This window comes from Bradyrhizobium sp., assembly GCF_004799405.1.
GTDB lineage: Bacteria > Pseudomonadota > Alphaproteobacteria > Rhizobiales > Xanthobacteraceae > Bradyrhizobium.
The window spans coordinates 1-54,791 of sequence record NZ_SSMW01000009.1; the positions used below are offsets into that span (position 1 = coordinate 1).

58 protein-coding genes, 3 pseudogenes and 1 riboswitch (1 of these 62 running past the window's edge) are annotated in these 54,791 nt (G+C 63.3%); of the genes and pseudogenes, 31 read left to right on the forward strand and 30 right to left on the reverse strand.

All coding sequences use genetic code 11. From position 1 onward, the window contains the following. A pseudogene (locus E7813_RS02155) lies at positions 1–361 on the reverse strand (histidine phosphatase family protein); the annotation flags it as partial. Positions 362–706: 345 nt separating this feature from the next. Here E7813_RS02155 and E7813_RS02160 point away from each other — a divergent pair. Both E7813_RS02160 and E7813_RS02165 read left to right on the forward strand, forming a co-directional pair. Beyond that, positions 707–1,210: a heme-binding protein gene (locus E7813_RS02160; protein WP_291570397.1), complete on the forward strand. Its 504-nt coding sequence runs from the start codon at positions 707–709 to the stop codon at positions 1,208–1,210. Between the two features lie 825 nt (positions 1,211–2,035). Further along, positions 2,036–2,758 carry a hypothetical protein gene (locus E7813_RS02165; RefSeq protein WP_291570514.1) on the forward strand — a complete coding sequence of 241 codons (723 nt, stop codon included), beginning with the start codon at positions 2,036–2,038 and terminating at the stop codon, positions 2,756–2,758. Between the two features lie 52 nt (positions 2,759–2,810). Here the strand turns inward: E7813_RS02165 and E7813_RS02170 are convergent, their stop codons facing one another. Continuing rightward, the gene (locus E7813_RS02170; RefSeq protein WP_291570399.1) at positions 2,811–3,176 is read right to left on the reverse strand and encodes a hypothetical protein; all 366 of its coding nucleotides are present in this window, start codon (positions 3,174–3,176) and stop codon (positions 2,811–2,813) included. 126 nt (positions 3,177–3,302) lie between these two features. Further along, the gene (locus E7813_RS02175) at positions 3,303–4,508 is read right to left on the reverse strand and encodes an extensin family protein (protein WP_291570401.1); all 1,206 of its coding nucleotides are present in this window, start codon (positions 4,506–4,508) and stop codon (positions 3,303–3,305) included. A 537-nt stretch (positions 4,509–5,045) separates the two neighbouring features. On the opposite strand from E7813_RS02175, the gene E7813_RS02180 reads away from it, so the two are divergent. Together E7813_RS02180 and E7813_RS02185 are read left to right on the forward strand one after the other, a co-directional pair. After that, positions 5,046–6,155 (forward strand): FecR domain-containing protein, encoded by a 1,110-nt coding sequence (locus E7813_RS02180; RefSeq protein WP_363331146.1) that lies wholly within the window; start codon positions 5,046–5,048, stop codon positions 6,153–6,155. 196 nt (positions 6,156–6,351) lie between these two features. Continuing rightward, positions 6,352–7,920 carry a DUF4403 family protein gene (locus E7813_RS02185; protein ID WP_291570403.1) on the forward strand — a complete coding sequence of 523 codons (1,569 nt, stop codon included), beginning with the start codon at positions 6,352–6,354 and terminating at the stop codon, positions 7,918–7,920. Between the two features lie 107 nt (positions 7,921–8,027). Here E7813_RS02185 and E7813_RS02190 read toward each other — a convergent pair whose 3' ends face one another. Together E7813_RS02190 and E7813_RS02195 are read right to left on the reverse strand one after the other, a co-directional pair. Further along, a complete protein-coding gene (locus E7813_RS02190) occupies positions 8,028–8,567 on the reverse strand; it encodes a PRC-barrel domain-containing protein (protein WP_291570404.1) in 540 nt (179 codons plus the stop codon). A 141-nt stretch (positions 8,568–8,708) separates the two neighbouring features. After that, entirely contained in the window at positions 8,709–9,083 is a 375-nt protein-coding gene (locus E7813_RS02195) for a PRC-barrel domain-containing protein (protein WP_291570406.1), read from the reverse strand. 304 nt (positions 9,084–9,387) lie between these two features. Here E7813_RS02195 and E7813_RS02200 point away from each other — a divergent pair, with 304 nt between their 5' ends. Beyond that, the gene (locus tag E7813_RS02200; RefSeq protein ID WP_291570408.1) at positions 9,388–10,134 is read left to right on the forward strand and encodes a response regulator; all 747 of its coding nucleotides are present in this window, start codon (positions 9,388–9,390) and stop codon (positions 10,132–10,134) included. Next, complete coding sequence (locus E7813_RS02205; RefSeq protein WP_291570410.1) at positions 10,131–11,465, forward strand: ATP-binding protein; 1,335 nt, start codon at positions 10,131–10,133, stop codon at positions 11,463–11,465. The genes E7813_RS02200 and E7813_RS02205 overlap by 4 nt, the downstream gene beginning before the upstream one ends. Before the next feature lie 6 nt (positions 11,466–11,471). Here the strand turns inward: E7813_RS02205 and E7813_RS02210 are convergent, their stop codons facing one another. Next, positions 11,472–11,672, reverse strand: a complete 201-nt coding sequence (locus E7813_RS02210) for a hypothetical protein (RefSeq protein WP_291570412.1) — start codon at positions 11,670–11,672, stop codon at positions 11,472–11,474. A gap of 177 nt (positions 11,673–11,849) precedes the next feature. Next, complete coding sequence (locus tag E7813_RS02215; RefSeq protein WP_291570413.1) at positions 11,850–13,343, reverse strand: hypothetical protein; 1,494 nt, start codon at positions 13,341–13,343, stop codon at positions 11,850–11,852. Between the two features lie 195 nt (positions 13,344–13,538). Between E7813_RS02215 and E7813_RS02220 the strand changes: the two genes are divergently transcribed. From E7813_RS02220 to thiC, 6 genes are all read left to right on the forward strand, one after another. Further along, positions 13,539–14,531: a transglycosylase SLT domain-containing protein gene (locus E7813_RS02220; RefSeq protein WP_291570415.1), complete on the forward strand. Its 993-nt coding sequence runs from the start codon at positions 13,539–13,541 to the stop codon at positions 14,529–14,531. After that, positions 14,506–14,640, forward strand: a riboswitch (TPP riboswitch). (Overlaps the previous gene by 26 nt.) Beyond that, positions 14,628–15,668, forward strand: coding sequence for an FAD-dependent oxidoreductase (locus E7813_RS02225; protein ID WP_291570417.1), 1,041 nt, complete (start codon positions 14,628–14,630; stop codon positions 15,666–15,668). It overlaps the preceding riboswitch by 13 nt. Further along, complete coding sequence (gene thiS, locus E7813_RS02230) at positions 15,659–15,856, forward strand: sulfur carrier protein ThiS (RefSeq protein WP_291570418.1); 198 nt, start codon at positions 15,659–15,661, stop codon at positions 15,854–15,856. Before E7813_RS02225 ends, thiS begins: the two co-directional genes overlap by 10 nt. Before the next feature lie 84 nt (positions 15,857–15,940). After that, positions 15,941–16,723: a thiazole synthase gene (locus tag E7813_RS02235; protein WP_291570420.1), complete on the forward strand. Its 783-nt coding sequence runs from the start codon at positions 15,941–15,943 to the stop codon at positions 16,721–16,723. Continuing rightward, positions 16,710–17,354, forward strand: coding sequence for a thiamine phosphate synthase (locus E7813_RS02240; protein WP_291570422.1), 645 nt, complete (start codon positions 16,710–16,712; stop codon positions 17,352–17,354). The genes E7813_RS02235 and E7813_RS02240 overlap by 14 nt, the downstream gene beginning before the upstream one ends. 100 nt (positions 17,355–17,454) lie before the next feature. Continuing rightward, complete coding sequence (thiC, locus tag E7813_RS02245; RefSeq protein WP_291570424.1) at positions 17,455–19,383, forward strand: phosphomethylpyrimidine synthase ThiC; 1,929 nt, start codon at positions 17,455–17,457, stop codon at positions 19,381–19,383. Between the two features lie 151 nt (positions 19,384–19,534). Here the strand turns inward: thiC and E7813_RS02250 are convergent, their stop codons facing one another. Next, a complete protein-coding gene (locus E7813_RS02250) occupies positions 19,535–19,828 on the reverse strand; it encodes a copper-binding protein (protein ID WP_291570426.1) in 294 nt (97 codons plus the stop codon). 56 nt (positions 19,829–19,884) lie between these two features. Further along, complete coding sequence (locus E7813_RS02255) at positions 19,885–20,325, reverse strand: hypothetical protein (RefSeq protein ID WP_291570428.1); 441 nt, start codon at positions 20,323–20,325, stop codon at positions 19,885–19,887. Positions 20,326–20,470: 145 nt separating this feature from the next. Here E7813_RS02255 and E7813_RS02260 point away from each other — a divergent pair. Further along, positions 20,471–20,850, forward strand: a pseudogene (locus tag E7813_RS02260) (RidA family protein). Between the two features lie 5 nt (positions 20,851–20,855). Here the strand turns inward: E7813_RS02260 and E7813_RS02265 are convergent. Beyond that, positions 20,856–21,329: a hypothetical protein gene (locus E7813_RS02265; protein WP_291570430.1), complete on the reverse strand. Its 474-nt coding sequence runs from the start codon at positions 21,327–21,329 to the stop codon at positions 20,856–20,858. Positions 21,330–21,442: 113 nt separating this feature from the next. Here E7813_RS02265 and E7813_RS02270 point away from each other — a divergent pair, with 113 nt between their 5' ends. The 3 genes from E7813_RS02270 to E7813_RS02280 all read left to right on the forward strand — a co-directional run bounded on the left by E7813_RS02270 (position 21,443) and on the right by E7813_RS02280 (position 23,883). Beyond that, complete coding sequence (locus tag E7813_RS02270; RefSeq protein WP_291570432.1) at positions 21,443–22,213, forward strand: SDR family oxidoreductase; 771 nt, start codon at positions 21,443–21,445, stop codon at positions 22,211–22,213. A 143-nt stretch (positions 22,214–22,356) separates the two neighbouring features. After that, entirely contained in the window at positions 22,357–22,605 is a 249-nt protein-coding gene (locus E7813_RS02275) for a helix-turn-helix domain-containing protein (RefSeq protein WP_291570434.1), read from the forward strand. Positions 22,606–22,710: 105 nt separating this feature from the next. Further along, positions 22,711–23,883, forward strand: coding sequence for a cytochrome P450 (locus tag E7813_RS02280; protein WP_291570436.1), 1,173 nt, complete (start codon positions 22,711–22,713; stop codon positions 23,881–23,883). Between the two features lie 41 nt (positions 23,884–23,924). Here E7813_RS02280 and E7813_RS02285 read toward each other — a convergent pair whose 3' ends face one another. Beyond that, complete coding sequence (locus tag E7813_RS02285; protein ID WP_291570438.1) at positions 23,925–24,191, reverse strand: DUF2277 domain-containing protein; 267 nt, start codon at positions 24,189–24,191, stop codon at positions 23,925–23,927. A 92-nt stretch (positions 24,192–24,283) separates the two neighbouring features. On the opposite strand from E7813_RS02285, the gene E7813_RS02290 reads away from it, so the two are divergent. Genes E7813_RS02290 through E7813_RS02300 form a run of 3 tightly spaced genes read left to right on the forward strand, consistent with a single transcriptional unit; the run spans position 24,284 to position 25,512 of the window. Beyond that, positions 24,284–24,529, forward strand: a complete 246-nt coding sequence (locus E7813_RS02290; protein ID WP_291570516.1) for a DUF2188 domain-containing protein — start codon at positions 24,284–24,286, stop codon at positions 24,527–24,529. A gap of 21 nt (positions 24,530–24,550) precedes the next feature. Further along, positions 24,551–24,898: an MmcQ/YjbR family DNA-binding protein gene (locus E7813_RS02295; protein WP_291570440.1), complete on the forward strand. Its 348-nt coding sequence runs from the start codon at positions 24,551–24,553 to the stop codon at positions 24,896–24,898. Between the two features lie 8 nt (positions 24,899–24,906). Continuing rightward, positions 24,907–25,512 carry a pyridoxamine 5'-phosphate oxidase family protein gene (locus tag E7813_RS02300; protein WP_291570518.1) on the forward strand — a complete coding sequence of 202 codons (606 nt, stop codon included), beginning with the start codon at positions 24,907–24,909 and terminating at the stop codon, positions 25,510–25,512. Positions 25,513–25,576: 64 nt separating this feature from the next. Here the strand turns inward: E7813_RS02300 and bfr are convergent, their stop codons facing one another. Together bfr and E7813_RS02310 are read right to left on the reverse strand one after the other, a co-directional pair. Continuing rightward, positions 25,577–26,074 carry a bacterioferritin gene (bfr, locus tag E7813_RS02305; RefSeq protein ID WP_291570442.1) on the reverse strand — a complete coding sequence of 166 codons (498 nt, stop codon included), beginning with the start codon at positions 26,072–26,074 and terminating at the stop codon, positions 25,577–25,579. Between the two features lie 137 nt (positions 26,075–26,211). Next, the gene (locus E7813_RS02310; protein ID WP_291570520.1) at positions 26,212–26,475 is read right to left on the reverse strand and encodes a (2Fe-2S)-binding protein; all 264 of its coding nucleotides are present in this window, start codon (positions 26,473–26,475) and stop codon (positions 26,212–26,214) included. Between the two features lie 329 nt (positions 26,476–26,804). On the opposite strand from E7813_RS02310, the gene E7813_RS02315 reads away from it, so the two are divergent. Beyond that, on the forward strand, positions 26,805–27,131 hold the full coding sequence (locus tag E7813_RS02315) for a hypothetical protein (protein ID WP_291570444.1): 327 nt from the start codon (positions 26,805–26,807) through the stop codon (positions 27,129–27,131). A gap of 284 nt (positions 27,132–27,415) precedes the next feature. Continuing rightward, positions 27,416–27,691 (forward strand): hypothetical protein, encoded by a 276-nt coding sequence (locus E7813_RS02320; RefSeq protein WP_291570446.1) that lies wholly within the window; start codon positions 27,416–27,418, stop codon positions 27,689–27,691. 66 nt (positions 27,692–27,757) lie between these two features. Here the strand turns inward: E7813_RS02320 and E7813_RS02325 are convergent, their stop codons facing one another. Together E7813_RS02325 and ettA are read right to left on the reverse strand one after the other, a co-directional pair. Beyond that, positions 27,758–28,984 carry a lytic murein transglycosylase gene (locus E7813_RS02325; protein ID WP_291570449.1) on the reverse strand — a complete coding sequence of 409 codons (1,227 nt, stop codon included), beginning with the start codon at positions 28,982–28,984 and terminating at the stop codon, positions 27,758–27,760. A 6-nt stretch (positions 28,985–28,990) separates the two neighbouring features. Next, positions 28,991–30,640: an energy-dependent translational throttle protein EttA gene (ettA, locus tag E7813_RS02330; protein ID WP_291570450.1), complete on the reverse strand. Its 1,650-nt coding sequence runs from the start codon at positions 30,638–30,640 to the stop codon at positions 28,991–28,993. Between the two features lie 228 nt (positions 30,641–30,868). On the opposite strand from ettA, the gene E7813_RS02335 reads away from it, so the two are divergent. Further along, on the forward strand, positions 30,869–31,141 hold the full coding sequence (locus tag E7813_RS02335) for a hypothetical protein (RefSeq protein ID WP_291570452.1): 273 nt from the start codon (positions 30,869–30,871) through the stop codon (positions 31,139–31,141). Positions 31,142–31,259: 118 nt separating this feature from the next. Further along, positions 31,260–32,219 carry a D-2-hydroxyacid dehydrogenase family protein gene (locus tag E7813_RS02340; protein WP_291570454.1) on the forward strand — a complete coding sequence of 320 codons (960 nt, stop codon included), beginning with the start codon at positions 31,260–31,262 and terminating at the stop codon, positions 32,217–32,219. 18 nt (positions 32,220–32,237) lie between these two features. Here E7813_RS02340 and E7813_RS02345 read toward each other — a convergent pair whose 3' ends face one another. Then, positions 32,238–33,428, reverse strand: a complete 1,191-nt coding sequence (locus E7813_RS02345; RefSeq protein WP_291570456.1) for a L,D-transpeptidase — start codon at positions 33,426–33,428, stop codon at positions 32,238–32,240. Positions 33,429–33,784: 356 nt separating this feature from the next. Here E7813_RS02345 and E7813_RS02350 point away from each other — a divergent pair, with 356 nt between their 5' ends. Continuing rightward, positions 33,785–34,519, forward strand: coding sequence for a hypothetical protein (locus E7813_RS02350; protein ID WP_291570459.1), 735 nt, complete (start codon positions 33,785–33,787; stop codon positions 34,517–34,519). 8 nt (positions 34,520–34,527) lie between these two features. On the opposite strand, the gene sseA is transcribed toward E7813_RS02350, so the two are convergent. The 3 genes from sseA to E7813_RS02365 all read right to left on the reverse strand — a co-directional run bounded on the left by sseA (position 34,528) and on the right by E7813_RS02365 (position 37,179). Further along, positions 34,528–35,388, reverse strand: coding sequence for a 3-mercaptopyruvate sulfurtransferase (gene sseA, locus E7813_RS02355; protein ID WP_291570461.1), 861 nt, complete (start codon positions 35,386–35,388; stop codon positions 34,528–34,530). Between the two features lie 143 nt (positions 35,389–35,531). Next, on the reverse strand, positions 35,532–35,945 hold the full coding sequence (locus tag E7813_RS02360) for a rhodanese-like domain-containing protein (RefSeq protein WP_291570462.1): 414 nt from the start codon (positions 35,943–35,945) through the stop codon (positions 35,532–35,534). A 58-nt stretch (positions 35,946–36,003) separates the two neighbouring features. Next, the gene (locus tag E7813_RS02365; RefSeq protein WP_291570465.1) at positions 36,004–37,179 is read right to left on the reverse strand and encodes a VWA domain-containing protein; all 1,176 of its coding nucleotides are present in this window, start codon (positions 37,177–37,179) and stop codon (positions 36,004–36,006) included. Positions 37,180–37,410: 231 nt separating this feature from the next. On the opposite strand from E7813_RS02365, the gene E7813_RS02370 reads away from it, so the two are divergent. Next, a complete protein-coding gene (locus E7813_RS02370) occupies positions 37,411–38,253 on the forward strand; it encodes a MoxR family ATPase (RefSeq protein ID WP_291570466.1) in 843 nt (280 codons plus the stop codon). Between the two features lie 17 nt (positions 38,254–38,270). After that, positions 38,271–39,548, forward strand: a complete 1,278-nt coding sequence (locus E7813_RS02375; RefSeq protein ID WP_291570468.1) for an acyltransferase — start codon at positions 38,271–38,273, stop codon at positions 39,546–39,548. 48 nt (positions 39,549–39,596) lie between these two features. Here E7813_RS02375 and E7813_RS02380 read toward each other — a convergent pair whose 3' ends face one another. The 5 genes from E7813_RS02380 to E7813_RS02400 form a co-directional block, all read right to left on the reverse strand. Continuing rightward, positions 39,597–40,355: a DUF4239 domain-containing protein gene (locus tag E7813_RS02380; protein ID WP_291570470.1), complete on the reverse strand. Its 759-nt coding sequence runs from the start codon at positions 40,353–40,355 to the stop codon at positions 39,597–39,599. A 7-nt stretch (positions 40,356–40,362) separates the two neighbouring features. Further along, positions 40,363–41,985 (reverse strand): GMC family oxidoreductase N-terminal domain-containing protein, encoded by a 1,623-nt coding sequence (locus tag E7813_RS02385; RefSeq protein ID WP_291570472.1) that lies wholly within the window; start codon positions 41,983–41,985, stop codon positions 40,363–40,365. A 21-nt stretch (positions 41,986–42,006) separates the two neighbouring features. Next, on the reverse strand, positions 42,007–42,600 hold the full coding sequence (locus E7813_RS02390; protein WP_291570474.1) for a GNAT family protein: 594 nt from the start codon (positions 42,598–42,600) through the stop codon (positions 42,007–42,009). A 13-nt stretch (positions 42,601–42,613) separates the two neighbouring features. Then, positions 42,614–43,543: an SMP-30/gluconolactonase/LRE family protein gene (locus E7813_RS02395; RefSeq protein ID WP_291570476.1), complete on the reverse strand. Its 930-nt coding sequence runs from the start codon at positions 43,541–43,543 to the stop codon at positions 42,614–42,616. Between the two features lie 216 nt (positions 43,544–43,759). Further along, positions 43,760–44,593, reverse strand: a complete 834-nt coding sequence (locus tag E7813_RS02400) for an AraC family transcriptional regulator (RefSeq protein WP_291570478.1) — start codon at positions 44,591–44,593, stop codon at positions 43,760–43,762. Between the two features lie 195 nt (positions 44,594–44,788). Between E7813_RS02400 and E7813_RS02405 the strand changes: the two are divergent. Beyond that, positions 44,789–44,996, forward strand: a pseudogene (locus tag E7813_RS02405) (branched-chain amino acid ABC transporter substrate-binding protein); the annotation flags it as partial. Between the two features lie 172 nt (positions 44,997–45,168). On the opposite strand, the gene E7813_RS02410 reads toward E7813_RS02405, so the two are convergent. Then, positions 45,169–45,546: a hypothetical protein gene (locus E7813_RS02410; RefSeq protein ID WP_291570481.1), complete on the reverse strand. Its 378-nt coding sequence runs from the start codon at positions 45,544–45,546 to the stop codon at positions 45,169–45,171. A 179-nt stretch (positions 45,547–45,725) separates the two neighbouring features. Here E7813_RS02410 and E7813_RS02415 point away from each other — a divergent pair, with 179 nt between their 5' ends. Beyond that, positions 45,726–45,932, forward strand: a complete 207-nt coding sequence (locus E7813_RS02415) for a hypothetical protein (RefSeq protein ID WP_291570483.1) — start codon at positions 45,726–45,728, stop codon at positions 45,930–45,932. Positions 45,933–46,197: 265 nt separating this feature from the next. Here the strand turns inward: E7813_RS02415 and E7813_RS02420 are convergent, their stop codons facing one another. After that, entirely contained in the window at positions 46,198–47,340 is a 1,143-nt protein-coding gene (locus E7813_RS02420) for a hypothetical protein (protein WP_291570485.1), read from the reverse strand. A 297-nt stretch (positions 47,341–47,637) separates the two neighbouring features. Continuing rightward, the gene (locus E7813_RS02425) at positions 47,638–48,291 is read right to left on the reverse strand and encodes a glutathione S-transferase family protein (RefSeq protein WP_291570486.1); all 654 of its coding nucleotides are present in this window, start codon (positions 48,289–48,291) and stop codon (positions 47,638–47,640) included. A gap of 194 nt (positions 48,292–48,485) precedes the next feature. Between E7813_RS02425 and phaZ the strand changes: the two genes are divergently transcribed. Further along, complete coding sequence (gene phaZ, locus E7813_RS02430; RefSeq protein WP_291570488.1) at positions 48,486–49,709, forward strand: polyhydroxyalkanoate depolymerase; 1,224 nt, start codon at positions 48,486–48,488, stop codon at positions 49,707–49,709. A gap of 221 nt (positions 49,710–49,930) precedes the next feature. On the opposite strand, the gene E7813_RS02435 is transcribed toward phaZ, so the two are convergent. Together E7813_RS02435 and E7813_RS02440 are read right to left on the reverse strand one after the other, a co-directional pair. Next, positions 49,931–50,560 carry a DJ-1/PfpI family protein gene (locus E7813_RS02435; RefSeq protein ID WP_291570489.1) on the reverse strand — a complete coding sequence of 210 codons (630 nt, stop codon included), beginning with the start codon at positions 50,558–50,560 and terminating at the stop codon, positions 49,931–49,933. An 18-nt stretch (positions 50,561–50,578) separates the two neighbouring features. Further along, positions 50,579–51,883 (reverse strand): MFS transporter, encoded by a 1,305-nt coding sequence (locus E7813_RS02440; protein WP_291570491.1) that lies wholly within the window; start codon positions 51,881–51,883, stop codon positions 50,579–50,581. A gap of 350 nt (positions 51,884–52,233) precedes the next feature. On the opposite strand from E7813_RS02440, the gene cysK reads away from it, so the two are divergent. Beyond that, on the forward strand, positions 52,234–53,283 hold the full coding sequence (gene cysK / locus E7813_RS02445; RefSeq protein ID WP_291570493.1) for a cysteine synthase A: 1,050 nt from the start codon (positions 52,234–52,236) through the stop codon (positions 53,281–53,283). A 13-nt stretch (positions 53,284–53,296) separates the two neighbouring features. Here cysK and E7813_RS02450 read toward each other — a convergent pair whose 3' ends face one another. Further along, entirely contained in the window at positions 53,297–54,475 is a 1,179-nt protein-coding gene (locus tag E7813_RS02450) for an MFS transporter (protein ID WP_291570495.1), read from the reverse strand. A gap of 61 nt (positions 54,476–54,536) precedes the next feature. Here E7813_RS02450 and E7813_RS02455 point away from each other — a divergent pair, with 61 nt between their 5' ends. Beyond that, a protein-coding gene (locus E7813_RS02455) for a helix-turn-helix transcriptional regulator (RefSeq protein WP_291570497.1) crosses the window boundary here: on the forward strand, positions 54,537–54,791 show its beginning. 546 nt of this gene lie beyond the right edge of the window; only the first 255 of its 801 coding nucleotides appear in the window; it begins with the start codon at positions 54,537–54,539; the stop codon falls past the right edge of the window.

Here is a 54,791-nt window from a genome sequence, read left to right on the forward strand (position 1 = left end):
GTCCGTGACGATCGCGAGCGCCCCTTGAGGGGGCGGGACGAGATAGATATGAACTGATTTGGTCTTTCCGAAAATCAGAATATTTTTCCGGAACGGGGTTGACAGGCGAAATACCGCAACCCTGCTGATTTGCCCGTCGGGTGGCACTTTCGGGCGTGCGGACCGTGCTGGCTCTCAAACCATTTCGGCAGGGTCTCTCGGACAGTGATTGCAGCACCGCATCGTGGGCAACAAAGCGGATGTTAGCTCCGGGATAGCGTTCGAGCTGCGGCTGGACGCAATTCAGTGTCCGCTCCCGATACCGTCGCCAGCTTTCTCCATCAGGTGGCAAGATTCCTGCGAATGATTCTTTGGAGATCATCAGACGCGTCGCTCGGATTTTGACCCAACTCGCAAGTCGGCTCTAGCCCAACGGTGACCCGACGTGCTTTGGAGTTGGAGCTGAATTTCCGATTTTAGGGGCCTTATTTGACCGGCGAGCGAGTGGAACGGCGGCTGGCGGCCGTGCTGGCGGCGGATGTCGCCGGCCATCCGTCGGTGCCGATCTCATAAGCGAGTACATCGTCCGTCTAGGAAGAAGGCCGCGCCGCGGTCGCCGCCGCTCCAGCTTCGGCTTCATGCAGGAACGCACGGACGTCGGCCAGGATCCGGTCTGACAGATGCGGGTCTTCCACGGCGCGCGCCATAAGTCGGTCTGCGGTTGATCGTGGCTGCCGGACTGGCCGCGCTGCAGTTTCCCGGAGGCGCTGCTGCCGAGGTCCTCACCACACACCGCATCCCTGCCGCGCTCGCCAATGAGGCGGTGAGCGCCGCGGTGGCGGCTTGTACCCGGCAGGGTTTTGGCGTCACCGCGACCGTAATCGATGTCGACGCGCAGCGCATCGCGGTGCTGCGCGGCGACACCGCGGGGGTTCACACCTATCAAGCCTCCTGGGGCAACGCCTATACCGCGGTCGGCTTCGCTCCGATGCTGAAGCTCGACAACAACGGCGAAGTCGCCGCGCGCGTTGCGCAGTTCTCGGCGCGACAGCCGCCCGGTACGCTTCCGTTCCAGACGCCGGAGGGGATGATCTTTCGTGCCGGCGGCCTGACTATCAAGTATGGCGACGAAGTCATCGGATCGATCGGGGTCGGCGGAGCGCCGAGCGCGGAAGCCGACGAGGTGTGCGCGAAGGCGGGGCTCGACCAGATTCGCGAGCGGCTGAAGTAAAAACTGCATAGGCGGGGAAGGGCTGTACAGTTTTGATCGATGCGAAGCCACTCGGCTTCATCAGCCGGCGTAACAAGCTGATCTGACCTCCAGCGATGTCCGATTGAGTTCGCTATCAGGGGCAAAGCGGACTCAATGTACTCCAGGCGAGTATTTCGCCTTTTGACCCGGACCGGACATCATTGAAATGACGAGGCACCAGTGTAAGGTGGCTTCGGAATAGTGGCCAGGAGTCGAGGATCGATGGGTCTCAAAACTGTGCAGCGTCCAACTTTTGTCCTAATTGTGCGCGTGTCGATGGAGGGTGTCGCTAGCTTCCAAGAATACGAGGGCGCGGCACTTCCCCTGTTGAGGGAGTTCGGCGGACTGTTGGAGAGACGCTTGCGCAACTCAGACGGCACTGTCGAGGTACATATCGTAAGCTTCGACTCTGAGCAGAGTTTTCAAAGATTTAGAAGCGACCCGAGGCGTGCTTCACATGCGCATCTCATGGAGAAGGCGTCCGCGATGAATGAACTGATCGCCATGGCCGACGTCTCTTAATGGCACAAAGCGACTTGGCCGGTCTGGCTGACGATGTCTGCGTACCGGCGCAAAGCGGAAGTCTGCATTCAGGACCATCAGGTCCGAGTCTGACCCGACTGTCCCGTGGTGACATTCGTTGGTCTGATCTATGGTCGGAACGGCCGCAGCGCTGAACAGAACCGAGGCGGTTGCAGCGGGAGCCAGCTGGCGACGAATCGAGCAAAAGGCGCTCCAGGATGGAACCAGGACGCCCTTTGCCCGTTTGAGTTCCCGCATGCCATCGAAAACGCCGGGGGTACGGTGAACAAGGTCAAATACCGGCTGAACAATCCGCGCCTGGCGCCACGCCGGACCAAGCTCGAAATCCCAGGTTGGGCCGGCAAGCGCGACCCGCGCGCCAACGGTTCACGTGAGCAGGTATGGCATTGCGTGCCGTTTTCGGAAGGCGCTCAATACGGCATCGAGCTGTTTTATCCCTACGACTTTGAGCTCCACGTCAGCACCCACGACGGTCATTTGACCCTCGATGCCGATTGGGGAGAGCCGCCTGACGGCGGGGCCGAGTGGCCGCCGTTCCGGAATTTCGGCGATGCTTTTTACACCTACCAGATCCTGCTCGATATGAAGGTGGAAAAGGGCATGGCGATCCGCACGGAGCCGCATCCGCGCTTCTACACCGATCGCACGGACACCGTGCCGATCGCGGTGCCGGCGCTGATCCGAAGCTGGTGGCCGATGCTCTTTTTCTGCGTCTTCAAGGCGCCCGCCGAGGGACGAACCCACATTTTCAGGCCGAACGAACCGTTCGCCCAGATGATCGTGATCCCCGAGGAAGCCGCGTTCGATCTCGAGCCGATGAGCGAAGAGGAATGCGCCGAACGCGAACTACAGTCACGTCGCATCTATGCCAACCGTCCGAACTTGTCAGCCGGAACCGAATGGACTTCGTCCACCAACACCGTGTTCGACGGCACCTATCGCCACCTGCACCGCGCCGCGAAGGAAAAGGCCCGCCGGGACTAGGTCTTAAAAAAACAGGACCCAGAGGGTCCTGCTTTTCATCATCGCAACTCGATCAATAGTCGCGGCGATAGAAGCTGTGGTGATGGTGATGATGATGGTGATGGTGGCGGCGATACCGGGGCACCACGACGACGCGTGGATAGTAGCTGTGGTGATGATGATGCCGATAGAAGCTGTGATGGTGGTGGTGGTGATGGTGGTGGAATTGGGCGAGTTGAACATTTTCCACCGCCTTGGCGGGGGCGGACTCGTCAACCGCCTGCAGTAACGCGACGGCGTTTGGAATCGGCTCCAGCAGGTCGGCATATGAATTAGCCCGTAAAACATCCGTCGGAGCCGGGGCGGCTACGGCTTCGGCAGCTGTGAAGCTGCCGAGCGTCGCCACCGCTCCCAATAATCCAGCGATCTTCTTGTCCATGGTTACTCCTCCAGTTCATGGCGCCGGACATAGAGCCGGCAAGGCGCAACGCGACGGATCGCCGAATGTTCCGGGAACAAGTCCTGGCAAGTTTTCTTCCACGCTTTCGAATACCCGTTCCCGGTCCTAATCGTCCCCGGATTCGTCTTCGTCGCTGGCCTTGCTGATCTTATGCGGATGCGGGTGGGCCTTGCGGCCGCCGAGCGATCCCGTCACCTGCGGTTCGCGCGAGGCATAGGGACTGCGCTGCGCGGCGCGCGCGGCGACTTCCTCGCCTGATCTTGCGGCCGGCTCGCAGATGATGCGCCTGGTGGCGCGGCGCATCAGGTCGACGTGAATGTGATTGTAGTGATAGACGTTGGAGCCCGGTGCCAGCACGGTGTTGAACTGCTGGCAGGCGGTGGCCTGCACGTCGCGCAGAAAGCCCTGCTCTTCCGGCATGCCTTTCCAGCCTTCCTGCACCGAAACCTGCCGTCCGTCGGCCAGCGTAAAGCCTGCGATGTCCAGCGCATTGCCGAAAGCGTGTTCGGAAATATGCGCGTTCGGATTGCCGTTCATGCCGCGGCAGGAATAGGCGGAGATCTGCCTGATCTCGACCACGCGCGCGCCGAACCAGCGCATCGCAGCCGGCTGCACCGAATCCGCAAGCCAGCGGTCGAGCACCGAGACGATCGGACAGGCCAGCGTCGCCGCAGGCTTCACCGCGACCGGCCCGAACGCTGCAATGGAATTGCCCTGCGCCGGACCGAGTGGCGGCAGCGGACTGGACCGCGGCGCATTGGGGTGCTCCGGATATGGCGACGAATAGCGGTCGCGGGAGGGATAGGCCGGCGTGTAGGGATCGCGCATCGCGGGCTCACGCAACTCCGGCGTGCCCTCGGGCGGAAGATCGATATCGTCTTCGTCTGGCGCGACGCCGGGAGCGGTCAATGAAATGGGTCCGCTGGAGGGAGCACCGTAGCCGGGCTGTCGCATCACCGAGGCCGAATAGGGTGCAGAAGCCGGCGGCGGTTGCGAGATCGGCCAGCGCGGCTGGTTGCCGATGCTTGCCGGTGGCCGCGGGTCGTCATCGAGAAAGCCGAGACTGCTGCTGCCTTCGCCGAGTGCGGCGACCTTGAGCGGATACTCGGCGCCGCAAACTCCGGGACCGGAAATCGGATTGACCCGTACCAGGTCGGCGCTTTCCTTGACGGCGCCGGACTTCAGGCACGCCATTTCGGCCTCGGCCCGCCACGGTTCGCGCTCCGCGGACTGAAAAAATCCGCGACCGCAACCCGCCAACGATACAAGGACGAAGGAGCCGACGAGATACCAACGAACTCCGCGCGTCATCCGCGCAACTTCGGCTAATTTATTTAAGGACTCTTCAACGCGTTGATTTCACTGTTCTTTAACTACGTTGCCCGCGGCGCGCGTCTGTGGAGAAGTCGCAATAGACAGCAGGGCTTACTTTTTCCGTCGGGAACGGTTTGCTAGCCTGAAGCGTTGCAGCGGACAGCGACGTGAACCAGGGAGTTTTCCCAATGGCTTTCATGGGTCCTTTCGTCAGCAGGCTGGGCGTTATCGCCGCCTATGTCGCATTCGCCTTTGTCGGCGCTATCATTCTCGGCGTGTTCTAGGGCGTTCGCATCACGGCACGAAATTGATGACGCCCGGCGGTCCGGATCTTTCCAGCCGCCGGGCGTTTTTTATGGGAGCCGCCGCACGCAGCGCGCCACCACCGTATCGCCGCAAAGGCGGGAGATAGCGCTTGATCGTTGCGCATTCGCGCGCCAATAAAGCCGTTCGCATTCATCCGGCATTCAGCCCGGCCGGCCCTCAATCGCCGGTCTAACCTCGCCAACTCCATTCCGGTTAAGGATTCCCATCGTGACGCGGCAACGGCTTTTACTCGCGGTCTGGCTTCTGGGCTGCTTCATGCTGGCCGGCGCGGCGGAGGTTTTTGCAACATCTCCGGTCGGGGCAGAATCCGCAGCAATCGTCGTGTCCGGACTGACGAGGCTCGCCCAGGCGCAACCGGCGCAGACGCCGGCGCCGCCGGCCGCGCCCGCCGCGGCGGCGACCGCAAGCGACGAGCCAATCGGAAACGTCGCGACGCTGACCGGCAGCGCGACCGTGACCCGCAACAACACGCCGGCTCCTCTCAAGCTGCAGGACGATATTTTCGAGAACGACGTGTTGCAGACTTCGGCGAATTCCACCCTCGGCGTCACCTTCAACGACGCCACTACCTTCAATCTCACCGCCAATGCGCAGATCACGGTCGACAGCTTCGTCTATGAGGACGGCGGCAAGCAAAACGGCGCGCTGTTCGCGATCGCCAAGGGCACGGTCGCCTTCGCCGCCGCCGCCGTCGCCAAGACCGGCGACATGCGAATATCGACGCCGACCGCCACATTGGGCATTCGCGGCACCACCGGCCTGGTCGAGGTGCCCGAAGGTGCGGCCGCGACCGCTGCAAATCCGAACAATGTCGCGATCAAGCTCTATCCCGACGCCGACGGCAGCGTCGGGCGGATCGAGGTCAATGGCCGCGACGGGTTGCGGCTCGGCTTTCTGACGCAGGGCGCCAGCGGCTTCACCATCCGCGCCGGGGCCGGCGGCCGCTTTACCGCCGCGCCGCTTTTCATCTCGCCGCAGCAGGCGTTGCGCGACCAGGGCATCGTGCGCCAGGTTCACGTCGCGCAAAGCGTCGGCCGCCAGATTGTCACCCAGAAGCGCATCGAGCGCCTGCAAAATCCGGGCAGGAACAATCCCGGCGCGCGTCAGCCTGGGCTGCAGCGACCGAACGGCTTGCCGCAACGGCCGGGCGCGCCACAGCCAGGCCAGCAAAGGCCCGAACTGCAGAGGCCTGAACTGCAGCGGCCAGGACTGCAGCGACAAGGCGCGCCCAATGCGCCGGGATTGCAGCGGCCCCCGGGCCAGTTCAGGCCCGCGCTGGCGCCGAAGGGCAAGCTGCCGCCGAAGAAGAAAAAATAGGGCTGATGGCGTCATCCCCGGCGCGCAACGGCGCCTGTACGGCGGATGACGACGAGGCCTGATGGACGGGCTTGCGGCGCGTCAAACGTGGCGTTCTTGCGCATCATTTGTTTCCAATCATTATTGTCCCGGCGCGTTCGCCGGGACGGCGCAATTGGGGTAGACTCTCCCCTCGCTGAATCAGTCCGGGGAGACGATGCGACAAGCGATGCGGCCCAAGACGATCCTGCCTGCGATCGCGGTGATCGTGGTCTCGTTTTTCGTCAGCCTGAAGATCATGGACCGGCTGTGGCCGCACGGCACGGGCGCCGCACCGGTACTGGTCGAATTGCCGCCGCTGCCGCCGGCCCCGCGCATCTCAAGCATCATTGCGCCGGTCACGATCGCGCTTCCCGCCATTCGCGACGCCGCCGAGCGCGGCGCGCCGCGCAATTTCTCGGGAAAAGCCGACAACCCGGCTCCGCAGATCCTGCAGAACGCCGACATCAGCTGGACCGCGTCGCGCGGCCCGATCACGGCGACCGGCGCCCAGGACGTGCTGACGTTGACGACGCCGCTGACGGGCACGGTCAACGCAACGGGCTCGCTGTCCTCCAAGGTGAAGGGGGCGGTTGGCGACGCGATCGGCGGCCTGCTCGGCGGCAATGTCGCCAAACGGATCGGCAGCGTGAACATCAAGGCGCTTAACGCCAGCGCCGATATCAAGGGCAATGTCATCCTCACCTCGCGGCCGAAGCTCGCCGCGGCCTGGCATTTCGAACCCAACCTCGCCGCGCAGGTGACCTTGAACGACAGCAGCCTGGTGGTGGCGGGCGTGCGCGTTAACGTGCCGACGCAGGTCAAGCCGCTGATCGACAAGGCCGTCGCCCGCCAGCTCGACGCGGTGGCGGCGCGGATCCGCAACGATCCTGCATTGGAGAAGAACGCGCGGGAGCAATGGGCCAGCGCCTGCCGCTCGATCCTGCTGCAGCGCGCCAACCCGGGGGCGTCACTGCCCGCACTCTGGCTGGAGCTGCGGCCAACGCGCGCGATCGCGGCGCAGCCGCGCGTCGATGCATCCGCGGTCATGCTCACGCTCGGCATCGAGGCTGAAACCCGCATCACCTCGATGCAGACCAATCCCGATTGTCCGTTTCCGGCGACCATCAGCATCGTTCCGCCGACCCCCGGCCGTGTCAGCATCGGCGTTCCGATCGATCTGCCGCTCGCCGAGATCGGCAATATCCTGCAAGCGCACCTCGCCGGCCGGACCTTTCCGGAAGACGGCTCGGGCCCGGTCGATGTCAAGGTCAGGCGCGCCAGCGTCGCGGCATCGGGCGACCGGCTGCTGATCTCGCTGCTGATCAGCGCCAAGGAGAAAAAAAGCCTGTTCGGGTTCGGCGGCGAGGCCACCGTGTATATCTGGGGCCGGCCCGCGATCGATCAGGCGCAGCAGACCCTGGGGCTGGCCAACGTCGAACTCGCGGTCGAATCGGAAGACGCGTTCGGACTGCTCGGGACCGCGGCGCGCGCCGCGATGCCGTATTTGCAAAAAGCGCTGGCGGAAAAAGCCGCGGTCGATCTCAAGCCGTTCGCATCGAACGTACAGAGGAGAATTGCTACCGCGATAGCCGATCTGCAGAAGAACGAGGACGGCGTGCGGGTGGCGGCGGAAATCAGCCGCCTGCGGCTTGCCGATATCGCCTTCGATTCGAAGACGCTGCGCGTGATCGCGGAAGCCGAGGGTGCGATCAGCGTTTCCCTGACCGCGCTGCCGGGCCTGTAAGGAAGCGGCATACCCCAAAAAGTCGGCTTGGCGGGCACCGGCAAGAAAAAGCGCGCCCGGCAAGACCGGGCGCGCCGTCCGTTTGGCGTGTCACCTCGAACGTCGGCTTACGACGAATATTTGAACTCAGGCATCGCCTTGAGCTCATCCTTGGTCGCGCTGAATACGGCGTGATCGGGATACCACGGATTGGGCTGCGAGGCGGGCGCGGTCGCGGCCCCCGTGGTCGTGGTGGATGTCGCCGGCGGTGTCGTCGGCGTCGTCGTCATCGGCCGGCTGTGCGGCTCGTTGCCCGCCACGCCGGTGTAGGCGATCGGCTCATTGACGAACTTGATCTTGTCGAAGGGCACCGCGACCAGACGCGTGCCGACGCCGAGGAAGCCGCCGACGCTGATCACCGCCGCCTTGATGTTCCCGCTCTTGTCGGTCAAGAGGTCGTTGATCGAGCCGAGGCTCTCGTTGTTTTCGTTATAGACATTGAGCCCGACGACTTTCGAGGCGCGCCAGTCGCCCTGGAACGAGGAGTCCGACGCCGTCGCCGGCACCATGTTGGCGCGGTCGGTGGTGGCGGTCGGGGTTTGCGCGAACGCAACGCTCGCCAACAACGCGGATCCGGCAAGACCGGCCGCCATATATTTTGCTAACATGGGTTTTCTCCCTGATATGAAATGGTGAAGGGAAAACGAAGTGCTGCGACGGCTGTTCCGGTCGCGCCGACATTTCAGGTATGCGCTGCCATTTCTTGCGCTGCGATTTCGACCAGGTTCCGAAGCCAACCGCGCGACAAATCAGAAGCCGCCCCAATAGGGCGGGATTCCGTAGTAGCGATGCAACTCCGTCTCCTGCGAACGATCGCCCCAATCGAAGTCCTTGTCGGCGCGAAACGATGGCGCGCCCCGTAGCTCGTCATCGTCGACATCGAGCTGATAGGCTTCGAACCGTGGGTTATAGCTCAGGCGCGCCCATGGCAGCGGAAGCAGGCTGGTGCCCATGCCGAGGAATCCACCGAAACTGAGGATTGCGTAGGAAACCTTGCCGCTGATTTTATCGATCATCAGTCGTTCGATGTGACCGATCCGGTCGCCGTTCGGCCGCCGCACCGCGGTACCCTCGACCCGGTCGCTCGCGATCAACTGATGCGGTTTGTACATGACGTCACTCATCGTCCTCAGACCTCCAGAGGTTGATGAAGGAAGGCAACGTATCAGCCGCGGCCAGGTTCCAGCCGGTGGCAAATGAAATTGCGCCGCCTGCGACTATCGCCGCGGCTAGCGGTGGCTCCGCCGGCACGGAAATTGGGGCGCCGACGGTTCCGAAGGTTCTTGCAAGCCCGGGGAACGTCAGGGTTAATGAGCGCGACCTTGTCATCGCCCTGCCCGCCGAGGCGGCTCGTTCCCGGGCGGCGCCAGAAATATTGCGAAACAATATCCGCCGCCGATTATCCCGAATCTGAGGCAAAGGGTTGGCATGGCCACGGCATCGCCGAACATCCTCGTCGTCGAAGACGACCGCGAAACGCGGGCGTTGATTGCGAAATATTTGCGGAACAACGCCTGCAACGTCACGACGGCAAACGACGGCCGCGAAATGACGCGCGCGTTGGCCGACCACCGCGTCGATCTTGTCATCCTCGACGTGATGCTGCCGGGCGAAGACGGTCTCAGCCTGTGCCGCAAGGTCCGCGCCGAATCGCAGATGCCGATCATCATGCTCACCGCGCGCGGCGAGGACGTCGATCGCATCCTCGGGCTCGAGATGGGCGCCGACGATTACCTGGCCAAGCCGTTCAACCCGCGCGAATTGCTGGCCCGGATCAACGCGGTGCTGCGCCGCCAGGCCGCCGCCCAGACCGTCAGCGCCAGCACCGGCGCGACCGCCCTCACCTTCCGCGGCTGGCGGATCGATTTCCGCCTGCGGGAATTGCGCAATCCGGCCGGCGCGCGCGTGGCGATGACCAGCGCCGAATTCGACCTGCTGCGAACCTTCTGCGAGCGGCCGGGCCGGGTGCTGTCGCGCGACAGCCTGCTGGACCTCACCCAGGGGCGCAACGCCGGCTCGTTCGAACGCAGCATCGACGTGCTGGTCAGCCGCATCCGGCGCAAGATCGAACCCGATCCGCAGGATGCCACCATGATCAAGACGGTGCGTTCCGGCGGCTACATGTTCACCCCGACGGTCGAACCGGTCACCAATCCCGTCAACGGCGGATCATGAGGCTGCTCGGCTTTCTCAATCTGAAACGCATCAGCGGGCAGATCGCCGCCCTGGTGGTCGCTTCGATCGTCGCCATTCATCTGATCCTCACCGCGACTTTTCTGTTGCATCGGCCGGACCAGACCGATCCCTCCGTCGACCGCGGGCACGGTCAGCTCGCGGCGCTGGCCCAGCTTCTGGGCGCTGCGCCCGCGGCCGAACGGCCACGGTTGTTCGCCGACATCGCGCAGGCCTTTCCGCAACTCCACATCGAAAGCGTTGCACCGGGTTCCGGCTCTACCGTGAGCGAAGCGGACGGGCCGGGCCTGCGCAGCCTGCATCGCCATCTCGGCAGCAACTACAAGATCTTTTCGCTCGCGCGCGATGGTGACACCCAAAAGATCGGCATCGCGCTGCCGGACGGCAGCATGATTTCCGCGGATATCCTGCGGGACCAGCGGCAACATTCGTTCCGGAGCGGATTGTGGATCATCACGGTGCTGTTCGCGGTGATCAGCGTCACCTTGCTTGGGCTGTGGGCCGCCCGCGCCTTGACGGCGCCACTGTCGTCCTTTGCCGAGGCCGCCGAAAGCTTCAGCCTGGGCGGCGCCACCGCGCCGCTGCCCGAACGCGGCCCCGAAGAGATCCGTTCGGTCGCCAAGGCGTTCAACCGGATGCGGGAGCGGATCACCACGCTGATCGACGACCGCACCAGGATGCTGGCCGCCATCAGCCACGACCTGCGGACCCCGATCACGCGCATGCGCCTGCGTTCGGAATTCATCGAAGACGACGCGCATCGCGGCCGCATGCTGGGCGATCTCGACCAGATGCGCTCGATGCTGGAGTCGGTGCTGTCGTTTTTGCGCAACGACCGCAAGCTCGAATCCATGACGCTGGTCGACATCGCGACCACGCTGCAGCTCGTCGCCGATCAATTCGCCGACATGGGATACAAGGTGGTTTACGACGGCCCCGAACACGCGATGGCCACCGTCCGGCCCGACGATCTCCATCGCAGCATCACCAACCTGGTGGAGAACGCCGCCCGGTTCGGGACCGAGACCACGATCCGCCTGCGCATGTCGCCGCAGACCGCGACGATCGAAATCGAGGACGACGGTCCGGGCATTTCCGATGCGCGCAAGGAGGTCATGCTGGAGCCGTTCGTGCGCGGCGATGACGCCCGCAACATGGATGAAGCCGCGGGCTTCGGTCTCGGGCTCTCGATCGCACGCACCATCGTGCAGGCGCATGGCGGCGAGCTATCGCTGCACGACCGGCAGCCTCATGGATTGATCGTTCGCATTCAATTGCCGGTTCGCCAGCACAGCCGCCAGTCGGCCGCCTGAACGCTGTCAGGCCGCGAGCGCTTCCCTGTCGGGATGCGAAGCATCGAAAAAGGCTACCGCCTCGAACCGGTAATCGCAGGCCTTGCAGTGCCAGAGATAGGAGATGCGGCGCGCGCTGTTCTCGATCCAGTCGGGCGCCGGGATCGGCTGACCGCATTGGGCGCAGGGATTTTTTCGGGGCAAATAGCCGAGATCGGCAGTGGCCATGGCGCATCTCCCTGTTGCTGTTGTTGCTTGAGCGCGAATTGGACAGGCTTGCTGACGGATACCAGCGCGTCGTCCTGTCGCCGGTGATTTCTTGGAAGAGCAATCAGCCTTTTTGACGGCGATGATTTTTCACTGCGATTATTTTTCACCTTCCCTGGGGGAGGGTAAACACAGCGTTCACTTCGCGGTTGGGCTCACCACCGGTTCCACCGTATGCACTGCGCCTACTTTGCGCAGATGAATCGTGGCGATGTCGTCGGCATAGACTTTCTGCCAGCCGTCGATGTGATCGAGCAGTTTGGTCGCAGCACTCTGCGTTCGCATCAGGGTCGCCTCGATCCCGTACTGGTCGAGCAGCCGGAACAGGTTTTCCGGTTCCATCAACCCGCTGGCGGCGTTGTGGTCGACAAAGAATTTCTCGCCGTAGAGTTCGGTGCGGCCGTCGATGAAGGGGGCGACACCGTTGGCGATCAGGTAGCCGCCGAAATCGTAATCGTTGAAGACGCGGGTGACATTGAGCTGCTTCAGCGCGGCCACCGCCGCGACCGGCGAACCGCGGGTATGCGGCTCGAAGCGGTGCACCGACCCATAGGCAAAGGTTCCCGCCACCAGCACAACCGCGATGCCGGCGAACAGCCCGCCGCGCATCGGCATGACGGCGGTCGAGCCGGAGACCTCGATGCCGTTGAGCTGCCTTGCCAAGGGAGCGGCGAGCACCATTGGCGCCAGCAGCGCCAGCATTTCGGCGGCGCGTTCCTGGCTCAGCGCCATGTGCAGCAATCCCAGCAGCAGCACGATGCGCAACGGCGGCAGCCTGACGCCGCGCAACAGCGCAAGCCCTGTTCCGAGCAGCAGGCAGACCTCGAACGCGCCGAGACTGCCGAAATTCGCCGGCCGCCATTCCATGATCAGCGGCAGCGCGCCGCCAAGGTCGAGAATTTTCAGCGACGCCAGCAGCGAATTCCAGCCATAGGGCGTGCAGCAGCTTGCCAGCAAGGCCGCGACGCCGAAGCCCGCCCATCGCAACACCAGCGATTGCCGCGAACGCGCCTCCGCGTTCACGACGGCGTCGAGTGCTATCGGCGCGATCAGCACCAGGCCGAACACAAAGCCGCCATGCAGGTTGGCCCACAGCGCCATCAACGGCAGCAGCCAGAACGACGGCGCATCGCGTCGGTCCGCCGCGGCGATCAATCCGCCGACCCAGGCCACCATCACCGGCATCGCCAGCACATGCGGCCGCGCCAGCAGATGCGGCACGGTCAGCGCCAGGGCTGCGGCAACGAACACCAGCGTCGTGCTTTCGCTCAAATGCCGGTTCAGGAATTTTGTCAGCAGCGCGAAGGTTGCGGCGATCGCGGCGGCGGCCAGCACCACCGGCCCGCTCCAGCCTGCGACCGCATAGGTCTTGGCATAGAGCACCTGCGCCAGCCACTGCGTCGAAATCCAGGGCTGGCCGCGCATGGTGAAGGAATAGACGTCGGTGTGCGGCACCGCATGATGATCGAGAATCCACTGGCCGACGGTGATCTGCCACATCGTATCGGGATCGATCAGCAGCCGGTTTCCGGCCAGCAGAAACAGCGCATAGACGCCGATGCCGACCCATAGCGGCACTAGCCCGCGGAGGCTGCGGACTTCCTCAGCGGTGTTGGCGACAGACATCGTCATCGGCGCGGCCGGATTTCCTGGTAATTCCGGAGGGATCGAAGCATGCCAAGGCATAATTCTTGGTAAATCCGCAGCCGAACAGGGAACAAACCCTGACAAAACCGGGATTTGGCCACATCCCTGCCCGCTCGTTGCAACAATCGGAGCCATTAAGTGTCGAACTGAACCTGGCTCCCGCTCCGCGAGACGCGCCCGTTGAAATATCCCGTCGAAATCCTGCTCGGGTTTGCCGGAATCGCCGCCGTTGCGCAGCCGATATTCTGGCCGATCACGGCATCGGGCGAGGCCGAGAGGCCACAACCGGCGATAACGGCGCCGCAGCCGGCGCAGCCGCCATCCGTCGAACCTTTGCAGCGGACCCAGCAAGCGGCGCTAACTGACGACGTGTGGCAGCCGGAGCGAATGCCGCCGGCCGCGGCAAGGCCACAGCAAACGGAAAACGCGCCGCCACCGGAAAAGTCGCCACCTTCCAAGAGATCGCGCCGCGCCGCGCTTGAGACGCTGATCGCCGCGCATGCCAAGGCCAACGACGTGCCGCAGGCTTTGGTGCATCGCGTGATCGTTCGCGAAAGCCGGTATCAGCCCGATCTGGTCGGGCGCGGCGGCACCATCGGCCTGATGCAGATCAAGCTCGCAACCGCACGCGGCCTCGGCTATCGGGGCGATGCGATAGGCCTGCGCGATCCCGACACCAACCTCGCATTTGGCGTCAAGTATCTCGCCGGCGCCTATCGCGCCGCCAACGGCGATCACGACCGCGCCATCCACTATTACGCCCGCGGATATTATGAAGTCGCCAAGCTGCAGCGGCAGGAACGCCCGCGCGTGATGCAGGCCGGTCCGGTGCTTGCGAGTGTACCGCCGAACCAGGTGGCGATGGCGAAGCCCGAGGAGGTCGCGAAGCCTGAGGAAACCGCAAAGCCGGTGGAAGTCGCAAAGCCGGTAGAAACCGCAAAGCCTGTGGAAAGCGTAAAGCCGGAACAGGCCGCCGCGGCGCCGAAGCAAAGTGCATTGCCGAAGGCGGCAGCGGCCAAGCCAAAGAAAGAGGTCCGGAACAGGCTGGCCGAGTACGGCGAGCCGGTTCCTCGGCCGCCGGCGAACATCCCGACCGGTGCAAACAGCGCAAAGCGCGTTGACACTTCCCGCCATCGGCCTACATTAGCTCTGTTCCGAGGGGAGCTCCGATGAGGAGCTGAGAGACCGCAAGCTCAAATCCTGCGCAGGGATGCGAGACCGCGGTGACCCTTTGAACCTGATCCGGGTCATGCCGGCGAAGGGACAGGGATGTATCAGAGTTCAGACGCACAGCGCGGGCGGTCGCCCGTGGCACTCCGGGGGGAATCCCCCGTTTCGGTCATCGGCGCAGGGATTGCCGGCGCGTGGCAGGCGTTGCTGTTTGCGCAAGCCGGCCACGCGGTCACGCTGCATGAGCGCGGCGATGACGCGATGACGCAGGCCACCAGCCACTGGGCCGGCGGCATGCTGGCGCCGTATTGCGAGCGCGAAGTCTCCGAACCCGTCATCATGCGCCTGGGCATTCGCTCGCTCGATCTATGGCGCGAGCATTTTCCGCAGACGCCGTTCAATGGCTCGCTGGTGGTGTCGCACCCGCGCGACCGCGCCGATTTCGAGCGTTTTGCCAAACTCACCTCGGGTCATCGGCGTATCGACGCGCAAGCCATCATCGGGCTTGAACCTTCGCTCGAGGGACGCTTTCGCGACGCATTATTTTTTCCCGACGAAGGCCATGTCGAGCCGCGCCTGGTGCTGCCGCAGTTGCATCAGCGAATTGCAGCCAGTGGCGGCACGGTCGCGTTCAACAGCGAAGCGGATCCCGCCGAAGGCGACGGCGTCGTGATCGATTGCCGCGGGCTTGGCGCTCGGGAAACATTTCCGGAGCTGCGCGGCGTCAAGGGCGAGATGATCATCATCGAGAGCGACGAGATCGAACTGTCGCGCCCGGTGCGGCTGATCCATCCGCGCTGGCCGCTCTACATCATCCCGCGCGCCGACCATCAGTTCATGATCGGCGCCACCTCGATCGAGCGCGAGGATAATGGCGTCAGCGTGCGCTCGGCGCTGGAACTGCTCAGCGCCGCCTATGCGGTGCATCCGGCGTTCGGCGAGGCCCGCATCGTCGAGATCGGCTCGGGCCTGCGGCCGGCGTTCCCCGACAACCTGCCGCGCATCGCGGTGAATAACCAGCGCATCGCGGTCAACGGACTCTATCGCCACGGTTTCCTGCTGGCGCCGGCGCTGGCCGAACTGACGCTCGGCTATGTCGAGCGCGGCGTGATCGACAATGAGGTGATGCAATGCGCGTGACCGTCAACGGCGAACCGCGCGAGATATCGTCGGTAAGCGTCGATGCGCTGCTCGGCGAACTCGAATATGAAGGCACGCATTTTGCGATCGCGCTGAATTTCGACGTGCTGCCGCGCAGCCGCTGGGCACAGACGCCGCTCAAGAACGGCGACGAGATCGAGATCATCACGCCGCGGCAGGGAGGGTGAGATGAGCTACGCGATATCTGGTGCTTTACTTGCCTCTCCCCGCAAGCGGGGCGAGGGAGCGCACCGCGACAAGGTGATACGTCCATGCTGAATCTCTACGGCAAAACCTTTCCCTCTCGCCTGCTGGTCGGCAGCGCGCTGTATCCGTCGCCGGCGATCATGCAGGCGGCGATCCGCGCCTCGGCTGCGCAGATCGTCACGGTGTCGCTGCGGCGGGAAGCGGCCGGCGGCAAGACCGGCGATGCGTTCTGGTCGCTGATCCGCGAGTTGGACGTGACGGTGCTGCCGAACACCGCGGGCTGCCGCAGCGTGCGCGAGGCGGTGACCACGGCGAAACTGGCGCGCGAATTGTTCGCGACCTCGTGGATCAAGCTCGAGGTGATCGCCGACAACGACACGCTGCAGCCCGACGTGGTCGGGCTGGTCGAGGCTGCCGGCATCCTGATCAAGGACGGTTTTGAGGTGTTTCCCTACTGCACCGAAGACCTCAGCGTCGCGATGCGGCTGGTCGAGGCCGGCTGCAAGGTGGTGATGCCGTGGGCGGCACCGATCGGCAGCGCCAAGGGCATCATCAACCGCGATGCGCTGAAACTGTTGCGCGACCGCCTGCCCGACGTGACGCTGGTGGTGGACGCCGGCTTGGGCGCGCCCTCGCATGCGGCCGAAGCGCTCGAGCTCGGCTACGACGCCGTGCTGCTGAACACCGCGATTGCCAAAGCCGCCGACCCCGTCGCGATGGCGAGCGCGTTTCGCCTCGGCGTCGAGGCCGGACGCACCGCCTTTGAAGCGGGCCTGATGGAAGCCCGCGACTTCGCCTCCCCTTCAACCCCAGTCATCGGGACCCCGTTCTGGCATGCCGCATCCTGATCGCAACGCGTATCCTGATCGCCCCACATATCCCGATCGCTTTTATCCCGTGGTCGACACCGTCGCCTGGGTGGCGCGGCTGGCGCTGCTTGGCGCCGGCACCATTCAATTGCGCGCCAAGAACCTCGACGATTCCGAAGCGCTGCAGACCGTCAGCGACGCGCTCGAGGTCATCAAGGGCACGCCGGCCAAACTCGTGGTCAACGACTACTGGCGGGTGGCGATCGTCGCCGGCGCCAAGCACCTACATCTCGGCCAGGAAGATCTCGCCGACGCCGACCTCAAGGCGATCCGCGACGCGGGTCTCACGCTCGGCATCTCGACCCACGACGACGCTGAGCTCGAAACCGCATTGCGCGCGGAGCCGGATTATATCGCGCTCGGACCGATCTTTCCGACTACGCTGAAGTCAATGCGGTTTGCGCCGCAGGGCATCCCGAAAATCACCGAGTGGAAGCGCCGCATCGGCAACATCCCGCTGGTCGCGATCGGCGGCATCAAGCTCGAGCAGGCGCGCGAGATTTTCGCGGCCGGCGCCGACAGTATCGCCGTGGTCAGCGACGTCACCCAGAATGCCGAACCTGATGCGCGGGTGCGCGCGTGGCTCGGACAGAACGCGGAGGCCGCTTAGATGATCGCCTGCGGAGACACCCCCACCCAACTTCGGGATTCCGGACCGGACCGCTTCGCGGTCCGTCCGGAATGACGAACAACTATAACAGGAGGAACCCATGAACATCCGCTCCAACCCCGACACCACGCTTCCCGCCGTGACGACCGGCCCGCTGCCGGCATCGCGAAAAATCTGGGTTACGCCGGATGAGGCGCCCGACGTGCGGGTGCCCTTGCGCGAGATCATGCTCAGCGAAGGCGCGGGCGAGCCCAACCTTCCGGTCTATGACACCTCAGGCCCCTACACCGATCCGGCCGTGACCATCGACGTCAATGCCGGCCTGGCGCGCAACCGCATCGCCTGGGTCAAGGAGCGCGGCGGCGTCGAGGAGTATCAGGGGCGCGAGATCAAGCCGGAAGACAACGGCAATGTCGGCGCCTCGCATGCCGCGAAATCCTTCACCGCGCACCACCGGCCGCTGCGCGGCGTCGGCGACCACATGATCACGCAGCTCGAGTTTGCCCGCGCCGGGATCATCACCAAGGAGATGATCTACGTCGCTACCCGCGAGAATCTCGGGCGTAAAGTGCAGCTGGAGCGCGCCGAGGCAGCGCTGGCCGACGGCGAAAGCTTCGGCGCCTCGGTGCCGGCCTTCGTCACCCCGGAATTCGTGCGCTCGGAAATTGCGCGTGGACGCGCGATCATCCCCTGCAACATCAACCACGGCGAGCTGGAGCCGATGATCATCGGCCGCAACTTCCTCACCAAGATCAACGCCAACATCGGCAACTCCGCCGTGACTTCGTCGGTGGAGGAGGAAGTCGACAAGATGGTGTGGGCGATCCGCTGGGGCGCCGACACCGTGATGGACCTCTCGACCGGGCGCAACATCCACACCACCCGCGAATGGATTCTTCGCAATGCGCCGGTCCCGATCGGCACCGTGCCAATCTACCAGGCGCTGGAGAAGTGCGACGGCGATCCGGTCAAGCTGACCTGGGAGCTCTACCGCGACACGCTGGTCGAACAATGCGAACAGGGCGTCGACTACTTCACCATCCACGCCGGCGTGCGGCTGCCCTACATCCACCTCACCGCCAACCGCGTCACCGGCATCGTGTCGCGCGGCGGCTCGATCATGGCGAAGTGGTGCCTGGCGCACCACAAGGAGAGCTTCCTCTACACGCACTTCGAGGACATCTGCGACCTGATGCGTCAATACGACGTGTCGTTTTCATTGGGAGACGGCCTGCGTCCGGGCTCGATCGCGGACGCCAACGACCGCGCGCAATTCGCCGAGCTCGAGACGCTGGGCGAGTTGACGCAGATTGCGTGGAAGAAAGGCTGCCAGGTGATGATCGAAGGCCCCGGCCATGTGCCTCTGCACAAGATCAAGATCAACATGGACAAGCAGCTCAAGGAATGCGGCGAGGCGCCGTTCTATACCTTGGGGCCGCTGACCACCGACATCGCGCCGGGCTACGACCACATCACCTCCGGCATCGGGGCGGCCATGATCGGCTGGTTCGGCTGCGCGATGCTGTGTTACGTCACGCCAAAGGAGCATCTCGGCCTGCCCAACCGCGACGACGTCAAGGTCGGCGTCATCACCTACAAGATCGCGGCGCACGCCTCCGATCTCGGCAAGGGCCACCCCGCAGCCCAACTGCGCGACGACGCGCTAAGCCGCGCGCGGTTCGATTTCCGCTGGGAGGACCAGTTCAACCTCGGCCTCGATCCGGAAACCGCGCGGCTCTATCACGATGAGACGCTCCCGAAGGAAGCGCACAAGGTGGCGCATTTCTGCTCGATGTGCGGCCCGAAATTCTGCTCGATGAAGATCACGCAGGACGTGCGGGACTATGCCGCGACGCTGAACGATCCGAACTCGGTGGGTCTGTCGATCAATGGCGTACTTGAGGACGGCTTGCCCGCCGAAGCCATAGCGAAGGCGGGCATGGCCACCATGAGCGCCAAGTTCAAGGAGATGGGGAGCAGCGTGTATCTCGATGCGGAGAAGGTGAAGGAGAGCAATCGGGTGTTGTGAGAAGCACCCTCACCGCGTCATGCCCGGGCAAAAGCGCGAGGCGCGTCTTCGCGCTGGATGACCCGGGCATCCATCTGAAACAAGAGCCGGGCGAAAGCCCGGCTTTTCGTTTGAAGCCGCGGATTCGATCAGCGCAGCGTAATCCGCCAGCCTACTGCCGCTCGATCTTGGTAACCGTCTTCTTCCCGCCGCTCTCGGTGACGGAAACCGTCACCCTGTCGCCGGCGTGGATTTTCTCCAAGAGGTCGTCGGATGCCTTGAATTGCTGCTCGGTGGCGCCGCCGGTGCTGGCGCCGACCGTGCCGCTTTGCGGCTGCGCAATGGCGATGGTGCCGCTGATCCGGTCGATGGTGGTCACCGTTCCCGTCACCGTCTGCTGGGCGCATGCCAGCGAAGACATGCCGAGCAGCAGAGACGTTGTCAGAACAAGCTTTGCCAGTTTCATCGAAACCTCCCGGTTTTCGGATGTCTGGAACAAGCCGCGCCGGGTGGATTGGTTCCCTACTTCAGCGTGATCGCCAGCCCGCTGAGGTCGGCATTGGCCATCAGCCCGACCTGCTGCCCGGACAGTTCCAGCACCGCGCCCTTCTGGTTGGTCAGGACGATCGCGCGGGCGCCGCTGCCGACCGCGAGGCCGGCACCCGCCGCGCCATAGACGCCGGCGACGTCAGACGGGCGGTTGATGTTCCTGACCCGGCCGACCAGCATCGTCTTCGAGCCGCCGAAAACGAGGCCATAGTCCAGCCCGCCGGCCGTCAGCGGGTAGCTGCGCCCGCGAAAATTCAGCCAGCCGCCGCCGCCGGAGCCGCCGATGATCCAGCCCGCCTTGTAGATCGTCAGCGACACGGTTCCCTCCTCGGCACGGGCCGCGGAGGACAGCGATGCGCCGGCGAAAGCCGCCAGTGCTACCAGCGCAACACGAAGGGCGGATGAGATTTTCATGGGGCAAGTCTCCCTGGAATTGGTGAGCAGGCGTCTTGAGAGCAGGTCGCGGCGCGGAATTGAGTCGCGCTTTGGGGATTGTAACCGATGGGCCGGACCGGCAAAGAATATTCGCATCCCGAAAAACACCCCTCAGGAGTGACCGATGTCCCCGATCCAGCACTTCGCCGCACCATCCGGCATCAAAACCCCGCCGCTGTCGTTCGCCGCGCGCACCGGTGACCTCCTGTTCATCCCGGCTTCGACGACAAGGGCGAACTTCCCGACGGTTTTGAGGCGCAATTCGCCCTTGTGGTGAGCAACATCAAGCGCGTGCTCGACGAGGCCGGCGCCAGCTTTCGCGATCTGGTCAAGGTCAACGTGCTGCTGACGCGCGCCTCCGACGTCGCTCCGATGAACGCGCTGTACGCGTCGGCATTCGGGCCCGCGCCCTATCCCGCCCGCACCACCTGCGTGGTGCAGGCGTTGCCCAATCCAAAGATGCTGATCGAAATCGAGGGGGTGGCGTCGCTGGCCGGGCGATAGCCCCCTCACCGCTCCTTCATCAGCGCTTCCTGCGCCGCGGACAGCGCCACGAACTCGCTGGCGTCGCCGCCGGCGTCGGGATGCGCGGTCTTGACCGCGCGCTTCCAGGCCCGATGGATCTCGGCGCGCGCGAGGCGGCGGCCGAGCGGCAATCCCAATAGCTGGCGATAGCGCGCCTCCTCGGTCAACGGCTTCGGCGCGCTGTCGCGGCGGCCGAACGTTCCGGCATCGAGCGCGCACAACACGTCGCGGATGACGCTGAAGCGGCCGCGCGCTTCATCCTTGGTGCTGCGGTCGGCATTTTCGAGCGCGGCATTGCGCAGGCTCGGCAGCGCCTCCGCTGCCGCCTGTCGCAGCGCGGTCTCGGCACAAAGGGTGAAGATCTCGGCGGCGAGCCGCCCGGCCTCGCGAAAATCGAGCGCAGCGGCCGACCACAGCCGCTCGACATCGAGTTTCCATTCCATCGCTTGCCGGTTCATGCGCGCACCCGAGTCGAACATTGCCACAATGCGGGTGTGCGCTTTGCGTTTCCGATCCGGCGATTTTGAATTAAGTTGTCCGGAAGACCAAAACCAAAGCAGAGGAAACAGCCATGCCCGGCCTTCTTAAGGAACACATCGCGGTCGTCACCGGCGCAGGCTCCGGCATCGGGCGCGCGATCGCGCTCGGCTATGCCCGCGAGGGCGCCGAAGTCGTGCTGCTCGACATCAACGGCAAAGCCGCGGAAGACGCAGCGCAGGAGATCCGCGATGCCGGGGGGGCTGCGGCGAGTTTCGCGCTCGACGTCACCCGGCATGAGGATTGCGTCGCGATCGCCAAACGCGTCGCCGAACAGGTCGGGCCGGTGTCGATCCTGGTCAACAATGCCGGCATCGCGCGGCGCAACGGCATGCTCGGCGCCACCGATGCCGTGATCAAGGACTGGCAGGACGTCATCGCGATCAACCTCACCGGCGTCTTCAACGCGACCCAGGCGTTTCTGGAATCCCTGCGCGCCACCAAAGGGCGCATCGTCAATATCGGCTCGATCCAGTCGTTCGTTCACATCCGCCAGCCGAGTTCGCCGGCCTATACCGCCTCCAAGCACGGCGTGCTGGGCTTCACCAAAGCGCTTGCGGTCGAACTCGGCAAGCATGGCGTGCGCGTCAATGCGATCGGTCCCGGCTTCATCGAGACGCCGCTGAACGCCGGCACGCGCGCCAACAATCCGGACGCGGTGAAGATGTTCATCGACCACACCCCGCTGGGCCGCGCGGGCAAGCCGGAGGACATCGTGGGGCCTGCGATCTTCCTTGCCTCGGATCTGTCGGCCTATGTCACCGGATCGATCGTGATGGCGGATGGCGGCTACCGGGCAGTTTGATGTGACGGCCGGGTTCCATGACCGCCGGCCCGCGCCGTTAACACTCCATTAACCAAATCGTCTCACCCTTTGACCGGCAGGGGTTTGTTCATTCGCGATGATTCCGCATCCGGTCAGGATGCGGATTTGATCGGGAGGTGTTGATGACCCATGAGTCTCCTGCTTTGCCGCCGGGCGTTCCGCATCCGCTGACCCCGACCGAAGTGGTGCCGTTGCTGATCGGGTCGACCGTCGACGAGGTCGAGCGCGAACTGATGCTGCAGACGCTGGCGCGCTGCGACGGCAACCGCACCCGCGCCGCCCGCGTGCTCGGCGTCTCCGTCCGCACCCTGCGCAACAAGATCCGGCAATATTCGGCCGAAGGAATCGACGTGCCGGAGCATACCGACTGACGCTCGCGCGCTGGAGAGCCTGCAAAACCGGTATCCCGTTTCGTACAAACCGCGTTAATCTGCGCGCCAGCCGGGCAGCAAGCCCCGGGTGGAGCAGAACGCGCCATGTCCAACGCCCCGCATTTCGACATCGACGTATCGGCGTTCTGGGCCGATCCCTATCCCGACCTCGCCAGGATGCGCAAGGACGCGCCGATCGCGTTCGTGCCGCAACTGGCATCGACGATCTTCACGCGGCGCGACGATATTTTCGTGTCGGAAAAACGCATCGACGTGTTTTCGTCGCACCAGCCGGCAGGGTTGATGAATACGCTGATGGGCCACAACATGATGCGCAAGGACGGCGAGGCGCATATGTCGGAACGCGCGGCGATGTTTCCATCCGTTTCGCCGCGCACCGTGCGCGACACCTGGAGCCGGCAGTTCCAGGCCCATGCCGACCGCATCCTCGACGACCTCGCGCCTTGCGGCCGCGCCGATCTCTGCAAGGCGTTCGCGCTGCCGCTGTCGGCCGAATGCCTGAAGGACATCACCGGCCTCACCAACATGCGCTACCAGGACATGGACGCATGGTCGCAGGCGATGATCGACGGCATCGCCAACTACACCGGCAACAAGGAGGTTGAAGCGCGCTGCCACGCCGCCACCGCCGGCATCGATGCGGCGATCGACGACATGATTCCGGTGGTGACCAAGCATCCCAACAGCTCGATCCTCAGCGTGCTGCTGGCGGCAGGCATGCCGATGGCAAGCGTGCGCGCCAACATCAAGCTGGCGATCTCGGGCGGGCAGAACGAGCCGCGCGACGCCATCTCCGGCACGGTCTGGGCGCTGCTGACGCATCCCGAGCAGCTCGCGCTGGTACAGGACGGCAAAGCGAAGTGGATCGACGTGTTCGAGGAATATGCACGCTGGATCGCGCCGATCGGGATGTCGCCGCGCCGGGTGGCGAAACCGTGGTCCTATCGCGGCGTCGATTTCGAACCGGAGGACCGCGTGTTCTTCATGTTCGGCTCGGCCAATCGCGACGAGGCCTGCTTCCTCAATCCTGACGATTTCGACATCACCCGCGATACCAGCAAGAGCATCGCATTCGGCGCCGGTCCGCATTACTGCGCCGGCGCCTTTGCCTCGCGCGCGATGGTCGCCGACGTGGCGCTGCCCGGCATTTTCGCGCGGCTGAAGGGGATACGACTCGATGTAACCGAGCCGGTGCGGATCGGCGGCTGGGCATTCCGCGGCCTGCTCAATCTGCCGGTGCTGTGGGACACCGCGTAGACCGCGCGGCCCCGCACGATTGCTGGCGCGGCCCGCAAGCCTCAGCCAAACCTCAGCCGCGACCGCTCGCGGGCCTTTTCGGCCTCGATCTCGCGGTCGCGCGAGGGCGCGTGGGTATGAAGCGACGCCAGCAGTGTTCGCGCCGAGGCGGATACTTCGGCGACGGCGAGGTCGAACGCCGCTTCATTGGCCTGCGACGGCTTGTTGAAGCCCGAAAGCTTTCTCACGAATTGCAGCGCGGAGGCGCGGATTTCTTCCTCGGTCGCGGGCGGCTCGAAGTTGAACAGCGTCTTGATGTTCCGGCACATTGATCTTCTCCTTTGCCCATCGCCGCCTATTTTGGCATAGAATGGGGGTCGCGTTCACCCCGCATTTTCGCGCCAACCAGCGAGTTCCCCTGATGTCCCACGTCACCTATAAAATCGTTCAACATGACGGCGGCTGGGCCTACACCGTCGACGGCGTGTTTTCGGAAGCCTTTCCGACCCATGCCGCGGCCCTTGCCGCCGCGAGAAACGCGGCCACGGAACAGCGGGTACCTGGCCGCACCGAGGCGATCGAATACGAAACCGCCGACGGCAAGTGGCACACCGAAACTGCCGCCGGCAGCGACCGCCCCGACACCGATGTCGAGGACCAGGCCTAGCAGACTGCGCCACGGCGGCCGATGGAGAGCGGTCGCGTCAAAAGCGGGAGCGCCATGTCATCGAACCGGTTTCGCCGGATCGCATTGAGTCTCCCCGGGACGAGCGAGGCCTCGCACCACGGGCATCCGGATTTTCGCGCCGGCAAACGTGTCTTCGCGACGCTGGGCTATCCGGACGACGGCTGGGGCATGGTGAAGCTGACGCCGGAACAGCAATCCATGCTGGTCGAGGCGGAGCCTGCAATCTTCCGTCCGGTGCCGGGCGGATGGGGCAAGCGCGGCATGTGCAGCGATAAAGGGTGGCTGCCCCGAGACCGCGATGATATCCTCGCCCAATCACGACGCACCATGCCGGGAGACGGCCTTTGACCGAACCTGTGAACGAACTCGCCGCCGACGATCTCAAGACGATCTACCCAAAGCCGTCGCCGCGCGTGATCGCGAAGGCGCGTCCGGAGATCGACGCGCACGCGAAAAAATTCATTGCGATGTCGCCATTCTGCGTTCTGGCGACGTCGGGTTCCGACGGCAGCGTCGATGCCTCGCCGCGCGGCGGCAATCCCGGATTTGTCCACGTCGCCGGGCCGAACCGGCTGCTGATGCCCGATCGCAGCGGCAACAACCGGATCGACAGTTTCAAGAACATCGTCGAGGGCTCGGGCTTCGTGCAGTTGATCTTCTTCGTGCCGGGCATCGACGAGACGCTGCGGGTCGGCGGCAAGGGCAAACTGTCGGCGGAGCCGGAGTTGCTGGCATCGATGGAGGAGTTCGGCAAACCGCCACGCGCGGTGCTGAGCATCAGCGTGCACGAGGCGTATTTCCATTGCGGCAAGGCGCTGATGCGCTCGAAGCTGTGGTCGGCGGAGACGCGGGTTGAACGCACAGTGCTGCCGAGCATCAGCCAGGTGATCCACGAGCAGACCGGGCTCGGCGAACCGGAGCCCCAGGCCGAGGTCGAGGCGCGCTACAGGACGCAGTTGTAGGGATTGTCTCCACCCTCCCCCTGGAGGAGGAGGGTAGGAAGGACGACCTGCACGACGTGCCGGCTCAAGCTTTGGGGTCGAATTCGCTTTCGAGCCCGCCGACATGCTTCTGGGTGTAAAGCTCGATCCCGATCCGCCCGATCAGATCAAGCTGGGTCTCGAGGAAATCGATGTGGTGCTCCTCGTCCTTCATCAGGCTTTCGAACAGGTCGCGCGAGACGTAGTCCTTGACGCCGTGACAGTAGGTTGCACCTTCCTGATAGAGCGCTCGCGCGCCGACCTCGGCGGCAAGGTCGCACTCGATGATTTCCTTGACGTTCTGTCCGATCCGCAAGGGATCGAGCACCTGCATGTTGGGGAAGCCGTCGAGGAACAGGATCCGGTCGGTGAAGCGGTCGGCGTGGTTCATCTCCTCGATCGATTCCTTGCGCCAGGTCTTGGCCATCTCCAGCAAGCCCCAGTGATTGAGCAGGCGAAAGTGCAGCCAGTATTGATTGATGGCGGTGAGTTCGCTGCGCAGACCCTTGTTGAGGTAGTCGATGACTTTGGGGTCGCCCTGCATGGTGCACTCCGGCGGTTGAGGCCATTTGAGCTGGCCAACTTAATTTAGAATGCTTCTAAATCAGATTGCGGACAGGAGCAAGCTTTCGGCCACAGAAGCCGGGGAACCTCAACAAAAGCCGCGGGATCTTCAGGTTTTCAGGAAACGGCGAGCGCGAACTCGGCGTGGACATGCGGTTCTGCGCCGGCCTGGCTGTGCGGGCATCCGGCGCAGCAGGCTTTGGCACAAGCGCCGAGGGCCTCATCGATGATGCTCTTGAGGGTCCGGGCGCACCGGCCGCATTCGGCGCTGCAGCCGAGGCAGCCGTAGATCTGCTTAGCGTTGCGGGGAAGATCCTCCGCCGCGTGGACGGCGCTGCGGACATCGTGGTCGCTAAGGACGTGGCAGGAACAAACGATCATATCGGCGGCGGACCCATCGGGAGGAAACCGAGGCCATCGATATTTAAGACCACGGCCGGATGCAAAAGGAAAATCCGCCTTTTCAAGTGATTCCAAATTGATCTCGATCAACGCCGGCCGCTTTTTTGCGAATCCCGTCCCCACGCTGCTCATCATTTCCTTTCGGCAAACGGCAGGAACACCCGATTGTGCGCCGCAAAAACGCCGTGGGACGGTCAAACTCCGCGGCTAAATGTGGCGGGATCGTTCATTGATCATTCAAGGGAAATGTGGAACTTTCGCTGCACAAACTGCTTATTCGCTGTCCTTCCAATGAGAAAGGTGAAGCCATGAGGAAAACATTGGTGGCACTCGCGGCCGTCGCAACCTTGGCTGTTTCGGCTGTGGCGGCGCCGGCCCATGCCCAACGCGGCCTCGGTGCAGCCGTTGCCGGCGGAATCATCGGCGGAGCCATCGTCGGCGGTGCGCTTGCGGCGCCCTATGCATACGGGCCCGGCTACTACGGTCCCGGCTATTACGGACCCGGTTACGGCTATTACGGCGGCCCTGCCTATGTCGCGGCGCCTGTTCCATATGATGATGGCTGTGTCTGGCAGCGGCAGCGGTTCTGGGACGGCTATGCCTGGCGGATTCGCCGCGTGCGGATTTGCGGCTGATCCAGCCTGACCTGGCTTCGAATGGAACAAGCGTTCCGGAAACCATCTGCGTTTCCGGAACGTTTTGCTGAATGTTGCCAGGAGCGTGCTTGTGCCGAACAGGCGCGGGTAACCGAAAAAAACCGCTTTTTGGGCCATTAGCTTCAGCGTGTTTGCTTGGACGTTTACTTGGAATTGACTGTTGTGCGCTTCTTTCCAGCGAAACGGCCAGTTTTGATTACGGCGTGCGAGTCACCTTAAACCCGGCGCTGACTTGAGGCGCCAACTCCAGGAGAGCCCAAGACATGAAGAAGACATTTGCTGCCTTCGTCGCGGTCGCAGCGATCGCCGCCGGTTCGCTGACCGCTACACCCGCAAGCGCACAGCGCGGCCTCGGCGCGGCTGTCGCCGGCGGAATCATCGGCGGCGCGATTGTCGGCGGAGCCATCGCGGCCAGCCGGCCGGCCCCCGTTTATGTGGAAGAAGCCCCGCCCCCGGGCTGCGTCTGGCGCACGCAACGCTATTGGGACGGCTACAACTGGAATTTCCGCCGCGTGCCGTTCTGCCCGCAGCCTTACTGATCCCGCGCCCAGTTCAACGCGCCTGATTTTGAAAACCCGGCCGATGCTTCGGCCGGGTTTTATGTTTCAGCGCGCCGCGCTCAGCGAACGCAGCACCGCTTCGCTGGGCCAGCAATCCACCTTGAGCCCGGCTGACTTCTGATAGGCCCCGAGCGCGGCGCGGGTCAGCATTCCGGCCTTGCCGTCGAGCTTGTCGCTGTAGAGGCCGAGGCGCGTGAGCTGGCGCTGCATCGCTTCGACATCCTTGCTGCGCAGCTGCGTCGAGGCCGACCATGGCGTCGCGAACGGCTGCGGGCTCGTCATGCGATCGCTGAGGTGGCCGACGAACAAAACATACAGATCCGAAAAATTATATTCCTTGATGACGAAATAGTTCTTGGTCGCCAGAAACGCCGGGCCATAGACGCCCTCGGGCTGCAGCAATGAGGCCGGCTGCGCCTGTTCGGCGGCGCCGAGCTGTTGTCCGCGTACCGGCACGAAGCCCAGCCGCAACCATTCGCCGAGCGGTTTTGTCACTTCCGGCACGCCTTGCGTGCAATCGACGCCGGCAGGCGCGCGCACTTCATAGGCCCAGCGCACGCCCGGCTGCCAGCCCTTGTTGACGAGCTGCTGGGCGGCCGAGGCCAGCGCATCCGGCACCGAATGCCAGATGTCGGGATGGCCATCGCCGTCGAAGTCGACGCCGTGCTTGTAGAACTCCGACGGCAGGAACTGGGTGAGGCCGGTGGCGCCGGCCCACGACGCGCGCATGTCCTTGCGCGTCACATCGCCCTCGCCGATGATCTTGAGCGCCAGGATGAACTCGTTGCGATACTGATCCTTGCGCCGGCCGACATAGGCCTGCGTCGCCAGCACGCGCACGGCATCGTAAGGCAGCGTGTAGCGGCCGTAATCGGTTTCGCGGCCCCAGATCGCCAGCACGACGCTGGCGGGCACGCCGAAGCGCGCCTCGATCGCGGTCAGCGCGGCGCGGTATTTCCGCATCAGCCGCTGCCCCTCTTCCGCCAGCCGCGCGATGCTGGCTTCCTTGATATAGTCGGCCGGCACCTGGACGAATTCGGCCTGCGAAGGCGCGCCGGTGGCGGGACGTCCGGGCAGGATCAGATCGGGCAGTTTGTAATCCGGCTCGAGGCCGCGGGTTTCGGCATCGAACGTCGCGCGCGAAACGCCCGCCGCTTGCGCCTCCGGCCACAGCGAGGCGATGAACTGTGTGAAGCCGGCATCGGCGGCGCGGGCGGGATGCAGCCCACAGAGAACGACGATCACCGCGACAATGAACGTCGACCTGTTCATATTAAATCACCGCGTCAGCTTCTTGTACTTGAGGCGGTGCGGGATGATGGAATCCTGGCCCAGCCGGCGCATCTTGTCTTTTTCATAATCCTGGAAATTGCCCTCGAACCATTCGACGTGGCTGTCGCCCTCGAACGCCAGGATATGGGTGGCGATGCGGTCGAGGAACCAGCGGTCATGGCTGATGATCACAGCGCAGCCTGCGAAATCCTCCAGCGCCTCTTCCAGCGCGCGCAGCGTATCGACGTCGAGATCGTTGGTCGGCTCGTCGAGCAGCAGCACGTTGGCGCCGGACTTGAGCATCTTGGCCAGATGCACGCGGTTGCGCTCGCCGCCCGACAGCGAACCCACTTTCTTCTGCTGGTCGGCACCCTTGAAATTGAACGACGAGCAATAGCCGCGCGAATTGACCTCGCGCTTGCCGAGCAGAATGAGTTCGTTGCCGCCGGAAATTTCCTCCCACACGGTCTTCTTGCCGTCGAGGCTGTCGCGGGACTGGTCGACATAGCCGAGATGCACGCTCTCGCCGACCGTGATGGTGCCCTTGTCCGGTTTCTCCTGCCCGGTGATCATCCGAAACAGCGTGGTCTTGCCGGCGCCGTTGGGGCCGATCACGCCGACGATGCCGCCGGGCGGCAGCTTGAAGGTGAGATCGTCGATCAGCACGCGCTCGCCGAAGGCTTTGCTCAGGCCCTCGAAGTCGACCACGTTCTGGCCGAGCCGCTCGGCCACCGGAATTGTGATCTGCGCGGTCTGGGTCTGCTTTTCGCTGGCCTGTTTCAAGAGTTCTTCGTAGCGCTGGTAGCGCGCCTTGGATTTGGCCTGGCGCGCCTTTGGCGAGGCCGCGATCCATTCCTTTTCGCGCTCCAACGTGCGTTGATGCGCGGCGTCCTCGCGGCCTTCCTGCGCGAGACGCTTTTGCTTTTGCGACAGCCAGGCGGTGTAGTTGCCCTCGTAGGGAATGCCCTTGCCGCGGTCGAGTTCGAGAATCCAGCCCGTGACGTTATCGAGGAAATAGCGGTCATGGGTGACAATCAGGATCGCGCCGGGATAGTTGCGCAGATGCCCTTCCAGCCATGACACCGACTCGGCGTCGAGATGGTTGGTCGGCTCGTCCAGCAGTAACAGGTCCGGCTGGTCGAGCAGCAGCCGGCACAGCGCGACGCGGCGGCGCTCGCCGCCGGAGAGTTTTGTCACATCGGAATCGTCCGGCGGGCAGCGCAGCGCATCCATCGCCTGATCGACCTTGCTGTCGAGATCCCACAGGCCGGCGGCCTCGATCTCGTCCTGCAATTTGGTCATCTCGTCGGCGGTCTCGTCGGAATAGTTCATCGCCAGTTCGTTGTAGCGATCGAGGATCGCCTTCTGCTTGGCGACGCCCATCATGACGTTCTCGCGCACCGTCTTGGCGGCGTCGAGTTGCGGTTCCTGTTCAAGGTAGCCGACCCGGGCGCCCTCGGCGACCCAGGCCTCGCCATTATATTCCTTGTCGAGGCCAGCCATGATCCGCAGCAGCGTCGATTTGCCGGAGCCGTTGACGCCGAGCACGCCGATCTTGGCGTCGGGATAGAACGACAGATTGACGTTATCGAGCACCTTCCGGGTGGGGTAGCTCTTGGTCAAACCTTGCATGAAATAGACGAACTGACGGGCCATCGCGATCCCTGAAAACGAGAGGATTTATGGAAATTTGCTGCCGCTGATGTAGCGGCGCGGCCCGCAAAGGGCAACCGGGCGATTAAGATTCAGGAAAGGTTGACGGCGGCAAGTCCGCCGATCCCGACAATGAGAACCGCTTTTTAATAAATCCGGTCCGAGACTGCCTCGATAACCACTGAAAGGCGACCTTCCGACAGAAGTCGCCAGGTAGAAGGCAGGCCCGTCATGGCAACCATCGCTTCTTCATCCGCCTCACCGCTGGCGCACCGTCAGCCGCCTGAGTCCGGCTTCCTCGCCGAAGTCCGGGCATTCTGGCGCCTGTTCTTCGCCAGGGCATTCGATCCCTACCGGCCGGAACTGCATTACATGCGCGGTCCTGGTCCGGCCTGGCGCGCCAGGCATGTGGCGGTGTCACCCGCGGTCCAATCGATGGTCGCCGAAATCCGGGCCGCCAAGACTCTCGGCCCCTCCACTCCCGGCCCCTCCGCCCCTCTATAATAATAGCCGTCACTTTTGTGGCGCCGGCGCTTGCACGCGCACGGATTGCGCGCGACCATGGACCATCCCCGGCGGCGAAATCAAAAAGCCGCCTTCACTTCACCGGATGGATCTCGCCATGACGCGGCTGCGCTGTGCAATTCTCGATGACTACCTGAAGCTGGCTCTGGAGGTCGCGGACTGGTCGAAGGTCGGCGATCGCGTCGATGTCACGGTGTTCAGCGAGCCGTTCGCTTCGCCGGAGGCCGCAGTCAGCGCGCTGAAGGATTTCGAGATCATCTGCGCGATGCGCGAGCGCACGCCGTTTCCGCGCGCCTTGTTCGCGGCCTTGCCCAAACTGAAGCTGCTGGTCACCTCCGGGATGCGCAACGCCGCGATCGACATGGAAGCCGCCAAGGACCACAAGGTGGTGGTATGCGGCACGCAATGGAGCCGCGATCCCACCGCACCGCTGACGATGGGCCTGATCCTGGAGCTGACCCGCAACATCGGCCGCGAGAACGCCCGCATGCATGCCGGCGAACCGTTGCAGAAATTCGTCGGCATCGAGATCGAGGGACGGACGCTCGGGGTGATCGGCCTCGGCAAGCTCGGCAGCAAGGTTTCGGCGATGGCGAAAGCGTTCGGCATGAACGTGATCGCATGGAGCCCGAACCTGACGCCGGAGCGCTGCAAGGAGGTCGGCGTCGGCTACGCCAGCAAGGAAGAATTGTTCTCGACCGCCGATATCGTCACCATCCACGTGGTGCTGGGCCCGCGTTCGCGCGGACTGGTCGGAGCCGCCGATCTGGCGCGCATGAAGCCGACCAGCTATCTCGTCAACACCGCGCGCGGGCCGATCGTCGACGAAGCCGCGTTGCTGGCAACCATGCAGCAGAAGAAGATCGCAGGTGCTGCGATCGACGTTTATTCGGTCGAGCCGCTGCCGGTCGATCATCCCTTCCGCAAGCTCGACAACATGGTACTGACGCCGCATCTCGGTTACGTCACCGAGGAAAGCTTCCGCAACCACTACAAGCAGATGGTCGAAGGCATCGACGCCTGGTTCAAAGGCGAGCCCAGGCACAGGTTGGCGTAAGCCCGGAGTTGGAGATAGCTACCTTACCGTCACCGGCGCGGGCAGCGGCGGCACCACGGTCGGTCCGGCACCTGGAACACCGGCCGGCGGCATCGGCGGGCCGGCATTCGGTCCGGGCACCGGCTGCGCCGAAGCGGTTGTGGTTCCCGGCGGCGGACCACCCGGAAGCACGACCACGCGGGTGCCGACCTTGACGCGATCGAACAGGTCCGACACATCCTCGTTCAGCATGCCGATACAGCCGGACGAAACGAACTTGCCGATCGTCGAGGGCTGGTTGGTGCCGTGGATGCGATAGACGGTGGAACCAAGATACATCGCCCGCGCGCCCAGGGGATTGCCGGGGCCGCCGGCCATGAAGCGCGGCAGGTAGGGCTGGCGGTCGATCATTTCCGGCGGCGGATGCCAATCCGGCCATTCGGCCTTGCGCGAGATCTTCTGCACGCCGGTCCAGGTGAAGCCGTCGCGGCCGACGCGGACGCCATAACGGATCGCCCGCCCGCCGCCCAGCACGTAGTAGAGATAGGTGTTCGGGGTATCGACGATCAGCGTTCCCGGCGGCTCCTTGGTGGCGAGGGCGACTTCCTGCCGGCGCAGGTTCGGCGCGAGTTGCGCAGGAGCGACCTCCGGCTGTTCGTCCGGCGGCAGCGCGGACAGCACCATCGGCCTGCCGTCGGCCCCCTGGGGAGGCTGCACGGTTCCGGTGACGCCGGTCGGAGCCCCGATCGCCTCTGGCGGCCGCGGACCGCGATTGTCGTCGTTGGGATAAACGATCCCCGCGCCCGGAATACGATGATCGCCGCCATTGTCCGAATAGGCCGGTTGCGGCTGGCCGGGACGGTTCGAATAAATCACGGGAGGCGGTCCGTCGGGCCGGCCGTAACGGGGGTCATCCGGCGAAAGGATCGGGCCCAGTGGAGCGCCCCGGTCGGAATAAACCGGCGGCCCCGGGGGCGACAGCGCGGTCGAACCCAGGCCATTCGGCGCATCGTCGTCTTCCAGCGCATCGAAATCCGGCGTGGCCGGAGCGCGCCGATAGTCGGCGGGATAGCCGGCGGGCGGATATGGCGGCGGCGCCGGCGAATACACCGGACCGGGAGGAGCTACCTGATAGCCCTGTTGAGCCTGGGCAGGCGAGGTTCCCGCTGAGCCTGCCGCCAAAACCGCGGTCAATGCAGCGCACATCGTCAGAATGCGTTTGATCATCATCGCTCTTGTATAGTCCCCAAGCCGACACCGGACCGTTAACGGGCAGATGGCCGAAGATAGCGGCGCATTCAAGACAAATCCCGCGAATTCGAGCCGGATTTGGCCATTTTTTAGTGATCGGGAAGCAGCGTTGCAGCTAAGCCTCACGGTTAAGAAAATGTTTTCAAACACCCCTCCGGTGACGCACGCCGCCGATTTTTAACAAACGCCGGGGAAGCCGTTGCGGTATTCTAAAGCAGCCTGATTCGCTGCGCGCTGGCGGTGTCCGCTGCGTCGCGAACGCGGCCAGATTCTGTGGTCACCGCGTTCCCGATGGCTCCAAGGCCTTTGCCGATGCGAAGGCGGAACTCGCGTTTATGCTTCCCGGCCTCCGTTTTCTGTTCGCCGCGATCATGTTGTCGATGTCGATGCTGGTCTTCGGACTCGGCGCTGCGGCATTGCTGCGCGCCGCGCATCAAGAGTTCGCCGTCAATCCATCCTGGCATGCGACCCCCGAAACGATGTTCGCGCAGCGAGGCGATGCCGCGAGACCTGTGCTGGCGATGATGCGCGTCGACGATACGCCGGCTGCCAAGCAACCGCCGTCGGATGGTGTTGCCGCGACGGCACCGGCCGAGCAGGCGCCCATGGAGGCGACGCCGGCTGAAAAGATTGCCGCGCTGAAGCCTGAGGATTCACCGCCGCCCGAAACCGCTAAACCTCAAATCCCGATTGAGGCGGCATCACCATCAAGCGACGTGGCACCGGCGCCGGTCGCTTCCGCCATCGAAACCGAGACCGCGGCGGTGTTGTCTTCGGCAAGTGCGCCGACGCCGACACCGCTTGTACAGGCGACATCGCCTGAACAAGCGAACGCAACCAAATCGCAGGACACCGGCGGCGCCTCGACCAGGATCGCCACACGGGGTGGTTCACCCGTCGCCGTCGAGCCGGGTTCCGGCACCAGGCCTGAGGGAAAAACCGTCAAAATCAAGAAGCGCAAGCACCCGCGTCGGACGGTCCATCGCCACAGGCTCGCACCGGGCGCTCGCGTAGCCGGACAAACGCTGCAGCCGGCCGCCAACCCGTTCGCGCAACCAACCAACCAGTGACGTGGCGGTCAGGCCGGACCGGTTGCGACCGGCGGCCCGTCGGGCAGCCCCCATTCCGACCATGAGCCGTCATAAAGGGCGCTGCCGCGCACCCCGAGCCGGTACAGCGCCAGCGTCACCACCAGCGCGGAGACGCCGGAGCCGCAGGTTGTGACGATCGGTTTTGTCGTGTCGACGCCGGCGCCGTTGAAAATGCGGCGAAGTTCTTCCAGCGGCTTCATCGCGCCGGTCGCCGCGTCGAACAATTCGGCGTAAGGCACGCTGCGGCTGCCCGGGATGTGACCGGAGCGCAATCCGGGCCGCGGCTCGGCGACGGTCCCTTCGAAACGCGGACGCGGGCGGGCATCGACCAGTTGTTCGGCGTGCGTTTCCAGATTACGGACCAGTTGCTGCTGGCTGCGGACGTAGCTCGGATCAAATTTGGCCCGGAATTTTCCAGGCTTCGGCGTGACCTTTCCGGAATGCGTCGGACGCCCCTCGCGCAGCCATTTCTTCAGGCCGCCATCGAGTATCTTCACATTGGAATGGCCGAACGACAGGAACATCCACCACGCCCGCGGGGCGGCAACCCAGCCGCCTGAATCGTAGGCGACTACCGTATCGCCGGAAGAAATTCCAAGTGCGGATATGTCGCGCGCGAACTGCGCCGCATCCGGATACATATGCGGCCGCGGATCGCTGTGGTCGGATACGGCATCGACGTCGAAGAACACCGCGCCCGGAAGATGCGCCCCGAGATAGTCGTCCAGCGGCAGCGGCAGCACGCCGGGTAACTTGAAGGATGCGTCGATGATCTTGACCCTGGGATCGTCGAGACGGGCGGCAAGCCAATCGGTGGAGACCAGCGGATCGTCGACGGATGATGTCATGTACCAGTCTCCTTGGTCGTCCTTCGGCGACGCGCCGTTCGGCGCGGGCCCCGGATGTGCAATTGCACGTCGAGGCGAACTCGCTCACGTCGTTCGCGCCCCGGAATGACGAAGCAAGTGGCTTCGCCGCCGCCGTCCCGACGCTAATCCTTCTTCTTCGGCTCGACCTTCTCGGTCGGGCCGCCGGCGTCGCGCCAGGCGGCAAAGCCGCCGGCGATATGCGCGACCGGCTTTAACCCCATGTCCTGCGCGGTTTTCGCCGCCAGCACCGAACGCAAGCCGCCGGCGCAATGAAAGATAAATTTCTTGTCGCTCTGGAAGATCGGCTTCGCATAGGGGCTCGCCGGATCGATCCAGAATTCCAGCATGCCGCGGGTGCAGGCGAACGCGCCCGGAATCCGGCCGTCACGCTCGATCTCGCGGGGATCGCGGATGTCGACGATCACGACGTTATCGTCCTTCGCGGCCTTGATGGCCTCGGCCGCGCTCAGCGTTTCGACCTCTTTGTCGGCTTCATCCATCAGTGCCTTGATGCCGTGGTGAATGGTCGGGGGCATTTTTCCAGCCTTTCAGTTGCGCCATTCGAGGTGGTCCGACCCAAAATGACGACGTTACCTAGCGCACCAGTTCCTTCATCGCGCCTTCAAGACCTTCGATCGTGATCGGAAACATGCGCTCCGAAAACAGCCGGCGGATGAGGGTGGTGGATTCCGAATAGTCCCAGTGCCGTTGCGCCACCGGATTGAGCCACACCGCGTGCGGATAGGTGCGGGTGACGCGCTCGAGCCAGACCGAGCCCGCCTCTTCGTTGACATGCTCGACCGAACCGCCCGGCACCATGATCTCGTAGTGCGACATCGAGGCATCGCCGACGAACACCACCTTGTAATCATGCGGGTATTTGTGCAGCACATCCCAGGTCGGGGTGCGGTCGGTGAAGCGCCGCCGGTTCTGCTTCCAGACGCCCTCATAGAGGCAGTTGTGGAAGTAGAAATATTCCATGTGCTTGAATTCGGTCTTGGCCGCCGAGAACAGTTCCTCGACCTGCTCGATATGCGAATCCATCGAGCCGCCGATGTCGAAGAACACCAGCACCTTGACCGCGTTGCGCCGCTCCGGGCGCATATGCACGTCGAGATAACCCTGATTGGCGGTTTGCCTGATGGTGGTGTCGAGGTCGAGTTCATCGGGGGCGCCGGTACGGGCGAATTTGCGCAACCGCCGCAACGCGATCTTGATGTTGCGGATGCCGAGTTCGACGTTGCCGTCGAGATCCTTGAACTCGCGGCGATCCCACACCTTTACCGCACGGAAATTGCGGTTCTTCTCCTGGCCGATACGGATGCCCTCGGGATTGTAGCCTTCGGCGCCGAACGGTGAGGTTCCCGCCGTGCCGATCCACTTGTTGCCGCCCTGGTGCCGGCCCTTCTGCTCTTTCAGCCGCTGACGCAGCGTCTCCATGAGCTTGTCCCAGCCCATCGCCTCGATCTGCTTCTTCTCTTCCTCGGTGAGATATTTCTCCGCGAGCTTCTTCAGCCACTCGGCGGGAATGTCCGCCTTCTCCATGGCGTCGAGCAGGCTTTCCAGTCCCTTGAAGACGGTACCGAACACGCGGTCGAACTTGTCGAGATTACGCTCGTCCTTCACCAACGAGGCGCGGGACAGATAGTAGAAATTCTCCACCGTCTGCTCGGCGAGATCGGCGTTGAGCGCCTCCATCAGCGTCAGATATTCGCGCAAGGTCACCGGGACCTGAGCGTCGCGCAGCGATGTGAAGAATTGCAGAAACATGATGTACAGTTTGCCATTGAGGAGGCTCCCGTCAAGGTCCCGTGACGCACGTCTGATGCCGCTTTGCCGGGTTGCTACCCGCAAAAGATCACCGGTCCGGCCTAGACCACCCCGTGAATTCAATTAAACTGGCCGGCGACCGCCGGGAAGGCGGTCGTTTCTTGTTTGCGGCATTCTCGTTCAAGCGGCGACATCCATTCCTGCAAGGAAAAACACAAGGCAAACTTTCCGATGAAATTTACCGGTACCAAGGACTACGTCGCCACCGATGACCTCAAGATCGCCGTCAACGCCTCGATCGTGCTCGAGCGCCCGCTGCTGATCAAGGGCGAGCCCGGCACTGGCAAGACCGTGCTGGCCGAGGAAGTCGCCAAGGCGATCGGCGCGCCGCTCCTGACCTGGCATATCAAATCCACCACCAAGGCCCAGCAAGGCCTCTACGAATACGATGCGGTGTCGCGGCTGCGCGACAGCCAGCTCGGCGACGCCAGGGTTTCCGACATCAGCAACTACATCAAGCGCGGCAAGCTGTGGGAAGCCTTCACCAACGAGAAACGCCCGGTGCTCTTGATCGACGAGATCGACAAGGCCGACATCGAGTTTCCAAACGACCTTCTGCTCGAACTCGACCGCATGGAATTCTTCGTTTACGAGACCGGCGAGAACATCAAGGCGAAACTGCGCCCGATCGTGATGATCACCTCCAACAACGAGAAGGAATTGCCCGACGCGTTCCTGCGCCGGTGTTTTTTCCATTACATCAAGTTTCCCGACGTCGACACCATGAACCGGATCGTCGACGTGCATTTTCCCGGCATCAAGAAGCGCCTGGTCGAAGAAGCGTTGCGGATCTTCTTCGAGGTGCGCGAGGTGCCCGGCCTGAAGAAGAAGCCGTCGACGTCGGAGCTGTTGGACTGGCTCAAGCTTTTGCTGAACGAGGACATGACGCCGGAAATGCTGCGGGAGCGCGACCCGCGCAAACTGATCCCGCCGCTGCACGGCGCGCTATTGAAGAACGAGCAGGACGTACATCTGTTCGAGCGGCTGGCGTTCCTGAGCCGGCGAGAGGTGTGAGTCGGGTTAGCCGAAATGTGAGAAGCCTCGGCGGAATGGTTCAGCCACAAGACGACATCGCACCAGTTCAAGACCGACCTGCCGCCTCCACCGGCAGCGATCGGATCTTGGGTGCGCTCGCCCGAACGACCGCAAGCGGGGAATTCATCCCGGCCGTCGATGGACTGCGCTTCATCGCAATCGCCGCCGTGGTTTTGCATCACATCACCGCCGAATACATCAAGCTCAGTCAGCGATTCGGCGTTGTCGATCTGCCAAGGCAGTGGTGGGAAGTGTTCCCCCAGTCCCCATTCCTGACCATCGGCTATGCCGGCCATTTTGGCGTGCCGCTGTTTTTCGTGATCAGCGGCTTTATTTTGGCGCTACCATACGTGCGTAGCCACGATTTCGGCGCCGCTGCGCCGAACATCTGGTCGTACTACCTGCGCCGCATTGTCCGGCTCGATCCCCCTTACATCATCAGCCTGCTGGTAGCGTTCGCAGTTATCAGCTTCACAAATATCGGATGGCGCGTGTTTTTTCCGCACCTGTGGGCCAGCATGCTCTATCTCCACGGCGCGATCTATGGCGAGGCGAGCTGGGTCAATGGCGTGGCCTGGTCGCTTGAGGTGGAGGTCCAGTTCTATGTTCTGGTCCCGTTGCTTTCGAAGTTTTTCGCGCTTCGGCCGATTTGGCTGCGCCGGATCACGCTGTTCGCGCTGATCCTCGGCTGGGCGTATGCCGTCGCGAACTCAATCATCTTCCAACAGACTCCGGCGCTCTCCGTCAGCATCGTCGGCCATCTGCAGTTCTTCCTCGCGGGGTTCTTGCTAGCCGATCTCTATTCACACCACCGCATCATCCGCAGTCTGGCCGGCGACCTGCTGGCGCTCGCAAGCGCTGCCGCCATCTATTGGATACTGACGCACGACTATGGACTCTATTATCTGACTCCGATCCTGATCGCGGCCATGTATGTTGGCGTTTGCAGCGGACAAATCGGCTATCGAATCGTTACGCAGCGCTGGATCGTGACGATCGGCGGGATGTGCTATTCGATTTACCTCTATCATTATCTCATCATCCACCTGTTCACGCCGCTTAGCGCCCGGCTGATGGACCGCACGCATGCTATCGGCCTCGAACTGCTACTGCAGGCTGTGGTCCTGATCCCGGCGATCCTGATCCTTTCGGCTTGCCTGTATCTCGGCGTTGAAAAGCCCTGCATGCAGATCAGCCGCTGGATCGGGAGGAAAACGCGAGGCGGTCAAGCGGCATCCGGCGCGATACCGCAGCCCGCGACGACGCCGTACTGACGGCGGAGTTCATGGACCGGCTCAAGCTTTTGCCGAACGAGGACATCATCAGTTCAGGGGCGCAAGCGCATTCCTGAGCAGTTCGCTGGATATCTGCATCAAGCCGGCAAACGGCTGGCTCAAATCCGCGATCAGGAACAGGCCGCTCGATACCGACAGCGCAAAGACCAGCAAGGCGGTCACGACGACCGCGCCCGGCTCGACGAACAGGCTGAAGCTTGTGAAGATCACCGTCAGCCAGAAGATCAAAATCAGCAGAAACGGCGTCATGATCGGGGTGTCGGAATCGGCGAACAACAGCAGCCGCGCATGCGCGATGTCGGCGCTCGCCTCCACGATGCGGGGCTTGAGCTCCCGCTGCGCGTCGTTATCAGGCGACAGCATCTCGATCGCATGGTGGAGCTGCTCGGCAACCGAGTTCGCAGAAAACGCGGTGCTCGGTGACGACGATGTCGTCTTCTCGCGCCATATCCGGTCCATCGCGGCGGGAACGGCCTGCCGCATCAGCTTGCGGACGCCGACCGCCTCCGGCCCATACTGCGCGAGCAACCGATCGGCCAGCACGATATTGGCGGCCAGTTGCCTGAAGTGCGCATCCTGCTGGTCATAGGAGTTCTTGGCGGAGGCAATCATCAAGCTGATGACCACCGCCGCCAGCGTTGCCAGCAGGCCGGCGCCGAGCCTGATGACTTCCTTGGTATCGCCGGAGAGGTGAAACGCGGGCAATCGGGCACGCAGCGTCATGCCGAGCACGACACCGGCCGCGATCGATGCAAACGAGATCAGAAAAATCCACCCGGATGTCACGGCACCCTCAATTGGCCGGCGCGTTGCGGCCGCGGATTAGATCGGAAGCCTTGTCGGCAATCATCAAGGTGGACGCATTGAGATTGGCCGAGATCATCCGCGGCATGATCGACGCATCGATCACGCGGAGGTTCTGCAGCCCGTGCACCCGCAGCTGGTCGTCGACCACCGCCCATGAACTGCCGGCCGGCCCCATGCGGCAGGTGCATCCGGGATGGAAGGTCGTGGTGCCGCGCTGGGTTGCCGCAGCAAGAAACTCGTCGTCGGATTGCACACCGGGCCCCGGAAAATCCTCATAGGCGTAATAGGGAGCAAGCGGCGCGGATGCCAATAGCCGCCGCGCCAGCTTCATGCCGGCCACCACGGTGCGCCGGTCGAGCTCCTCGGCCAGATAGTTGGTTTGAATGATCGGCGGCTCGAACGGATCGGCGGAACGGGCCCGGACATAGCCACGGCTTTCAGGCCGCTGCTGCCAGGACGCCACCGTCATGCCGGGCTGGTCCTCGAGCTGGCCCTGCACGCCTTCCTTGTAGCTCGCCGGCGTGAACGTCAATTGCAGGTCGGAGCTCTCGGTGGTCACGCCGGAGTGCCAGAAGCAGTAGACCATGGTCGGCGACAGCGAGAGCAGGCCGCGCCGGGTGGTGGCCCATTTGAGCGCCTCCAGCACCAGGCCGAGACCTTGCCTGCGCTCGTTGATGGTCCTGATGTTCTTGACGCGGGCGACCGAGCGCGGTGCGTAGTGATCCTGCAACCCCTCGCCGACGCCGGCCAGCGCGTGGCGCACCTCGATGCCGAGCGATTGCAGCAACGCCGGAGGTCCGACGCCGGACAATTGCAGCAGTTGCGGGGAGTTATAGGTGCCGCCGGCGAGGATCACTTCCTTGTTGGCGCGCACCTCGGTGACCGCGCCGCCCTTGCCGCCCCTGGCATAGCGCACACCGATCGCGCGCTTGCCCTCGAACATGATTCCGGTCGCATGCGCATGGGTCCGTACATGGACATTCGGCCGTTTCATCGCCGGATGCAGGAAAGCGGTCGCCGCGCTGACCCGCAGGCCATTTTTGATGGTGCGCTGGGCGTAGGACACACCCTCCTGGATGGCGCCGTTGTAATCCGGGTTGCGCGGAATCCCCAGGCTCATCGCGCCGGCCATGAAGGCTTCGCAGAGCGGATCCCGCCATTCCATGGTGGTGACGGTCAGGGCGCCGTCGCGCCCGCGAAACTCGTCGTCGCCCTCGCCGATCCGCCGCTCGATCCGCTTGAAATACGGCAGCACGTCCGGATAGCCCCAGCCGCGATTGCCGACTTGCGCCCAAGTGTCGAAATCCTGGCGCTGGCCGCGATTGTAGATGTGACCGTTGATCGAGGAGGATCCGCCGAGCGTCTTGCCGCGCGGCGCATAGATGCTGCGGCCGCCGGTATATGGTCCCGGTTCCTGCTGATAGGCCCAGTTGATGCTCTTCATGTGAAAGGTCTTGATGAAGCCGGCCGGCAGATGGATGTAGGGATGCCAGTCGCGGGGACCTGCCTCGAGCACGCAGATGCTGGTGCCAGCGTCTTCGCTCAGCCGGTTGGCGAGCACGCTTCCGGCGGAGCCCGCGCCGATGATGACATAGTCGAATGTATCCATGAGTTTTGGTTCGTCGGTACGCTACCGCGCCTTCTCGTTCAATTGATAGCTCAGATGCGCTTTCGCCGTCGGCCATTCGCTGGCGATGATGCTGAAGACCACGGTGTCGCGCAGCGTGCCGTTCGGCGCAATCTGATGGTTGCGCAGAATGCCATCCTGCTTGGCGCCGAGCCGTTCGATGCCGCGCCGGCTCTGGTGGTTGAAAAAATGCGTGCGGAATTCAACCGCGATGCAATCGAGCTTTTCGAACGCATGCGTCAGCAGCAGCAGCTTGCACTGGGTATTGAGGGCACTGCGCTGGACGCGTTTGGCGTACCAGGTCGACCCGATCTCGACGCGCCGGTTCGGCGCATCGACGTTCATGTAGGTCGTCATGCCCGCGATCTGGCCGCTGGAATCGAACACCGTCCAGGGCAGCATGGCGCCCGAGGCCTGCAGGCCGAGCCGGCGGTCGATCTCCTTGGCCATGTCCTCGGGCCTTGGAATGAAAGTGTACCAGAGCTTCCACAACTCGCCGTCCTTTACGGCTTCGATCAGCCCGTCGCGATGCTGCTGCGACAAGGGCTCGAGCCGCGCATGCGGACCGCTGAGCGAAACCGGTTCAAGCCAGGGCATCGATCACTCCCGCTTACTTGTTCAGGAAATTCAACGGCAGGCCGGGACGAGCCCAGTCCATCGCGATCAGTTCGCCCCTGCCGGACAGCGTGATGTAGGCGGTCTTGAGATCGGGCCCGCCAAAGGCGATGTTGGTGGTGACGCGGTCGCCGGTCGGCACCTGCTCGACGATGGCGCCGTCCGGCGCGATCACCGAGATGCAGCCCGAAATCAATGTCGCCACGCAGACATTGCCGCCGGCTTCCACCGCGAGCGAATCGAACATCTGGTAGCCGCCGAGGCCCGCGATCGGCTTGCCGCGTTCGCCGCGATAGATCACGTCGCGCGGCTTGACCTCACCGGGCGCCGAGAGGTCGAACGCCCACAGCCGCGCCGTCGGCGTCTCCGCGACATAGACCGTATTTTCGTCGGGCGACAGTCCGATGCCGTTGGCGGGCATCATGCCGAACACGCCTTCGACGATCTCCTTCATGCCGGGCTTGATATAGTAGAACGCGCCGAGATCCATGTCGCGGGCGCGGCGCTTGCCGAGATCCGTGAACCACAGACCGCCGTGCCGGTCGAACACCAGGTCGTTCGGCCCCTTCAGCGGATGCTCGCCGCATTTGTCAAACAGGGTTTCGACCTTGCCCGATGCGAGATCGACGCGCTGGATCGAGCCGCCGATGTACTCGGCGGCCGACGGCGCGCCCGGCATCATGGTGCCGCGCGACGGAAGCCAGCCAAAGCCGCCATTGTTGCAGATATAGCATTTGCCGTCGGGACCGATCGCAGCGCCATTGGGGCCGCCCGGAATTTCCGCAACCGCCTGCTTGCGTCCGTCGGGCCATACCCGGGTCAACCGCCGGCCGCGGATTTCGACCAGCACCACCGACCCGTCCGGCATTACCAACGGACCTTCCGGAAATTCCAGACCGGTGGCGAGAACGCGAACGTTGGACATGAAATCCTCCCGGCCTTTTATAGCTGCGAGGCGGAGTCCAGGCTCATCCCGCACAGGCAACGATTTCGTTGCGTCATGTTATGGCAAAGTCGATCCCGCTTGCCAAGCAATCGCCGGACTACCGGGCTGCGCAAGCCAGCCTTGCGGGGCGGGATGGCGCTTCCGTTCGACGCGTTTTCTTAACGCCAACCGGTATTCGCTTCGCTCGAAAACGCTTTAGTCCTTGACCGGCACCCAGATCTCAAGACCGCCATTGCCGGTGAGCGGATCGAAATTTGCGTCATAACGCTCGAAGTTGGGTGCATCGGCGACTTTCAAGCCAGACGCCGGCAGCCAGTGATTCCAGATCGTGTTGATGGTGCGGCGGATCGTGGAGATGTGCTTAGCATGGGTGAAGACCGCGTATTTCGCTTCGGGAATCCGCACCGTGGAGAATTCGCGCCGCAGGTCGGAAAAGTCGGAGACTTCGACGCCGGCGATGTAGTCGTAATTTCCGGCGTCATCGCCGTTGCAGCAAACGCCGTACGCGACCTGCCCGATCCGGCCAGGAATATTCTGGACCGATTGATTGAAGCGCTGCCACTGGCCGGGGATAACGGCGCTGGTTTCCCAGGTGTAACGCTCGCCAAGTCCGGCTATGAGCAGCGGCTTGCTGGTTTCAAAGCGGGGCGCCCGAAGGCCGTCGAGTGCTGTCGAGTCCATGACGATCGGTTCCTGAAGCTTGAGATGATCGAGACGCGCGGCCGCGCGGACAGCTTCGGGCGTGACCCCGAAATGGTCGCGGAACGCGCGGGTGAATGCTTCGTGAGAGCCGTAGTCCGCGTCCAGCGCGAGAGCGAGGATGTCGGGCGCACCGCTTGCGAGCGCCCGCGCCGCCTCGCTGAGCCGCCGGGCGCGGACGTAACGCATGACCGACAGTCCCGTCGCAGCCGCGAACGCCCTCACCATGTGGAAACGCGAAACTCCGCCGACGCTTGCGATCTCGTCGAGCGTCAAGGCGTCGGCAAGGTGGCTTTCGATAAACCAGAGCGCTTTCTGGGCTGGGTTCATGGGCAGTGGCCTTCATTCGAAGCGCGGGCACCATAATCGCTTTGCGCCTGCTTCGCTTGACAGTCCTTGCTGTGGTCACGACCGGCTTCGGACAAGCGTTCACGCTCCCGCGGCGCGAGGCGTCCGAGTTTTGCCAGTAACCTTCTGCCCAATGAAATCAGAGGGCGCAGGGAATGCCGGGCGCCCAACGCGCCCGTGCTGCGGCAATGCGGTGACGACCTCACCCGCGAAAACGTCACGAAGCAGGCGGCCAACCTGAATTTCGAAATCGGCTCTATCTGCCGGGCACCCGTATCAAGACCAGCCCGACTTCGCCCCGCTCGAACAGCTTCAGATGATGCGCTTCAAGGGCGAGAGCTGGGAGTTGTTCGGGCCGGTCATGAGTGGAGAGAAGAACAGCTAGAGATTCTTCCCTTCTCCCCTTGTAGGAGAAGGTGTCTTCGCGAAGCGAAGACGGATGAGGGGTCTCTTTCCATCGATAGAACCCCTCAGCCGTCCGCGGTGCTTCGCATCGCGTCCACCCTCTCCCGCAAGGGGAGAGGGGGAAGTAAGCGCAGCTCCCATCATTGACGGTTTTATTTCGCACTGTCCTTTGCCAGAGGCGCATCCTTCGCGGGCACCGTCACATCGGCTTTCTTCTTCTGATCCTCCACCGACTTCTTCTGCGCCGCCTGCAATTCGTCGACGACCTTCTGCAAGCCTGTGACGGTGCTTTTCAAGCCCTCGATCTGCCGGTTCGCGGCATCGAGCTTTTGCTGATGGTCGGCGCTTAGTTTCGCGATCGTCTTTTGCAGGAAATCGACGTTGCTCTGCAGGCAACTGGTCCGTCGCTCCATGGTCTTTTCGACCGTGCAGATCTCGATGCCGGGAACGTCCTGGGCGCGGACATGAGCGCACCTCAAAAAGCACGGCGCCAAAACCACCAAAGCGGCGAGAGCGATCCGGCCGATCATCGAAATCCTCATTTGGGCGCTTGCCGTTGGTCAATTTGTCGAGAGCGGGTGCCGTGCAACAAGCATATCATACGGAAACCTCATTCGCGCGTTGAGGTTTGCAAAGAACCCCCTAGCTAAAGCAAGGGGCGGAGAACGCAAGCCGAGCTTGCGCGTCTGTCGCAGGGAGAACCACGGATATGGCAACGCGCGAACGACGCCTGGCTGAATTCAACGGCGAGGGAGAACCGCCGGCGGGTCAGCCGGTTCAGGTGCTGTGCGAGGATCACAGCGGCACCTACCAACTGCCGTTCGCCTGCCGTTTTGTCGACGGCGAATGGCGCAATCACGAGTCCGGAAGCACCGTCGAGGCAACCGTGGTGGGCTGGCGCCTGCCGCGCGGGTGACAGCAGCCTGCCTCCGTGCGTCCTTGCCGTGATGTGCCAAAACGCTACGGAAATCGAACTCATTTTAAGGTTTGGAACGGGCGCGGAACGAACCGCGCCCGAATCGGCGGTTGAGGCTTGTGACGCGGCGTTCACGGCCAGATATCGACGGGGCGCGGGGGACGTCCCACCACATCCAGATCAGCTGCCCGGCAGTGGCGCCAGCCCCGGCCTGAAATGTTAATGCCGCGGTATCGGATGCCGGGGCGTCACCGGCGGCCGGTGCTTACTCGTACAAATATCCGACCGGCTTTCCTTCGATACGCAGCGGACGCATGTCCTTCCGCGTAATGATCTGACCGGCTAGGCCGTCGATTTCGTCGCGCTGCGTCGGCGTCCAACTGCGAAGATTCTCGATGCCTTTCAGCAGGCCTAGCCGCAGGATTTGCGTATTTTCGCCTAGCCCCGACAGATGTATCGCGTTGTTGCCCGCCGTAACCGTATCGCCGGTCGCAAGTTCAAAATTCCCGCCGGCACTATTGGTGAATTCGGCTGTGCCGCGAATGACGCGATAGATGACGACCTCGCCTTTCTCGAGAAAGGCGGTATCCGCTGTTGCCGATGCGCTCTTCGGCAGCAGCGACTGGCCACGCGGGTCGGTCGCTATGATATGCCCGGTTGTAAGACGACCGCTCGGAATCTCGATTCCGATATTGCGCACATAGACGGGCCCGGCGGATTTGATGGGCGCACCGGCCGCCAGCGGCTTGTAGAGCGCTTCCAGTTCCAACGGATCCTGAAGCCAAAAGCGGGCATCGGATGGACGATCGTGCAAAGGGTGGCTCCAGGCCACACGCGGCGTTTCCGCTTCGTTGATGTGATCCGGGCCCACCACCGTCGGGTTGGGGAAGGTCGTGGGATCGGTAATAAAGCCTTCAAGAAACTTGCCGGAATAGCCCATGGAAATCGGATCCGGCACTACCGTCTGCGGCGTTTTCAGATTCTCCTCCGTCGACAACCCCGACCAGGTGTAAAACAGCTGGCGATGGACGATCGCACTCTGCAGCATCACCGCACCAGGACCGACGGCGTAAAATCGGCCATCGTAATCGAAGGTGAACATGCCCGAAGTGACGAGCACGAGCTGGAAGCCACCCGGTGGAAGGTGAAGATGGAAATCGGTGGGGCCGGTGTCGGGACGGTAAATCGGCAGATTTGTCGAAACCTCGTGGAGCAAGAAGGTTTCGTTGTTCGCATGAAAGCCTTCGTTCGCGCGGTTATAGAGGGCCTGCGGACGATAGGTCGCCTCGTATGAAGCATCCCGGTCGCGATCGATAGCCACGAAATTCCTGTTGTTCAGGCGGAGGGGATCGCCGTTCGGATGGGAAAGGCCAGGCCATTTGAGATCGACCGCGGCATGCACATTCATGACACCCTCCAATCCGACCGGCGTCCAATTTTTTGGCAGCGCGCGAGGCCGTGTTGATAGCTTCATTGTGCTATGCGAAATTCACGCCAGCCGCGCTGCACTGCGGCGAAATCGGTTGTCGTCGCCGCGACGACACCGAAGCTGCTGGACCCAAGCTGGAATTTCGGATGGACGATTTTTGCGCGCCGCCGCTCGGCTCAGCGGACCGACCGTGCACGCGCTCCGGATGTCACCAGCTTGAGCAAAGCCTGCCCGATGTGTGAGCCCGGCAAACAGGCAACGCGGCGCCGGAGTTGCCTAATATTCGACCTCAAGCTCTTCGATATCGGCGGGCTCGGCTTTGGCGGCCTCGATCCATTCCCGCATCTCGGGCGTCGCCATGATCATGCCGGCATAGCCCGCGAGCCTCGGCTCCAGCTTCACGTCATAGGTCATGAAACGGGTCACGACCGGCGCATACATGGCGTCCGCCATGCAGCGTTCGCCGAACAGGAACGGTCCACCCGACTTGGCGAGGCATTCGCGCCAGATGGTGCAGACCCGATCGATATCGGCTTGCGCCCGCGACCAGATCTTGAAGCCGGGAAAGTGACCTTTCAGGTTGACCGGCAGCGACGCGCGCAGCGTGGTAAACCCTGAATGGATTTCACCGCAAATCGACCGGCAATGCGCCCGCGATATACGGTCCGCCGGCAACAGCCCGGCATTCGGCATCACCTCGTTGAGATATTCCGCGATCGCCAGCGTGTCCCATACGGTGGCGCCGTCGTGCCGCAGGCACGGCACCAGGATCGATGACGACAGCAGCAGGATTTCGGCCCGCGCCGATGCGTCGTCGGGCGAGGTAATGACTTCGTCGAACTCCAGTCCGGAGAATCTGGTCAGCAGCCAGCCGCGCAGCGACCACGACGAATAATTCTTGCTGCTGATGGTCAGTGTCGCCTTTGCCATATGGCTATTCCCTCAACTGCTGTGCCCGCCAAAGCCGGCGCGGACAGCGCTTCTTGACCAAGCATCCCGCTGCAAACTGCCCATTGTTTATGCTTCGCGCATTCCATGCAGCAAGCGACGTGCCAGTTTCAGAGGCTATTTGACTCCGCTTTGGCTTCGATATTGCATAGCAACAAAGGCGGGGGCCGAGCCGGATGATGTCGATGATGTATCAAGCCTATCAGAACCACATGGATCTGACGGCACCATGGCGGACGGCGGCCGCCGCGGCGCTGAAATATCTCAACCTCGTCCCGCAGGGCGTCTCCGACCGGTTGTTCGGGCGGCTCGCCGCGGCACTGGAGCTGATCTCGCGCACCTCGCTCACCTATACGCGCCCGGCCTACGGCATCGACAAGGTGCTGGTCGGCAATCAGGAGCTGGAGGTGATCGAGGAAGTGGTCTACGCGACGCCGTTCGGATCGCTGTTGCATTTCAGGAAGGAGAATTCACCGGAGCAGCCGCGCATGCTGCTGGTGGCGCCGATGTCCGGTCATTTCGCAACGCTGCTGCGCGGCACCGTGAAGACGCTGCTGCAGGATCACGACGTCTACATCACCGACTGGCATAACCCCCGCGACATTCCGCCCGATCACGGCAAATTCGGCCTCGACGAATATACCGAGCATCTGATCACGTTTCTCGATCAACTCGGTCCGCGCGCCCACATGGTGGCGATCTGCCAGCCGTCGGTGTCGGCGCTGGCAGCCGCCGCGATCATGTCGGAGGACGATCATCCGGCACGCCCCGCGACCCTTACCCTGATGGCCGGTCCGATCGACACCCGGATCCAGCCGACCAAGGTCAACGAGTTCGCAAAGAGCAAGCCGCTGAAATGGTTCGAGGAGAACCTGATCAACTACGTGCCGTTTCAATGCAAGGGCGCGTTCCGCCAGGTCTATCCCGGATTCATCCAGCTCACCGCCTTCGTGTCGATGAACCTCGAGCGCCACATCAAATCGCACGTCGACCTCGCCGAGCACCTGGCCAAGGGCGAGACCGAGAAAGCCGAGACCATCAAGACCTTCTATGACGAATATTTCGCCGTGATGGACCTGCCGGCGGAATTCTACATCGAGACCATCCGCGACGTATTCCAGGAACATCTGCTGCCGCTGGGCAAGATGATGTATCGCGGCCGGCCGGTGAACCCGGCTTCGATCAAGCGGATGGGCCTGATGACGGTCGAAGGCGAGAAGGACGACATCTGCTCGATTGGCCAGACGCTCGCGGCGCAGGACCTCTGCACCGGCGTGCGCGCCTATCGCAAGGTGCATCACATGCAGGCCGGCGTCGGCCATTACGGCGTGTTCAGCGGACGGCGCTGGAATAACGAAATCTATCCGCTGCTGCGGGATTTCGTGCACGTCAATTCCTGAGACCGGGATGGCGCGGCGCCGATCGCGGCGAAAGCGACGAACTAAATCGACACAAGGTTCGTGACACTTTACCTCTCCCCTTGTGGGAGAGGGAGCTCACGGTCATTGTTGAGAGATCGAAATCTCAAACACCGCGCTACTTCGTCCGGATCGAGGATGGGCGTTGAAACCCAAACTTTTGGCCGACGCGCCAAATTGGTTGAACGTCTCAAAACGGTTCGTCAACGCGCCGGCAGGACCGGCGCAAACCCCTCACGATTGGCCCGCCACGCGCGCTGATATTCCATGATACGGGCGGTCTCGTCGGCGACGTGCTGGCCGAGCATGCCGGCGATCAGATGAAGCGTCGTGTCGATGCAGAGCGAAACCCCGCCACCGGTCACCAATCCTTCCGCGCGCTCCACCAGCATCGCTTCCCGGACGTCGATCCGGGGATAGGTCGCGCGCATGACCTCGAGCGGCGAGGTTTCCGGAGGGACTACTTCGCGTTTGGTGGTGGCGGGCCCGTCATTGAGGACGCCGCTCGCTGCCAGTATCATGCCGCCGGTACAGACCGACGCGACACGGTGTGAAGCGTGCACGCGCCTGATGTAGTCGAGCGTCGCCGGCGCCTGCGCCTGTGCGGTCCAGCCCGGACCGCCGGTGACGATGACGAGATCGCAAGGCGGTGCATCGTCGATCCCGAAATCGGCGGTCACCTTCAGCCCGTTGGCAAGCGCGATCGGCCCCGCACGGGGACCGATGGTGCAGATTTCGATCTGCGGCGCGATCCGCCGCGCCATCGACAGCACGCCAAAGGTCGCCAGATCGATCGGCTCGACGCCGTCATAGATGAAAATGCCAAACCGCACGGCGCTCCCTTCATCCAGCTAGGTCAACGACCCTCCCCTGGTCTCGCGCGCCGCCAGTGCGGCTGCCAGGGTTATCAGCGCCAGAACGATCATCATGATCGATACGCCGGTAGTGCCGCCGAAATATCCGACCATCGCGGTGGCGATGATCGGTGCGAAACCGCCGCCGATCGCGGCCGAAGCCTGAAATCCAAACGACGCCCCACTGTAGCGCACACGCGGACCGAACAGTTCGGGAAAGTAGCAGGATTCAGGCCCGAACATCATGCCATGGCCGAAATTCATCGCGATCATCACGGCAGTGAAGATCAGCGCGGTGCTCTTGCTTTCCAGCATCCAGAACAGCGGGAACGCGAACACGATCGTGAACAGGGCCCCGAGAATATAAAGCGGCCGGCGGCCGATCTTGTCGGCCAGCCAGCCGAACAACGGCAGGCTGACCAGTTCAAGCAATGCAGCGTACAGTACCGCGTCGAGCATCAGCGACTTGGCGAGGCCGAGCTTGGTGGTGGCGTAGCCGACGACGAACACCGTGAGCATGTAGACCCACGACACCTCGGAGAGTTTCAGTCCCACCGCGATCAGAAATGTCTTGGTGTTCCTGCCGACGGCTTCGCCGAACGGATTGTTCGACAAATCGTTACGCTGCCTGAGCCCTTCGAATACCGGCGTCTCCGGCACCCGGGATCGGACGAAGGTTCCGATCGCGAGCAGCACGATGCTGATCAGGAACGGAATCCGCCAGCCGTAGGCCGCGAAGTCGGCGTCGGGCAATTTGCTGACCAGCGTGAACGCCAGCGTCGCCAGCACCAGCCCGATCGGAAATCCGATCTGCACGAAACTCGTGTAGAAGCCGCGTTCGCCGGCCGGCGCGTGCTCCAGCACCATCAGCGAGGCGCCGCCCCATTCGCCGCCGAGGCCGATACCCTGGACGATGCGCAGCACGATCAAAAGGATCGGCGCCAACACCCCGATCGAGGCGTAGGTCGGCAACAGCCCGATGCAAAAGGTGCTGATGCCCATGATGAACAGCGTCAGCACTAGCATGGATTTTCGGCCGAGCCGATCGCCGAAATGACCGAACAGCGCGCCGCCGAGCGGCCGCGCCAGAAAACCGACGGCGTAACTGCCGAGTGCGGCCAATGTCCCCGCCAGCGGATCGAAGGTCGGGAAGAACGCCTTGTTGAACACCAGCGCGGCTGCGGTCGCGTAGATCAGGAAATCGTACCATTCGATGATGGTGCCGAAGCAGCTCGCGAATACGATGGAATTGAGCCTGGTACGCTCCAGGCCGGCTGCCGGCGCCGTTGCGATGATGGTCATTGAGGCCTCCCCTGCTGACGCATCCTCCTCCGCAGAGGATATCCAGCCTCAAAATGATGCAAGCAGCATGCCGGACCGGCCATTGCGTTCAGACCTCCACCCGAAAGCCGACCTCGATGATGGCGTCCTGGGGAATTTTGAAGAAGTCAGGGGCTCGGCTGGCGACCACCAAAACCAGCCGTTCAGTTCGCGTCGTGATGATCGTCCCCCCGCGACAGCGTGACAATTTCGCCCGGCACCCTCGATTGCCGGAAGAGCTGAAGCCGGATAGCGTCGGGGCCAATGACTTGACGTGGCCGCGGGAAGGGCAATGCTTCCCATAGCCAACAATGCAAATGTTGGAGGACGACATGGGACGGACATACGAAAGTATTGTCGAAACGATTGGCAATACGCCGGTGGTGCGGATCAACCGCTTGGCGCCGCAAGGCGTGAACCTTTTCGTAAAAATTGAAGCCTTCAATCCTCTCGGTTCGGTCAAGGACCGCTTGGCTCTCGGGGTAATCGAGGCGGCCGAAAAGTCGGGAGAGCTCAAGCCCGGCCAGACCGTCATCGAAGCGACCAGCGGAAATACCGGGATCGGTCTTGCCATGGTTTGCGCCGCCAAGGGCTACCCGCTGGTGATTACCATGGCAGAGCCATTTAGCGTCGAGCGGCGCAAGCTGATGCGTTTCCTTGGAGCGAAGGTGATTGTCACGCCTGCTGCCGAGCGCGCGGTAGGCATGATCAACAAGACCATCGAGCTTGCCAAGGCGCATGGCTGGTTCATGACCCGGCAATTCGAAAATGAAGCCAATCCCGATATCCACTCGCGCACCACGGCGCGCGAGATCCTCGACGATTTCTCCGGACAACGACTGGATTACTGGGTTACGGGCTATGGAACCGGCGGAACATTGAAGGGCGTCGGGCGGGTGCTTGCCAAGGAACGTCCCGAAACCAAGATCGTCGTTTGCGAACCGCAGGACGCGCAACTGCTCGCCAGTGGCATCGCACAGTCGCGAAACCCGGACGGTACTCCTGCGGCACCGCATCCGACATTCAAGCCGCATCCGATGCAGGGCTGGACACCGGATTTCATCCCCAAGCTGACCGACGATGCGGTGGCGATGAAGTTCATCCATCGCATCCTGCCGATTCCCGGCCCCGACGCCATTCGCTGCAGCAAGGACCTTGCCACCCAGGAAGGCATCTTTGTCGGCATCACTTCGGGCGCAACCTTTGCCGGCGCACTCAAGATCGCGGCCAAGGCGGAGAAAGGAGCAAACATCCTCTGTATGCTTCCCGACACCGGCGAGCGCTATCTAAGCACGCCGCTTTTCGCCGACGTATCGGCGGACATGAACGAGGAAGAGCTCAAAATCGCGCGCTCTACGCCGGGCGCGCAACTCAATCCCTAGGCGCAAAAAGACTTCAGTTCACCCGCGCCGCCGGCACCTTGATCTCCGTCGGCAGGATGATGGCTGCCGCAATCACCAGCAGGCACAGCGCGCCGAACGCATGCAGCATGGTGACGAAACCGCCCTGCTGGTACAGCCATGCCACCAGGCCGACCGACGCCCCCGCGGCGGTGAAGCCGACGAAATAGCGCACCGAATAAGCCCTGCTGCGCCATTCCTCGCTGGTGTATTTGCCGACCATGGCGTCGTTCACGGTGACCTGGCCGAACGCGCCCATCACGATTCCAATGGAGGCAAGGATCAGCGGCAGGTTCGACAACGTCGCCGCGATATACAGGAACGGCGCCAGCATGAACGACAGCGGCAGCGAGACGGCCTTGAGCGAATAACGGTCGATCAGCTTGCCGATGGTGTATTGCGTCATGGCGCCGAACACATACACGCAGGCCGCGATCACGCCGAGCAGCGCCGGGCTTCTGGTCAGATCGCTCAAACGCTCCGCGAACAGCTTCGGCAACGCCACCGTCACCGCGTTGAAGGTGGTGGATATCGCGATCACCACGATCAACAGTGCCACGATCACCCGCCACATGTCCTGCTTGGCGACGCGCGCCTGCGCCGCCGCCTGCCTGAAGCCGGAGCGGTCCTCGTGAACCACCAGGCGCGCAAAGGTGATGCCGATCAGGATGGTGACGATGCCGGGGATGATGAAGGCCCAGCGCCAGCCGAGATATTGGCCGATCACGCCGGTAGCCAGCGCCGACGACGCCACGCCGAGATTGCCCCAGACGCCGTTGAGGCCCATCTCGCGGCCGAGCCTGTCGGCGTAGGATACGATCATGGCAGTGCCAACGGGGTGGTAGATCGACGCGAACAGGCCGATCGACAACAGCGCCGCGCCGAGTTGCAACGGCGTCTGCACCAAGCCCACCGCGATCATCGAAGCGCCGATCCCGGCAAAGAAGATCACCATCATGTGGCGGCGGCTCCAGCGGTCCCCGAGCCAGCCGGTCAGCAGCGAGCCAGCACCGAACGCAATGAAGCCGGGCGTGGCATAAGGCAGCAGTTCGGAATAGGCCATGGCAAGCGCCGGCCCCATGACGATGACGGCGGCGGCAAAGATCAGCATCGAATAATGGTCGATAAAGTGGGCGGCGTTGACGAAACCGATCACCCGGCTCGGGCTGTTCATGGTCGAATCCCCAGATTTCCTGAAATAGGTTATAGGGTCTTGTCCTGACGGGATGTGGCCAATGAGTATCGCCGAAACGCCAATCGCTGCCATCCGCGGAAGCCACCGGGCAACCGGCGACGGCGTCCATCTGGTCGCGCGCCACTACAAAAAGGGCGTCCGGCTCGATACCCACATGCACCGCGAGGCGCAACTGGTCTACGCGGCCAAAGGAACCATGCAGGTCACCACGCCGAAGGGGCGCTGGCTGGTGCCGCCCGATCGCGCGGTGTGGGTGCCGGCGCGTCTCGAACACTCCATCGACGTGCTCGCCGAT

Bases quoted from the DNA above. Each gene is read 5' to 3' on its own strand.
- thiC (WP_291570424.1), top strand. From the start codon at position 17,455: ATGAACATCCGCTCCAACCCCGACACCACGCTTCCCGCCGTGACGACC.
- E7813_RS02420 (WP_291570485.1), bottom strand. From the start codon at position 47,340: ATGAATGTGCATGCCGCGGTCGATCTCAAATGGCCTGGCCTTTCCCAT.
- E7813_RS02395 (WP_291570476.1), bottom strand. From the start codon at position 43,543: ATGTCCAACGTTCGCGTTCTCGCCACCGGTCTGGAATTTCCGGAAGGT.
- E7813_RS02370 (WP_291570466.1), top strand. From the start codon at position 37,411: ATGAAATTTACCGGTACCAAGGACTACGTCGCCACCGATGACCTCAAG.
- E7813_RS02275 (WP_291570434.1), top strand. From the start codon at position 22,357: ATGACCCATGAGTCTCCTGCTTTGCCGCCGGGCGTTCCGCATCCGCTG.
- E7813_RS02410 (WP_291570481.1), bottom strand. From the start codon at position 45,546: ATGATCGGCCGGATCGCTCTCGCCGCTTTGGTGGTTTTGGCGCCGTGC.
- thiS (WP_291570418.1), top strand. From the start codon at position 15,659: ATGCGCGTGACCGTCAACGGCGAACCGCGCGAGATATCGTCGGTAAGC.
- ettA (WP_291570450.1), bottom strand. From the start codon at position 30,640: ATGGCCCGTCAGTTCGTCTATTTCATGCAAGGTTTGACCAAGAGCTAC.
- E7813_RS02390 (WP_291570474.1), bottom strand. From the start codon at position 42,600: ATGCCCTGGCTTGAACCGGTTTCGCTCAGCGGTCCGCATGCGCGGCTC.
- E7813_RS02185 (WP_291570403.1), top strand. From the start codon at position 6,352: ATGCGACAAGCGATGCGGCCCAAGACGATCCTGCCTGCGATCGCGGTG.
- E7813_RS02440 (WP_291570491.1), bottom strand. From the start codon at position 51,883: ATGACCATCATCGCAACGGCGCCGGCAGCCGGCCTGGAGCGTACCAGG.
- E7813_RS02340 (WP_291570454.1), top strand. From the start codon at position 31,260: ATGACGCGGCTGCGCTGTGCAATTCTCGATGACTACCTGAAGCTGGCT.
- E7813_RS02175 (WP_291570401.1), bottom strand. From the start codon at position 4,508: ATGACGCGCGGAGTTCGTTGGTATCTCGTCGGCTCCTTCGTCCTTGTA.
- E7813_RS02335 (WP_291570452.1), top strand. From the start codon at position 30,869: ATGGCAACCATCGCTTCTTCATCCGCCTCACCGCTGGCGCACCGTCAG.
- E7813_RS02195 (WP_291570406.1), bottom strand. From the start codon at position 9,083: ATGAGTGACGTCATGTACAAACCGCATCAGTTGATCGCGAGCGACCGG.
- E7813_RS02280 (WP_291570436.1), top strand. From the start codon at position 22,711: ATGTCCAACGCCCCGCATTTCGACATCGACGTATCGGCGTTCTGGGCC.
- E7813_RS02210 (WP_291570412.1), bottom strand. From the start codon at position 11,672: ATGGCCACTGCCGATCTCGGCTATTTGCCCCGAAAAAATCCCTGCGCC.
- E7813_RS02365 (WP_291570465.1), bottom strand. From the start codon at position 37,179: ATGTTTCTGCAATTCTTCACATCGCTGCGCGACGCTCAGGTCCCGGTG.
- E7813_RS02270 (WP_291570432.1), top strand. From the start codon at position 21,443: ATGCCCGGCCTTCTTAAGGAACACATCGCGGTCGTCACCGGCGCAGGC.
- E7813_RS02255 (WP_291570428.1), bottom strand. From the start codon at position 20,325: ATGAAAATCTCATCCGCCCTTCGTGTTGCGCTGGTAGCACTGGCGGCT.
- E7813_RS02170 (WP_291570399.1), bottom strand. From the start codon at position 3,176: ATGGACAAGAAGATCGCTGGATTATTGGGAGCGGTGGCGACGCTCGGC.
- E7813_RS02190 (WP_291570404.1), bottom strand. From the start codon at position 8,567: ATGTTAGCAAAATATATGGCGGCCGGTCTTGCCGGATCCGCGTTGTTG.
- cysK (WP_291570493.1), top strand. From the start codon at position 52,234: ATGGGACGGACATACGAAAGTATTGTCGAAACGATTGGCAATACGCCG.
- E7813_RS02205 (WP_291570410.1), top strand. From the start codon at position 10,131: ATGAGGCTGCTCGGCTTTCTCAATCTGAAACGCATCAGCGGGCAGATC.
- E7813_RS02240 (WP_291570422.1), top strand. From the start codon at position 16,710: ATGCCGCATCCTGATCGCAACGCGTATCCTGATCGCCCCACATATCCC.
- E7813_RS02215 (WP_291570413.1), bottom strand. From the start codon at position 13,343: ATGACGATGTCTGTCGCCAACACCGCTGAGGAAGTCCGCAGCCTCCGC.
- E7813_RS02285 (WP_291570438.1), bottom strand. From the start codon at position 24,191: ATGTGCCGGAACATCAAGACGCTGTTCAACTTCGAGCCGCCCGCGACC.
- E7813_RS02400 (WP_291570478.1), bottom strand. From the start codon at position 44,593: ATGAACCCAGCCCAGAAAGCGCTCTGGTTTATCGAAAGCCACCTTGCC.
- E7813_RS02350 (WP_291570459.1), top strand. From the start codon at position 33,785: ATGCTTCCCGGCCTCCGTTTTCTGTTCGCCGCGATCATGTTGTCGATG.
- E7813_RS02325 (WP_291570449.1), bottom strand. From the start codon at position 28,984: ATGAACAGGTCGACGTTCATTGTCGCGGTGATCGTCGTTCTCTGTGGG.
- E7813_RS02265 (WP_291570430.1), bottom strand. From the start codon at position 21,329: ATGAACCGGCAAGCGATGGAATGGAAACTCGATGTCGAGCGGCTGTGG.
- E7813_RS02450 (WP_291570495.1), bottom strand. From the start codon at position 54,475: ATGAACAGCCCGAGCCGGGTGATCGGTTTCGTCAACGCCGCCCACTTT.
- bfr (WP_291570442.1), bottom strand. From the start codon at position 26,074: ATGCAGGGCGACCCCAAAGTCATCGACTACCTCAACAAGGGTCTGCGC.
- E7813_RS02315 (WP_291570444.1), top strand. From the start codon at position 26,805: ATGAGGAAAACATTGGTGGCACTCGCGGCCGTCGCAACCTTGGCTGTT.
- E7813_RS02250 (WP_291570426.1), bottom strand. From the start codon at position 19,828: ATGAAACTGGCAAAGCTTGTTCTGACAACGTCTCTGCTGCTCGGCATG.
- E7813_RS02225 (WP_291570417.1), top strand. From the start codon at position 14,628: ATGTATCAGAGTTCAGACGCACAGCGCGGGCGGTCGCCCGTGGCACTC.
- E7813_RS02290 (WP_291570516.1), top strand. From the start codon at position 24,284: ATGTCCCACGTCACCTATAAAATCGTTCAACATGACGGCGGCTGGGCC.
- E7813_RS02415 (WP_291570483.1), top strand. From the start codon at position 45,726: ATGGCAACGCGCGAACGACGCCTGGCTGAATTCAACGGCGAGGGAGAA.
- E7813_RS02385 (WP_291570472.1), bottom strand. From the start codon at position 41,985: ATGGATACATTCGACTATGTCATCATCGGCGCGGGCTCCGCCGGAAGC.
- sseA (WP_291570461.1), bottom strand. From the start codon at position 35,388: ATGACATCATCCGTCGACGATCCGCTGGTCTCCACCGATTGGCTTGCC.
- E7813_RS02360 (WP_291570462.1), bottom strand. From the start codon at position 35,945: ATGCCCCCGACCATTCACCACGGCATCAAGGCACTGATGGATGAAGCC.
- E7813_RS02425 (WP_291570486.1), bottom strand. From the start codon at position 48,291: ATGGCAAAGGCGACACTGACCATCAGCAGCAAGAATTATTCGTCGTGG.
- E7813_RS02320 (WP_291570446.1), top strand. From the start codon at position 27,416: ATGAAGAAGACATTTGCTGCCTTCGTCGCGGTCGCAGCGATCGCCGCC.
- E7813_RS02295 (WP_291570440.1), top strand. From the start codon at position 24,551: ATGGAGAGCGGTCGCGTCAAAAGCGGGAGCGCCATGTCATCGAACCGG.
- E7813_RS02310 (WP_291570520.1), bottom strand. From the start codon at position 26,475: ATGATCGTTTGTTCCTGCCACGTCCTTAGCGACCACGATGTCCGCAGC.
- E7813_RS02345 (WP_291570456.1), bottom strand. From the start codon at position 33,428: ATGATGATCAAACGCATTCTGACGATGTGCGCTGCATTGACCGCGGTT.
- phaZ (WP_291570488.1), top strand. From the start codon at position 48,486: ATGATGTCGATGATGTATCAAGCCTATCAGAACCACATGGATCTGACG.
- E7813_RS02200 (WP_291570408.1), top strand. From the start codon at position 9,388: ATGGCCACGGCATCGCCGAACATCCTCGTCGTCGAAGACGACCGCGAA.
- E7813_RS02235 (WP_291570420.1), top strand. From the start codon at position 15,941: ATGCTGAATCTCTACGGCAAAACCTTTCCCTCTCGCCTGCTGGTCGGC.